General features: G+C 67.4%; 72 protein-coding genes and 1 tRNA gene (1 of these 73 cut by a window edge). 50 read left to right on the forward strand and 23 right to left on the reverse strand.

The features are described from left to right. The first annotated feature begins 157 nt into the window (after positions 1-157). From AADI75_RS01205 to nusG, 3 genes are all read left to right on the forward strand, one after another. Positions 158-397, forward strand: coding sequence for a hypothetical protein (locus AADI75_RS01205; protein ID WP_341207239.1), 240 nt, complete (start codon positions 158-160; stop codon positions 395-397). A gap of 281 nt (positions 398-678) precedes the next feature. Next, the gene (secE, locus tag AADI75_RS01210) at positions 679-876 is read left to right on the forward strand and encodes a preprotein translocase subunit SecE (protein WP_184039926.1); all 198 of its coding nucleotides are present in this window, start codon (positions 679-681) and stop codon (positions 874-876) included. Between the two features lie 17 nt (positions 877-893). Further along, entirely contained in the window at positions 894-1430 is a 537-nt protein-coding gene (nusG, locus tag AADI75_RS01215; RefSeq protein WP_294198754.1) for a transcription termination/antitermination protein NusG, read from the forward strand. A gap of 67 nt (positions 1431-1497) precedes the next feature. Here the strand turns inward: nusG and AADI75_RS01220 are convergent, their stop codons facing one another. Then, positions 1498-2433 (reverse strand): helix-turn-helix domain-containing protein, encoded by a 936-nt coding sequence (locus AADI75_RS01220; RefSeq protein WP_341207240.1) that lies wholly within the window; start codon positions 2431-2433, stop codon positions 1498-1500. Between the two features lie 264 nt (positions 2434-2697). Between AADI75_RS01220 and rplK the strand changes: the two genes are divergently transcribed. The 5 genes from rplK to dapF all read left to right on the forward strand — a co-directional run bounded on the left by rplK (position 2698) and on the right by dapF (position 6767). After that, the gene (rplK, locus tag AADI75_RS01225; protein WP_333916532.1) at positions 2698-3129 is read left to right on the forward strand and encodes a 50S ribosomal protein L11; all 432 of its coding nucleotides are present in this window, start codon (positions 2698-2700) and stop codon (positions 3127-3129) included. Between the two features lie 4 nt (positions 3130-3133). Further along, a complete protein-coding gene (gene rplA, locus AADI75_RS01230) occupies positions 3134-3826 on the forward strand; it encodes a 50S ribosomal protein L1 (RefSeq protein ID WP_341207241.1) in 693 nt (230 codons plus the stop codon). Between the two features lie 270 nt (positions 3827-4096). After that, positions 4097-5260 carry an alpha-hydroxy-acid oxidizing protein gene (locus AADI75_RS01235; RefSeq protein WP_341207242.1) on the forward strand — a complete coding sequence of 388 codons (1164 nt, stop codon included), beginning with the start codon at positions 4097-4099 and terminating at the stop codon, positions 5258-5260. 66 nt (positions 5261-5326) lie between these two features. Continuing rightward, complete coding sequence (locus tag AADI75_RS01240; protein WP_341207243.1) at positions 5327-5782, forward strand: DUF6456 domain-containing protein; 456 nt, start codon at positions 5327-5329, stop codon at positions 5780-5782. Between the two features lie 40 nt (positions 5783-5822). Beyond that, positions 5823-6767 carry a diaminopimelate epimerase gene (gene dapF / locus AADI75_RS01245; RefSeq protein ID WP_341207244.1) on the forward strand — a complete coding sequence of 315 codons (945 nt, stop codon included), beginning with the start codon at positions 5823-5825 and terminating at the stop codon, positions 6765-6767. A 113-nt stretch (positions 6768-6880) separates the two neighbouring features. On the opposite strand, the gene AADI75_RS01250 is transcribed toward dapF, so the two are convergent. The 14 genes from AADI75_RS01250 to AADI75_RS01315 form a co-directional block, all read right to left on the reverse strand. Continuing rightward, positions 6881-7963 carry a GGDEF domain-containing protein gene (locus tag AADI75_RS01250; protein ID WP_341207245.1) on the reverse strand — a complete coding sequence of 361 codons (1083 nt, stop codon included), beginning with the start codon at positions 7961-7963 and terminating at the stop codon, positions 6881-6883. Beyond that, positions 7960-9249 carry an HD-GYP domain-containing protein gene (locus AADI75_RS01255; protein ID WP_341207246.1) on the reverse strand — a complete coding sequence of 430 codons (1290 nt, stop codon included), beginning with the start codon at positions 9247-9249 and terminating at the stop codon, positions 7960-7962. Before AADI75_RS01255 ends, AADI75_RS01250 begins: the two co-directional genes overlap by 4 nt. A gap of 385 nt (positions 9250-9634) precedes the next feature. After that, on the reverse strand, positions 9635-9874 hold the full coding sequence (locus tag AADI75_RS01260; RefSeq protein ID WP_341207247.1) for an AlpA family phage regulatory protein: 240 nt from the start codon (positions 9872-9874) through the stop codon (positions 9635-9637). Then, positions 9871-10641 carry a site-specific DNA-methyltransferase gene (locus tag AADI75_RS01265; protein WP_341207248.1) on the reverse strand — a complete coding sequence of 257 codons (771 nt, stop codon included), beginning with the start codon at positions 10639-10641 and terminating at the stop codon, positions 9871-9873. The genes AADI75_RS01260 and AADI75_RS01265 overlap by 4 nt, the downstream gene beginning before the upstream one ends. 139 nt (positions 10642-10780) lie before the next feature. Further along, entirely contained in the window at positions 10781-10960 is a 180-nt protein-coding gene (locus AADI75_RS01270; protein WP_341207249.1) for a hypothetical protein, read from the reverse strand. After that, positions 10957-11931, reverse strand: a complete 975-nt coding sequence (locus AADI75_RS01275) for a phage Gp37/Gp68 family protein (RefSeq protein ID WP_341207250.1) — start codon at positions 11929-11931, stop codon at positions 10957-10959. Before AADI75_RS01275 ends, AADI75_RS01270 begins: the two co-directional genes overlap by 4 nt. Then, the gene (locus AADI75_RS01280) at positions 11931-12383 is read right to left on the reverse strand and encodes a hypothetical protein (RefSeq protein WP_341207251.1); all 453 of its coding nucleotides are present in this window, start codon (positions 12381-12383) and stop codon (positions 11931-11933) included. Before AADI75_RS01280 ends, AADI75_RS01275 begins: the two co-directional genes overlap by 1 nt. 286 nt (positions 12384-12669) lie before the next feature. After that, entirely contained in the window at positions 12670-13089 is a 420-nt protein-coding gene (locus AADI75_RS01285) for a hypothetical protein (protein ID WP_341207252.1), read from the reverse strand. Further along, positions 13089-13355, reverse strand: a complete 267-nt coding sequence (locus AADI75_RS01290) for a DUF2312 domain-containing protein (protein ID WP_341207253.1) — start codon at positions 13353-13355, stop codon at positions 13089-13091. Before AADI75_RS01290 ends, AADI75_RS01285 begins: the two co-directional genes overlap by 1 nt. Beyond that, positions 13355-13507, reverse strand: coding sequence for a hypothetical protein (locus AADI75_RS01295; protein ID WP_341207254.1), 153 nt, complete (start codon positions 13505-13507; stop codon positions 13355-13357). Before AADI75_RS01295 ends, AADI75_RS01290 begins: the two co-directional genes overlap by 1 nt. A gap of 65 nt (positions 13508-13572) precedes the next feature. Continuing rightward, on the reverse strand, positions 13573-13758 hold the full coding sequence (locus AADI75_RS01300; protein WP_341207255.1) for a hypothetical protein: 186 nt from the start codon (positions 13756-13758) through the stop codon (positions 13573-13575). After that, complete coding sequence (locus tag AADI75_RS01305) at positions 13755-14171, reverse strand: hypothetical protein (protein ID WP_341207256.1); 417 nt, start codon at positions 14169-14171, stop codon at positions 13755-13757. Before AADI75_RS01305 ends, AADI75_RS01300 begins: the two co-directional genes overlap by 4 nt. A 101-nt stretch (positions 14172-14272) precedes the next feature. Then, positions 14273-14758, reverse strand: a complete 486-nt coding sequence (locus tag AADI75_RS01310) for a hypothetical protein (RefSeq protein ID WP_341207257.1) — start codon at positions 14756-14758, stop codon at positions 14273-14275. A 157-nt stretch (positions 14759-14915) separates the two neighbouring features. Continuing rightward, positions 14916-15161 (reverse strand): YdaS family helix-turn-helix protein, encoded by a 246-nt coding sequence (locus AADI75_RS01315; protein ID WP_341207258.1) that lies wholly within the window; start codon positions 15159-15161, stop codon positions 14916-14918. A gap of 83 nt (positions 15162-15244) precedes the next feature. Between AADI75_RS01315 and AADI75_RS01320 the strand changes: the two genes are divergently transcribed. The 37 genes from AADI75_RS01320 to AADI75_RS01500 all read left to right on the forward strand — a co-directional run bounded on the left by AADI75_RS01320 (position 15245) and on the right by AADI75_RS01500 (position 43347). Continuing rightward, complete coding sequence (locus AADI75_RS01320) at positions 15245-15901, forward strand: S24 family peptidase (protein ID WP_341207259.1); 657 nt, start codon at positions 15245-15247, stop codon at positions 15899-15901. Between the two features lie 14 nt (positions 15902-15915). Next, on the forward strand, positions 15916-16074 hold the full coding sequence (locus AADI75_RS01325) for a hypothetical protein (RefSeq protein WP_341207260.1): 159 nt from the start codon (positions 15916-15918) through the stop codon (positions 16072-16074). Then, complete coding sequence (locus AADI75_RS01330) at positions 16071-16496, forward strand: HIRAN domain-containing protein (protein ID WP_341207261.1); 426 nt, start codon at positions 16071-16073, stop codon at positions 16494-16496. The genes AADI75_RS01325 and AADI75_RS01330 overlap by 4 nt, the downstream gene beginning before the upstream one ends. A gap of 31 nt (positions 16497-16527) precedes the next feature. Further along, positions 16528-17001: a hypothetical protein gene (locus AADI75_RS01335; RefSeq protein ID WP_341207262.1), complete on the forward strand. Its 474-nt coding sequence runs from the start codon at positions 16528-16530 to the stop codon at positions 16999-17001. A gap of 153 nt (positions 17002-17154) precedes the next feature. Next, complete coding sequence (locus AADI75_RS01340) at positions 17155-17658, forward strand: hypothetical protein (RefSeq protein WP_341207263.1); 504 nt, start codon at positions 17155-17157, stop codon at positions 17656-17658. After that, a complete protein-coding gene (locus AADI75_RS01345; protein WP_341207264.1) occupies positions 17621-18235 on the forward strand; it encodes a hypothetical protein in 615 nt (204 codons plus the stop codon). The genes AADI75_RS01340 and AADI75_RS01345 overlap by 38 nt, the downstream gene beginning before the upstream one ends. 141 nt (positions 18236-18376) lie before the next feature. Then, positions 18377-18655 (forward strand): hypothetical protein, encoded by a 279-nt coding sequence (locus AADI75_RS01350; protein WP_341207265.1) that lies wholly within the window; start codon positions 18377-18379, stop codon positions 18653-18655. Continuing rightward, positions 18655-18825, forward strand: coding sequence for a hypothetical protein (locus AADI75_RS01355; RefSeq protein ID WP_341207266.1), 171 nt, complete (start codon positions 18655-18657; stop codon positions 18823-18825). Before AADI75_RS01350 ends, AADI75_RS01355 begins: the two co-directional genes overlap by 1 nt. Beyond that, positions 18822-19367, forward strand: coding sequence for a host-nuclease inhibitor Gam family protein (locus AADI75_RS01360; RefSeq protein WP_341207267.1), 546 nt, complete (start codon positions 18822-18824; stop codon positions 19365-19367). Before AADI75_RS01355 ends, AADI75_RS01360 begins: the two co-directional genes overlap by 4 nt. Beyond that, on the forward strand, positions 19367-19690 hold the full coding sequence (locus tag AADI75_RS01365) for an HNH endonuclease signature motif containing protein (RefSeq protein ID WP_341207268.1): 324 nt from the start codon (positions 19367-19369) through the stop codon (positions 19688-19690). Before AADI75_RS01360 ends, AADI75_RS01365 begins: the two co-directional genes overlap by 1 nt. 193 nt (positions 19691-19883) lie before the next feature. Next, complete coding sequence (locus AADI75_RS01370; RefSeq protein WP_341207269.1) at positions 19884-20315, forward strand: P27 family phage terminase small subunit; 432 nt, start codon at positions 19884-19886, stop codon at positions 20313-20315. Positions 20316-20318: 3 nt separating this feature from the next. Continuing rightward, positions 20319-22097: a terminase TerL endonuclease subunit gene (locus tag AADI75_RS01375; protein WP_341207270.1), complete on the forward strand. Its 1779-nt coding sequence runs from the start codon at positions 20319-20321 to the stop codon at positions 22095-22097. Next, a complete protein-coding gene (locus AADI75_RS01380; RefSeq protein WP_341207271.1) occupies positions 22094-23398 on the forward strand; it encodes a phage portal protein in 1305 nt (434 codons plus the stop codon). The genes AADI75_RS01375 and AADI75_RS01380 overlap by 4 nt, the downstream gene beginning before the upstream one ends. After that, the gene (locus tag AADI75_RS01385) at positions 23379-23990 is read left to right on the forward strand and encodes an HK97 family phage prohead protease (protein ID WP_341207272.1); all 612 of its coding nucleotides are present in this window, start codon (positions 23379-23381) and stop codon (positions 23988-23990) included. Before AADI75_RS01380 ends, AADI75_RS01385 begins: the two co-directional genes overlap by 20 nt. A gap of 70 nt (positions 23991-24060) precedes the next feature. After that, positions 24061-25356: a phage major capsid protein gene (locus AADI75_RS01390; RefSeq protein ID WP_341207273.1), complete on the forward strand. Its 1296-nt coding sequence runs from the start codon at positions 24061-24063 to the stop codon at positions 25354-25356. A gap of 86 nt (positions 25357-25442) precedes the next feature. Continuing rightward, positions 25443-25904 (forward strand): hypothetical protein, encoded by a 462-nt coding sequence (locus AADI75_RS01395; RefSeq protein ID WP_341207274.1) that lies wholly within the window; start codon positions 25443-25445, stop codon positions 25902-25904. Between the two features lies 1 nt (position 25905). Continuing rightward, positions 25906-26445, forward strand: coding sequence for a hypothetical protein (locus AADI75_RS01400; RefSeq protein WP_341207275.1), 540 nt, complete (start codon positions 25906-25908; stop codon positions 26443-26445). After that, the gene (locus AADI75_RS01405) at positions 26442-26777 is read left to right on the forward strand and encodes a phage head closure protein (RefSeq protein WP_341207276.1); all 336 of its coding nucleotides are present in this window, start codon (positions 26442-26444) and stop codon (positions 26775-26777) included. Before AADI75_RS01400 ends, AADI75_RS01405 begins: the two co-directional genes overlap by 4 nt. A 2-nt stretch (positions 26778-26779) precedes the next feature. Then, entirely contained in the window at positions 26780-27367 is a 588-nt protein-coding gene (locus AADI75_RS01410) for a hypothetical protein (RefSeq protein WP_341207277.1), read from the forward strand. Then, positions 27364-27771, forward strand: a complete 408-nt coding sequence (locus AADI75_RS01415; protein WP_341207278.1) for a hypothetical protein — start codon at positions 27364-27366, stop codon at positions 27769-27771. Before AADI75_RS01410 ends, AADI75_RS01415 begins: the two co-directional genes overlap by 4 nt. A 20-nt stretch (positions 27772-27791) precedes the next feature. Continuing rightward, positions 27792-28217, forward strand: coding sequence for a phage tail tube protein (locus AADI75_RS01420; RefSeq protein WP_341207279.1), 426 nt, complete (start codon positions 27792-27794; stop codon positions 28215-28217). Beyond that, positions 28214-28615 (forward strand): GTA-gp10 family protein, encoded by a 402-nt coding sequence (locus AADI75_RS01425; protein WP_341207280.1) that lies wholly within the window; start codon positions 28214-28216, stop codon positions 28613-28615. The genes AADI75_RS01420 and AADI75_RS01425 overlap by 4 nt, the downstream gene beginning before the upstream one ends. Further along, positions 28615-28734, forward strand: coding sequence for a phage tail assembly chaperone (locus AADI75_RS01430; protein ID WP_341207281.1), 120 nt, complete (start codon positions 28615-28617; stop codon positions 28732-28734). Before AADI75_RS01425 ends, AADI75_RS01430 begins: the two co-directional genes overlap by 1 nt. Positions 28735-28749: 15 nt before the next feature. After that, the gene (locus AADI75_RS01435; RefSeq protein WP_341207282.1) at positions 28750-31527 is read left to right on the forward strand and encodes a D-alanyl-D-alanine carboxypeptidase family protein; all 2778 of its coding nucleotides are present in this window, start codon (positions 28750-28752) and stop codon (positions 31525-31527) included. Between the two features lie 11 nt (positions 31528-31538). Next, complete coding sequence (locus AADI75_RS01440; RefSeq protein ID WP_341207283.1) at positions 31539-32135, forward strand: hypothetical protein; 597 nt, start codon at positions 31539-31541, stop codon at positions 32133-32135. Between the two features lie 95 nt (positions 32136-32230). Further along, the gene (locus AADI75_RS01445) at positions 32231-32716 is read left to right on the forward strand and encodes a hypothetical protein (RefSeq protein ID WP_341207284.1); all 486 of its coding nucleotides are present in this window, start codon (positions 32231-32233) and stop codon (positions 32714-32716) included. Between the two features lie 5 nt (positions 32717-32721). Continuing rightward, complete coding sequence (locus AADI75_RS01450; protein ID WP_341207285.1) at positions 32722-33159, forward strand: hypothetical protein; 438 nt, start codon at positions 32722-32724, stop codon at positions 33157-33159. A gap of 3 nt (positions 33160-33162) precedes the next feature. Further along, positions 33163-35172, forward strand: coding sequence for a hypothetical protein (locus tag AADI75_RS01455; RefSeq protein WP_341207286.1), 2010 nt, complete (start codon positions 33163-33165; stop codon positions 35170-35172). Beyond that, the gene (locus AADI75_RS01460) at positions 35169-35627 is read left to right on the forward strand and encodes a hypothetical protein (protein ID WP_341207287.1); all 459 of its coding nucleotides are present in this window, start codon (positions 35169-35171) and stop codon (positions 35625-35627) included. The genes AADI75_RS01455 and AADI75_RS01460 overlap by 4 nt, the downstream gene beginning before the upstream one ends. A gap of 15 nt (positions 35628-35642) precedes the next feature. After that, positions 35643-37403 (forward strand): hypothetical protein, encoded by a 1761-nt coding sequence (locus AADI75_RS01465; protein ID WP_341207288.1) that lies wholly within the window; start codon positions 35643-35645, stop codon positions 37401-37403. Between the two features lie 38 nt (positions 37404-37441). After that, on the forward strand, positions 37442-37741 hold the full coding sequence (locus tag AADI75_RS01470; protein ID WP_341207289.1) for a hypothetical protein: 300 nt from the start codon (positions 37442-37444) through the stop codon (positions 37739-37741). 26 nt (positions 37742-37767) lie between these two features. Then, positions 37768-38538, forward strand: coding sequence for a lysozyme (locus AADI75_RS01475; protein WP_341207290.1), 771 nt, complete (start codon positions 37768-37770; stop codon positions 38536-38538). Then, positions 38535-38993 (forward strand): hypothetical protein, encoded by a 459-nt coding sequence (locus AADI75_RS01480; protein ID WP_341207291.1) that lies wholly within the window; start codon positions 38535-38537, stop codon positions 38991-38993. The genes AADI75_RS01475 and AADI75_RS01480 overlap by 4 nt, the downstream gene beginning before the upstream one ends. Before the next feature lie 132 nt (positions 38994-39125). Next, the gene (locus AADI75_RS01485; RefSeq protein WP_341207292.1) at positions 39126-40748 is read left to right on the forward strand and encodes a M14 family metallopeptidase; all 1623 of its coding nucleotides are present in this window, start codon (positions 39126-39128) and stop codon (positions 40746-40748) included. A 267-nt stretch (positions 40749-41015) separates the two neighbouring features. Further along, positions 41016-42317, forward strand: a complete 1302-nt coding sequence (locus AADI75_RS01490; RefSeq protein WP_341207293.1) for a hypothetical protein — start codon at positions 41016-41018, stop codon at positions 42315-42317. A 79-nt stretch (positions 42318-42396) separates the two neighbouring features. Beyond that, the gene (locus AADI75_RS01495) at positions 42397-42966 is read left to right on the forward strand and encodes a DapH/DapD/GlmU-related protein (protein ID WP_341207294.1); all 570 of its coding nucleotides are present in this window, start codon (positions 42397-42399) and stop codon (positions 42964-42966) included. Between the two features lie 90 nt (positions 42967-43056). Then, positions 43057-43347 (forward strand): hypothetical protein, encoded by a 291-nt coding sequence (locus AADI75_RS01500; RefSeq protein ID WP_341207295.1) that lies wholly within the window; start codon positions 43057-43059, stop codon positions 43345-43347. 646 nt (positions 43348-43993) lie between these two features. Here the strand turns inward: AADI75_RS01500 and AADI75_RS01505 are convergent. Then, positions 43994-44524 carry a hypothetical protein gene (locus AADI75_RS01505; RefSeq protein WP_341207296.1) on the reverse strand — a complete coding sequence of 177 codons (531 nt, stop codon included), beginning with the start codon at positions 44522-44524 and terminating at the stop codon, positions 43994-43996. A 208-nt stretch (positions 44525-44732) separates the two neighbouring features. Between AADI75_RS01505 and AADI75_RS01510 the strand changes: the two genes are divergently transcribed. After that, positions 44733-45995 (forward strand): integrase arm-type DNA-binding domain-containing protein, encoded by a 1263-nt coding sequence (locus tag AADI75_RS01510; protein ID WP_341207297.1) that lies wholly within the window; start codon positions 44733-44735, stop codon positions 45993-45995. A 189-nt stretch (positions 45996-46184) separates the two neighbouring features. Here the strand turns inward: AADI75_RS01510 and AADI75_RS01515 are convergent, their stop codons facing one another. The 3 genes from AADI75_RS01515 to AADI75_RS01525 all read right to left on the reverse strand — a co-directional run bounded on the left by AADI75_RS01515 (position 46185) and on the right by AADI75_RS01525 (position 48468). Continuing rightward, the gene (locus AADI75_RS01515; RefSeq protein ID WP_341207298.1) at positions 46185-46937 is read right to left on the reverse strand and encodes a hypothetical protein; all 753 of its coding nucleotides are present in this window, start codon (positions 46935-46937) and stop codon (positions 46185-46187) included. A 16-nt stretch (positions 46938-46953) separates the two neighbouring features. Further along, positions 46954-48222 carry an integrase arm-type DNA-binding domain-containing protein gene (locus AADI75_RS01520; protein WP_341207299.1) on the reverse strand — a complete coding sequence of 423 codons (1269 nt, stop codon included), beginning with the start codon at positions 48220-48222 and terminating at the stop codon, positions 46954-46956. A gap of 160 nt (positions 48223-48382) precedes the next feature. Continuing rightward, a tRNA-Tyr gene (locus AADI75_RS01525) sits at positions 48383-48468 on the reverse strand. A gap of 214 nt (positions 48469-48682) precedes the next feature. Between AADI75_RS01525 and AADI75_RS01530 the strand changes: the two genes are divergently transcribed. Further along, the gene (locus AADI75_RS01530) at positions 48683-49450 is read left to right on the forward strand and encodes an RNA methyltransferase (protein WP_341207300.1); all 768 of its coding nucleotides are present in this window, start codon (positions 48683-48685) and stop codon (positions 49448-49450) included. A 43-nt stretch (positions 49451-49493) separates the two neighbouring features. On the opposite strand, the gene AADI75_RS01535 is transcribed toward AADI75_RS01530, so the two are convergent. After that, complete coding sequence (locus AADI75_RS01535) at positions 49494-49811, reverse strand: 2Fe-2S iron-sulfur cluster-binding protein (protein ID WP_341207301.1); 318 nt, start codon at positions 49809-49811, stop codon at positions 49494-49496. Between the two features lie 53 nt (positions 49812-49864). On the opposite strand from AADI75_RS01535, the gene AADI75_RS01540 reads away from it, so the two are divergent. Beyond that, positions 49865-50491 (forward strand): DNA-3-methyladenine glycosylase 2 family protein, encoded by a 627-nt coding sequence (locus AADI75_RS01540; RefSeq protein WP_341207302.1) that lies wholly within the window; start codon positions 49865-49867, stop codon positions 50489-50491. Positions 50492-50566: 75 nt separating this feature from the next. After that, the gene (locus AADI75_RS01545; RefSeq protein ID WP_341207303.1) at positions 50567-51529 is read left to right on the forward strand and encodes a diguanylate cyclase; all 963 of its coding nucleotides are present in this window, start codon (positions 50567-50569) and stop codon (positions 51527-51529) included. 8 nt (positions 51530-51537) lie between these two features. On the opposite strand, the gene AADI75_RS01550 is transcribed toward AADI75_RS01545, so the two are convergent. The 3 genes from AADI75_RS01550 to AADI75_RS01560 all read right to left on the reverse strand — a co-directional run bounded on the left by AADI75_RS01550 (position 51538) and on the right by AADI75_RS01560 (position 52569). After that, positions 51538-51948, reverse strand: coding sequence for a type II toxin-antitoxin system death-on-curing family toxin (locus AADI75_RS01550; protein WP_341207304.1), 411 nt, complete (start codon positions 51946-51948; stop codon positions 51538-51540). Continuing rightward, entirely contained in the window at positions 51938-52075 is a 138-nt protein-coding gene (locus AADI75_RS01555) for a hypothetical protein (protein WP_341207305.1), read from the reverse strand. Before AADI75_RS01555 ends, AADI75_RS01550 begins: the two co-directional genes overlap by 11 nt. 74 nt (positions 52076-52149) lie before the next feature. Next, complete coding sequence (locus tag AADI75_RS01560; RefSeq protein WP_333916591.1) at positions 52150-52569, reverse strand: DUF2147 domain-containing protein; 420 nt, start codon at positions 52567-52569, stop codon at positions 52150-52152. A 24-nt stretch (positions 52570-52593) separates the two neighbouring features. Here AADI75_RS01560 and AADI75_RS01565 point away from each other — a divergent pair, with 24 nt between their 5' ends. Further along, positions 52594-53200, forward strand: partial view of an S-methyl-5'-thioadenosine phosphorylase gene (locus AADI75_RS01565; RefSeq protein ID WP_341207306.1) — the 5' portion only. Its footprint extends 281 nt past the window's final position; only the first 607 of its 888 coding nucleotides appear in the window; the start codon lies at positions 52594-52596; its stop codon lies off the right edge, out of view.

A 53200-nucleotide genomic window follows, 5' to 3' on the forward strand; every position in this document is an offset into this window, starting at 1 on the left:
GAGCATCGGTCTCCAAAACCGAGGGCCGTGGGTTCGAGTCCCTCCACTCCTGCCAGTATTCATTTGTAAGGAACGGACCCAATACGCAGCTTGCGTGTTATGCTGCATAGCGCCATAGCGCGATTTGGGTTTTAGTCACCTAAAGGGAGTTCATCACATGCGTTCGATCCTCGCCGGCGCCGCCGCGCTCAGCCTCATCGCTACCCCGGCGCTTGCCGCGACCAGCAACCCGGCCGCCAGCCTGTCGGTCGCGCAGTCGCGCGCCGCGACGCCGTCGGCCAAGAAGAGCGAGCTGGCCGGTGCCGGCCTGTTCGGCGTCATCATTGCCGCCGGCATTGCCGCGATTGGCGTGATCGCGATCGTCAACGACAACGACGACGATTCCGACAGCAACTGATCGGACGCGCACGCCGCCCATGGCGGCGGCGTGCGGTGATCTTGCGAAGGGGTCGGGCGCATGGCGCGCCCGGCCCTTTTTCGTGCGCGTCGCCAGCGGTTGGGCCACGCCCCTGCCCCGCTTGCCTTTTGCCGCGCACGATCCTATGTCCCATGCCACATCCGACAGCGCGGACGGCTTGCCAACCGCTTCCCGGTCTCGGACCGGGCAGCGGTAGCGATCCTATGCCGGGACTTCATTTACAGGCTCAACCGGGCCGGGCTCAACGAGGGCGCAGTTTCGTGGCGAAGACGACCCCGATCGAATTCATCCGTCAGGTGCGGACCGAGACCGCGAAGGTCGTGTGGCCGACCGGGCGCGAGACGGTGATGACCGGCGTGATGGTCGTCATCATGACGACGGTGCTCGCGCTGTTCTTCCTCTCGGTCGATTCGATCTTCAACGCCGTCGTGAAGGCGTTGCTGAGCCTGGCGCAGTAAGGACGGAATTACAGACGATGGCGCGCTGGTACATCATCCACGCCTACTCGGGCTTCGAGGGCAAGGTCCGCGATTCGATCATGGCGGAGGCCACGCGCATGGGCCTCGAGCAGCTGGTCGAGCAGATCGAGGTGCCGACCGAAACGGTCACCGAGGCGCGCCGCGGCAAGAAGATCGCGGTCGAGCGCAAGTTCATGCCGGGCTACGTGCTCGCCAAGCTGGCGATGAACGACGACGTCTATCACCTCGTCAAGAACACGCCCAAGGTCACCGGATTCCTGGGTTCGTCGGGCAAGCCGCAGCCGATCTCGGATGCCGAGGCGGCGCGGATGCTCAACTCGAAGGAAGAGGCGGCCGCCGCACCGAAGACCAAGGTCAAGGTCGATTACGAGATCGGCGATGCGGTGAAGGTGCTGGAAGGCCCGTTCGCCAGCTTCAACGGCACCGTCGAGGAACTCGACTTCGACAAGTCGAAGGTCAAGGTGTCGGTCAGCATCTTCGGCCGCGCGACGCCGGTCGAACTCGACTTCGAACAGGTCGAGCGCAGCAAGTAATCCTTAAGCTCGCCCCGGACGTGATCCGGGGCCTTGTCATGGCGCTCATGGCAGAGCAAGGACGCCGCTACGCTCCCGCGCGCGCGCCGGCAGCCCCCGCCTCGTCGCGCCACGGCGCGTCCACCACATGCGGCGCAAGATCGACGCGTTTGCGTTGCTGGCGCACCTCGAGCCCGGGCGTGAACAGCATCGTCTGCGAGCGACGGAACTGCGCCGGCGTCATGCCGACGAATTGCCGGAACTCGCGATTGAGATGCGACGCATCGTAGAAGCGCAGCTCCGCCAGCTCGTCCGCGGTCGGCACCGCCAGCCCGCGCATCACCGCGGCCATGTCCAGAAAACGGCTGCGGCGCAGCACCGTCTTGGGCAAATGCCCGAAATGCGCGCGCACCGTCCGGTCGAGCCGCCGGCCCGACATGCCGAACTCCGCGGCGATATCGGCGACCGGGCGGACCGGATCGATACGCGCGATCCGCTCGAACGCGGCGCTGACCGGATCGGTCGGGGTCGCGCGCACGATCACGCGTTCGAGCACCACCTGCTCCATCCGCGCGAACGTCTGTTCGTGATCATAGACGTCCTCGGTCGCCCAGCGCAGCGACGCGCCCCAGTCGCCGCCGATCGGGACGAGCCGGTCGGCCATCCGGTCGGCCGGATCGTCGCAGAACGAAAACCAGGCGCCCGGCCGGATCATGAACCCCGCGGCGACGATGGGGCCGCGGCAACGCACCGAGAATCGCCGCTCCTGCGCACCGAACAGCATCGGGCCTTCATAGCCGACCCAGTGATCGTCGATCAGCGTCTCCCACGACCCGATCAGCGGGACGCGGACATAGGCGTTCTCGTGCAGCAGGAAGTCGTCGAGCAGCGCATCGTCGGGCCGTTCGATGATCGTCACGAAGAAGCGCGCGATATGATCGGCCAGCGCCGCGGCCGGGGTGCGACTCAGCGACAGCGGCGCGCCGCCGAGAGATGCACCAGTCCGCGGAATCGCCCCGTTCATGGTTCGTCGCTACGACAACCAATAGCCGTCGAGCAACGGCAGCTGCCCTAGATTAATGAATGTTAGGTCAAATCGATGCGGCGGCGTGTCATGGAAGTGACAGGGTGGTTGCGCTTCGTGCCCCGATCCGCTAACGACGCACGCTTCCCTGTCATCAAAGACCTGGAACGTGCGGGAGGGTGTCGCCACGGCGGTGCCCGGACGAACCGCTAGACTTGAACCGGGCGCAGCGGAAGCGACGCGCCCCGTAACAGAGTGAGACGCATGGCAAAGAAGATCACAGGCTATATCAAGCTGCAGGTCCCGGCCGGTTCCGCCAACCCGTCGCCGCCGATCGGTCCGGCGCTGGGTCAGCGCGGCGTGAACATCATGGAATTCTGCAAGGCATTCAACGCACAGACGGCGGAGATGGAAAAGGGTTCGCCCCTCCCCACCGTCATCACCGTCTATGCCGACCGTTCCTTCTCGTTCGTGACGAAGACGCCGCCGGCGACCTTCCTCATCAAGAAGGCGGCGAACCTGAAGTCGGGCTCGAAGGAGCCGGGCAAGGTGTCGGCGGGCAAGATCAAGCGGTCGCAGCTGGTCGAGGTCGCGCAGGCGAAGATGAAGGATCTGAACGCCAACGACATCGAGGCAGCGACCAAGATCATCGAAGGCTCGGCCCGCGCGATGGGCCTCGAAGTGGTGGAGGGCTGAGATCATGGCGAAGCTGACCAAGAAGCAGAAGGCCGTCACGATCGATCGTGAGAAGCTGCACGGTGTCGACGAGGCGATCGCGCTGGCGAAGTCGGGGGCGACCTCGAAGTTCGACGAGACGATCGAAGTCGCGCTGAACCTGGGCGTCGATCCGCGTCACGCCGACCAGATGGTCCGTGGCGTCGTCACGCTGCCGGCCGGTACCGGCAAGACGGTGCGCGTCGGCGTGTTCGCGCGCGGCGCGAAGGCCGACGAGGCGCGCGCCGCCGGTGCGGATGTCGTCGGTGCCGAGGACCTGATGGAGACCATCCAGGGCGGCACCATCGACTTCGATCGCTGCATCGCGACCCCGGACATGATGGGCGTCGTCGGCCGTCTCGGCAAGGTGCTGGGCCCGAAGGGCCTGATGCCGAACCCGAAGCTGGGCACGGTGACCATGAACGTCGCGGAAGCCGTCAAGGCGGCCAAGGGCGGTCAGGTCGAGTATCGCGTCGAGAAGGCGGGCATCATTCACTCGGGCATCGGCAAGGCGTCGTTCGCGCAGGAAGACCTGCGTCGCAACTTCGATGCGCTGGTCGATGCGGTGGTGAAGGCCAAGCCGTCGGGCGCGAAGGGCAAGTATGTCCGCAAGGTCGCCGTCAGCTCGACGATGGGCCCGGGCATCAAGGTCGACACCGCGGAGGTCGCGGGGGCGTAAGCCGCCCGCGACGGCCGAGGTCGTCAGGAAAAAGCCGGCGTACTCGCGAGAGTGCGCCGGCTTTTTCGTGTCTGTTTTGGACACAGGCTGGTCGGAGCATGGGGCGACCGGATCGACGAAGGCCACAGACCCGCGAGACGTCGCCTCACCCGCGATGATCGTGTGTCGGGACAGAGAAGAAATTCCCCTCTTCCCAACCCTCCACCCGCCGCAACCCCATCGACAACCCTGCCGCCGCCCGGCACTCTCCTCTGCCCTACGGAGAGGATCATGCCGCACTACGGCGACTATCAGAACGCGATCTATTTCGCGGGCCTGTCGGGGATCGTGCCCGAATGGCCCGTCGATCATACCGGGCTGCGCGCGCGCGCGGAGGCGCATTGGCCGCCGTCGGTGCGCGATTACGTGCAGGGCGGGTGCGGCGACGAATATACGCAGGCCGTCAACGCCACCGCCTTTTCGCATTGGGGCATGGTACCGCGGATGATGGTCGACACCACGACGCGCGACCTGTCGACGCGCTTGTTCGGTCGTGCGCTCCCCTCGCCGCTGTTCATGGCCCCGATCGGCGTCAACGGCATCTGCACCGACGACGGGCATGGCGATCTCGCCGCGGCGCGGGCGTCCGCGGAAACGGGAGTGCCGTTCTGCGCCTCGACGCTTGCCAACGATCCGCTCGAAGACGTCCGCGCGGCATGCGGCGACACGCCGGCGCTGTTCCAGCTCTATACGTCGCGCAACACCGATGTCGCGGCCAGCATCGTCGCGCGTGCCGAGACGGCGGGCTACGCGGCGCTGGTCGTGACGCTCGACACCTGGGTGACCGGGTGGCGGCCGCGCGACCTCAACACCGGGAATTTCCCGCAATTGCGCGGGCATGTGCTCGCCAATTACTTCAGCGACCCGGCCTTCCGCGCGCTGCTCCCGCGCCCGCCGGAGGACGATCCGCAGGCCGCGATCGCGACCTGGGCGGCGACGTTCGGGCGGGTGCTGACGTGGGACGACATGGCGTGGCTGCGCTCGCTGACCCGCTTGCCGATCGTCCTCAAGGGCATTTGCCACCCCGACGACGCACGCCGCGCGATCGATCTGGGCGTCGACGGCGTCTATGTTTCCAATCACGGGGGCCGACAGGCGAACGGCGGGATCGCTGCGATCGACCTGTTGCCTGCGATTGCCGCGGCAGTGGACGGGCGGGTGCCGGTCTTGTTCGACAGCGGGGTGCGTTCGGGCACCGATTTGGTGAAGGCGGTCGCGTTGGGGGCCGATGTCGTCGGCCTTGGGCGCCCCTATTGCTACGGATTGGCGCTGGGCGGCGCGGCGGGGTGCGCGCATGTGCTGAAATGTGTGCTGGCGGAAGCCGATCTGTTGATGGCGGTGAACGGCTGGCCGACACTCGCCGCCGTGCGGGCCGCGGGGGCGATCCGCATGTGAATGCCGCTGTCCTACATCCTCCAACATCTGCGACCCCGACCGGGTAACGCAGGTAAGGAACACATGATGCAGGAATTGGTGGAGCAGACGATCGACGCGCACGGCCGCCGCGGCACCGGCGGCGGGCGGCGCGTGACCGTCAACCGCCGCGAATCGCCGCTGGCATGGCTCGCCGCGCGGAAACTGGTGAACGCGCGCCAGAACGAGGCGGGCGAGCGGTTGCAGGCCGATCACGAGCGCGCCGCGCTGGGGGCGGCGGTGACGATGCGCTGGACGCCGCGCGTCGACGGCGGCACCGGCGAGCGGCTGGAGCCGGCAGCGGCGCAACTCGCTGCCAAGCGCCGCTTCGACGCGGCGATCGGCGTGGTCGGCCCCGGCCTGTCCGACGTGCTGTGGCGCGTGGTCTGCGCGGGCGACTCGCTGCCCGAGAGCGAACGCGCGCTCGGCTGGCCGACGCGCAGCGGGCGATTGGTGCTGACGCTCGCGCTCGATCGGCTCGCCGACCACTATCGCCTGCCCTGACCTACTTGCCGCCGGGCGCGCGCGTCAGCAGATAGGGCGGATGGAAATACGCTTCATCAAATGCCACGGCTCGGGCAACGACTTCCCGCTGGTCGACGGGCGCACGCTGACGCTGGCCGAGCCGGACTGGGCGCGGCTCGCGCGCGCACTGGCCGACCGTTCCGGGCCGGTGGGGGGCGACGGGCTGCTGGTGCTGACCGCCGGCGACGCGCACGCGCCGTTCGGGATGCGGATGTTCAACAGCGACGGATCGGAGGCGGAAACCTGCCTCAACGGCCTGCGCTGCGTCGCGCGCGCCGGGTTCGAGGCGCTGGGGATCGGCCGCGCCACCGCGCGGCTGAAGACCAGCCATGCGACGGTCGCGCACGCCGCGCCTCTCGCCGAATCGGTCTATACCGTCGAGGAGACCGCCGGGCCGGCAACGCTCGATCTCGCCCGCTGGCCGCTGACCGGCGCGGGCGAGCGGCTGATCGACGCGCCGCTCGCGACTTTGCCGGGCCACCGGCGCTTCACCGCGGTGGCGATGCCCAACCCCCATCTGGTGACGTTCGTCGAGACGATCGACGAAGCCGAGCTGGTCGCGATCGGCGACATCTGCGAAGCGGCGCCCAAATGGCTGCCGCATCGCGCCAACGTCTCGTTCGTCGCGGTGCGCGACCCCGACACACTGTTCGTGCGCACCTTCGAGCGCGGGGTCGGGCTGACCGACAGCTGCGGCAGCGCGATGGCCGCGTCCACCTACGCCGCCTGCCTGACCGGGCGGATCGCCTACGACCATTACGTCACGGTGCTCAACCGCGGCGGGCTGGTGCGTGCGCGCGCCACCGCGGCGGCGATGGTGACGCTGCACGGCAATGCGACATGGGAGTGGGAAGGCGTGGTCGAGGTCGATCTGGCGCAGGCCCGCGCGGGCGACCTGCGCGTGCTGCGCCATTACGACGACGAGATCGCCGCCTGGGCGCGGGTGGCCGATGCGGCGCGGTGATCGAAAGCAGATCGCGGTTCCAACCCACCGATCGTCATGGCTTCGCTACCCTCGCAATGACGGGTCACGATGACGTCATTACGCTCTGACTTCCCCACGCCCGCGACGACGGGTCACGGGTCGGCGCGCGCCACCTGGTTCTTGCCGCGATTTTTCGCCGCATAGAGCGCGAGATCGGCGGCGGTCAGCGCGTCCTCGCGCGCGGCGGTGGCGACGCCGGCGGAGAAGGTGATCTGGCCGATCGGCGCGCCGCTGTCCTGATGCACCAGCGAGCGCTGCGACAGCCGCTCGCGTACCTCGTCGAGCGCCGCGACCGCCTGATCGATCGACATCCCCTTGAAGAGCAGCGCGAATTCCTCGCCGCCATAGCGCGCCACCAGCACATCGCGGGGCAGGCCGGCGCGCACGAAGGCGGCCACGAATTTGAGCACCCGGTCGCCGGCCGGATGGCCGAAGCGATCGTTGACCTGTTTGAAATCGTCGATGTCGATCAGCGCGACGACCGACGCGGCGTCCTCGCCGGTTTCGCGCAGCCGCTGTTCGAAGCTGCGGCGGTTCGGCAGCCCGGTCAGGTGATCGTGCTCGGCCGCCCGACGCGCACGATTCAGCTCCGCGCGCAACGCGTCCGCCTCTTCGCGGGCGTGATGCAACTGCCCCTCGACCAGCCGCGCCGCGTTGACCGCCGCCTCGGTCAAGCCGATGATCCGCTTGATCGTCGCCTGCGGATCGCTGCTCAACCGTCCCGCCTCGACATGGAGCGCGTTGCCGAACGTCTCCGCACTACCGCGCGACTCGCCGACTGCGGCCAGACAGTCGCCGATCCGCGCCTCCAGCGCGTCGGCGATCCGGCTGAGCGCGCCGGCCTGCGCCTCGTCGTTGCGCGCCGCGATCCGCGCGATGCTGGCGTCGCTCAACCCCTGCCCGCTGCGCAATTGTTCGGCGACCGCCTCGCCTGTTCCCGGATCCTCGCCCGAGACATAGGCGTGCAGCACGCCATAGGCGCACGGCGACGGGGTGAGCGCGTGCGAGAAGATCAGCGTGCCGATGTCGTCGAACAGCCGGCGCAGCACGGTGGTGCGCTGTTGCGCGATGCTCGCCGATGCGCGCGCCGGCGGCGCCTCGTCCTCGGCGCCGAACCAGCCCAGCACGCGACGACGGCGCCGCGCCGCCACGGGGATCGAGGACGACGCGCTCACGACAGGACTCCCTTCGCTGTGGAGGATGACGGGACGGCGGATTCGAGCGACGACCACCGCCCATCGAGGATGTCGGCCTCGATCGTGCCCCAGCGCTCGCCGAACCAGCGTTGCCCGCATTCGGCACGGTGGATCGGATCGGCCTCGATGGTCGCGATCAGGTCGATCGGCGCGATGAAGCGCTGCGCCGGAATATCGTAGAAGACGCGCACGCGCGGCTGGGTGGGTTCGCGGTCGTTGCCCTCGATCACCAACGCCAGCCGGCTCGATTGCAACCGCACCAGTCCGCCGACCGGGTGGATGCCGATGCTTTCGATGAAGCGGTCGAGCAGATCGATATCGAAATGGCCGGTCCACGACCGCATCCGCGACAGCGCCTCGCTGGGCGACCACGGGCGCTTGTAGGGCCGCTGCGACGTGATCGCGTCATAGACGTCGCAGATCGAACTCATTCGCGCCGCCAGCGACAGTTGCTCGCCGGTCAGCCCCTTGGGATAGCCGCGCCCGTCGTAGCGTTCGTGATGGTGGAGGCAAACGTCGAGCACCACCTCGGGCACCGGCGGCCCGGCGCTCAGCAGCGCATGGCCTTTTTCCGGATGATGCCGCAGCACCGCCATTTCCGGCGGCTCAAGCTTGCCGGGCTTGTCGAGCAGCGCCTTGGGCACCGCCATCTTGCCGATATCGTGGAGCAACCCGGCGAGCCCGAGGACGCTGACCTCCTCCTCCGGCAGCTTGAGGGTCCGCGCGAAATGGATCAGCAGCGCCGCGACGGCGATCGAATGAACGTAGGTATATTCGTCCTTGGTCTTCAGCCGCGTGACGTTGAGCATCGCGACGGCGTCGCGGGTGACCGATTCGACGATCTGTTCGGCGACCGGGACCAAAGCGGTGACGTTCATCGCCTTGCCCAGCCTTACCTCGTCGAGCATCGCCTGCACCACGACCTTCGAGGCGTCGACGACCGCTTGCGCACGCCGTTCGGCGGATGCCGCTCCACGGCGGCGACGGCGCAGCTGCTGCGGGGATTCCGGGTCGGGCAGCGCGATGTCTCCGGCGACAACATCGAGGTCGACCGGCACCGGCGAGGCCGACGCCGCGACCGGACCGATCCCCTTCGACAGATCGATCTCGATCTCGGCGATTCCCGCGTCGCGCAGCTTTTCGAGTTCGGCAGGCTTCGTCAGGACGAACTGACGCCGCCAGAACGGGCTGGCGATCCATCCGCCTGCCACGGCGTGCACGAACATGCCGAGCCGCGCATCCTCCGTCTTGATCGTTACGAGCACCGCTATCCACGCCCCCCTGCCGGCATGTCTTTGCAGCCAATGTGATTAAGGACCGGTGTGGAAGATCAAGAATTCAGATCAATGTCGCGGCGCTCCCGGTCGTGGCGGGCAGTCGGTCGCCCTGCCGGATACCCGCCCAGGTACGCCACATTTCGTTCGAACGAAGACCAAGGTTCACCCTCGCCGAAGCGCGTGGTGCCGGCGGGGATGCGACGTGGAGGTCAGGCGACCTGCGGCAGCGGACGGTGCGGCGACGAAGCCGGCGGCCCGGGGATGGTGGAAGGGGCTGCTGCCGGTGAATGCTCATGAAACCCTCTGAAATACGTTGTTTTCTGTTGTTGTTATGTTCCCGGTGCCCCCTACGGTGCCCCCAGGATTGTTTCGCTCAGGCAGCTTGAAGGCGCTCATCCAGCCACTTCGACACATCGGCTTCCCACCAGCCGACCGAGCGCGCGGTGAGTCGGATCTGCTTCGGAAACTCCCCTGCCTCGACCATCCGGTAGATCGACGTGCGGCTGAGCCCGATCGTGGCGATCACGTCCTTGATCCGGAGGAAGCGGCCGTGATCAGCCGGGCAGCCGTCACGCTTCGCCTGTGCAAGCGTGCGAGGTGTCTGACGGGTCATGATGCGAGCGCCTCCTCGCGCTCATTCTGCTGATGCTCAGCGACCGCTGCGGTGATCCGCTTGACGGCGGTCGCGAAGTACGCGGGATCCTTCTCGATCCCGGTGAAGCGCTTGCCCGCGCGGATCGCGGCGACGCCGGTGGAGCCGGTTCCCATGAAGGGATCGCAGACGCTGTCGCCGGCGGCGTTCGTCACGATCTTCGACATGAGCGCGTCAGGCTTTGTCGTTGGGTGATCAAAGCGTGCCGCGCCGCGCGGCGACGAGATCCTGCTGACCCGCAGCAGATCCGCCATCCGGCCGGCTGGATGATACTCGCGGTTCCAGGCGTGGACGTAGAACTCGGCGTCGGGGCGATAATGCTTGTTCGCAACCGGCTGGGGGTTCGTCTTCTGCCAGACGCACACGGCGTGCCGGTGGAATTGCCCGCTCACCCGGCCGAGCAGCTCGGCCAGCTGGTCGTTGTGCACGAAGACGATCGCCGCGCCGCAGAGCAGCGGGTTGACGATCCCCATGTCGAAGCCGCGATGCAGGTTTTCCGCCAGCAGCCGATCCATGTTCGGCCGGCGAGCCCGGTAGCTGCCGCCGCCTTCGGCGCGGAACAGGTACGGCGGGTCGAGGACGTCGGCGTCGTGGAAGCCGGCGCGCGCACGCAGCTCGTAGGCGTTGCCATGATAGAGCGTCGCCGTCCCGATCTGGACCGGCCGCGTCATCGCAGAGGCCGATCGCAGCGGCCGCGGCAACCGCACATGCCGCGCGCCGAGGGCCATACTTTCGATTTCAGCAGGATCAGCTGCACTGCAGTTACGGTGCCGCGCCGATGCATCTCGAGATCTATGACTTCCGCTTCGCAGGCCATCGAAGCCAGCAGGTAGGCTTGGCCAAGATCGCGATCGCTCATCCTCGAGATCACGACGCTACCTCGTAATTGGTGATGTCGGCCGGGTGGCCGGTGAGCGACCAGCGGCAGCCGAAGCGGCCGTCGGCCGGCCAATTGTGCGTCGGATCACCAGCGCGTTCGCTGCGCAGGCGCACGTTGACCCGCTTGCCGATCGCCTCTTCAGGCAGGTGTCCCGGGTTGGCCTTCATGCCGGCACCCCGTCGTGCGTAACGCCATCAAGGAGCCGGCCGGCGCGCTTCTTGCCGACGAAGCCGTAGCGATCGCCTTCAAAGAGGAACGACTTGGATCCACGCCGCTCTCGAAGGGCCAGCGACAGGGCCTCCTCATCACTGCTCGCACCAACCGGCGCCCACTCACCCCATTGCTTGAACAGGAACGGCACGCCGGCACCGGCACACTGATCGCGCAGGCTGCGCACCCAAGTGAAGTGCATCGGGCGGGCGTCGCGGCCGCTTTCGCCGCCGACGATAACCCAGTCGACCCTTGCGACAGGCTCATGGTCTTCGGCAAAATAGTAGCCGACACCGCGCCCGCCGGCTGACGTGAGCGCCTGATATCCGGTCAAGCCGTTCAGGGGACCACCCGGCTCTGCCGCGTTCCTGATCGTCTTCAAATCCACCGGCCCTAGCAACGGCTCCATCGACAGGAACCGCCGCGCGGCCGGTGTGGCGAGCAGCTTGGGGATGTCCCGATCGGCCTCGACCTGGTTGACGATCGTCGCGCCCAGCCAGACGTTCGGCGGCACCTGGTCGCCGAACATCGCCTTCAGCATCGCCGCGGCGTTGCCGATCCGCTTGGTGAGCAGCAGCCAGTCGAGATCGGGCGTCTTCAGGATCAGGATCGCGAGATCCGCGCGCCATTGCGCATCCACCGCATTGTCGAAGACGTCGGCCAGGCTGGCGCAGAACACGCGCTGCCGCCGACCGGTCAGGTCGGCGAACGCGGCGGCGTCAGCCTGCCAGCGGAGCGGGGTCTGCCAGTTGGCGACCGACGTGCGTCGGCGCGGGGCGCCCGGGCCGAAGTTGACGGACACGCCGCCGGCGAAGCGCGCGTTGCGCGCCTCGGCGTAGCAGTGGTCGCAGCCGGGGCTGACCTTCTGGCAACCCTCCCAAGGGTTGAAGGTGTGGTCGGCCCACTCGATCGCGGTTTGCTGGACCATCAGCGCGGCCCCTGCAGGAACAGAGCCCCGGTCGGTTGGACGGCGCCCGTCTCATATTCGGCGGCGATCGGCGCGGCGATGCGCTCGTGAACGGTTTCACCATTCGACAGCACGACGTTGGCGAGGAACGCCTGCTCGAAGGTTTCGACGCCGCTGTCGACTGCCTCGAGCTTGGCCTTGATGACCAGCAGCAGCGCGCGGCCGCGTTGGCGATGCCACTGCGCCTTGACCTTGGCGGGATCCTGCCGAGGGCCGGTCAGCTTGTCGATCTGCTCGGCGCTGAGATAGTCGACGCGGAAGCGAAGCATCCGATCGGCCATCGTGAACTGGATGGTGAACCGCTCGCGCTGGCCCACCTGCGCGATCTGATCGGCACCCGCCTTCTTAAGCAGCCCGACGATCTCGGCGACCGAGCGCTCGAACGGGACGTCGGTCTCTTTTGCATAGGGCATCAGAGCAGCACTCCCTCAACAGGCGCGGCCGAGGCACGCGCGGCGTCGCGTTCCGCGCGCCAGCTCTCGAAAGCCGTCGCGTGCTTCGCGCAGAGATCCTTGTCGGGCGCCGGCGACGTCGCGCAGCGCGTGCAGACCGGCGCGTCACATGTCCCGCTGCGCCTGGTCGGCACTTTCCAGTCGCAGAGCAGGGTTGCCGGCTGCCCGCACGCGCAGCGCTGACGCCGGCGCGAGGTGCAGACGATCGCCGAGCCTCCGCCCGGCAGCGAGACGTGCTGGCAGGGCATCAGAGCGCCTCCGCCCTATTGGCTTCGATCCGGTCGCCGTTTCGCTGCTCACCGAACAGGTTGCCGCGCACGAAGGTGTCGGCGTGCCGCGAACACCAGTCGTCCAACATCGTCTGTAGCTCGGCGTCGGCCGCTGCAATCTTGTCTGCGGGCCCTTTCCGATCGGGTTCGCTGTGGTCGAAGTCGAAATAATCGTTGTCTTCGAGGTATTGCGCTTCGATCAGGGCAGAGGCGGAAAAGCTGACCGGGTCGGGATGCTTGGCTTCAATGACGTACCCGCCGTCACCATCGAGCGCGGCGACCGCCTCCTCCCGGGTCGCAAACGGGCCGTTGGTGTACCACTCATCGTTGGCACCGGACCACCATTGCCATGCATCCGCGGCGGGCGCGGTGACGTGCGCTTCTGAGCCTGCCGTCATCACAGCATCCCCAGCGCTTGCATGTAGACCTCGAGGATCGACTGCTCTTCCTGGAACTCCTCCCGCTTCTTCTTGCGAATCTGGAGGATCTTGCGGATCGCCTTCGCGTCGTATCCGCGGCTTTTTGCCTCGGCCATGACGTCCTTGATGTCGTCGGCGATGCCCTTCTTCTCTTCCTCGAGCCGCTCGGCGCGCTCGATCAGCAGGCGCAGCTCGTCGGCCGCGACCGACCCGCCGCCCATGCCCTCGCCACGTTCCTCGGCCATCACAGACCTCCGAACATGACGGCGACGCTCGGCCAGCCGAGCAGCCAGTGGCCGGCCTGGATGAACGGCAGCGGCAGGACGAAGCCGCAGATCACCTGCGCCGACACCATGTCGAGCGGGCTCAATCGAGCGAGCCGGCGGCGAAGCCGCATGAGGTTGATTGCTGGCGGGGCATCGCGCCGGCGGCGCTGGGGGGTGGCACGAAGGACGAGAGGCATCAGCGGTCTCCGAAGATCAGCTCGCGCAGCACGGCGAGGATGACGAGGATGGTGAGGATGACGACGGCGATCGCGACGCGCGGGTTGTCGACGAGGCAAAGGGACAGCAGGGCGAGGCCGAGCGTCAGGCCGCAGAAGGCGAGCGGGATCTTCAGATCGCCGCGGGTCCCGCGCGACTTGGTCACAACCCGGACCGCTCACAGCGCGTGCACAGGTGGGACGAGGCCCAGCTGCAGGCGCGGCCGCTTGTGGAGCAGGAGCAGCGATCGAAGTCACTGCAACCACAGCGGCGGCACACCGACGGGTGACGCTCGATCGGATCGTCGGCGAGCTGCCGGTAAACCGTGACGTCGAGCGGCACGACGCGGCCGATGCGCGCGATCACCGCGTCGTCGCGCGCCGAAGCGCCCGGCGACTCCAGCCGCATGATCAGGCGCCGGGCCTGTTCTGCGCGGCGCTCGCTCGAAGTGAGCCGCGAAACCAGCTGCTCGATCGTGAGGCCAGCGGCCTCGCGGCGCAAACGGAGGTATTCCCAGGCGCGGAGCGGGCTAAGGGCGGTCGCGGTCTGAGCCGGTCGGAAGTGGGAGGCGTTGAACATTCTCAAGGTCGGTCGCTCCGGGCAGCAGAAGGCCGCTCCCGGAAGCGCAGGCGACCGAGGCGGTTGGGTCAGGTTGAAGTCGTCGGAAGCTCGGTGGCGGATCAGCCGTCCGGTACGGAGGGCGCATCCCGCGCCCGGGCGAGCGCCTGGCGGACAGTGGCGATCGATTCGGCGGTCGCGTCGTCAGCCTGTTCCAGCTCGCGCAGCGCTGTTTCGAGCACTTCGCGATCGGCGCCGGGTTGCGCCGCGGCGACGAGTGCGGCTGTCGCCTCGCCCGCTTCCTTCGCGTGGCGCATGGTGACCGCGCCGATCGCGGCGGCGTCTGCGAACCGCTCAGAGGCCATCGCCTCGATAAGCCGCCCGTATGTCTCGAAAATTGGGAAGCCCAACCCGCCCGCCTCGCGGTAGTGCAGGTCGAGCTTGATGGCGTCCTCGATCGTCAGGCGTTCGCGGCGATCGGGATCGCTCAGCGCGCGGAGGTAGTCCGCCCCGCGCTGGGTCACCTGAGCCGCGATCTCGATCCCGATCTCGCCCAGCACGCGGAACAACGCGTTCTCGACGGTGATCGGTGCGCGCACCTTCGTCATGCGGCTGCTCCGAAAAGGGGCGCCGATCGTTGCTGACGACCGGCGCCGAGGTTCGCAATGGTGACGACGCAGACTGCAACAACACCGCGGGGAGGAAGCGGCGAACGACCGGTCTGCGAGCGGTCGATGGGGGAAGCAGTTGAGAGTTGGTGGGACATCAGAGCGACACCTGACCGTCGAGCGACGTGTCCTCGCGTGGGTAGATGTCGGGACGCAGGTCGTGCCGACTGATGTTTGTCGCCGCCTCAAGAGTCAGAACATGCTCGGCTGGGAGCACCTTCCCTTCGTCAAGCCACTTCCACACGGCGGCCTGAGAAACCTTCAGAATGCGCGCGGTAGCCGACTGGCCGCCGGCTCGTTCGACTGCGCTGCGAAGGGCGGCAGGGGCTACATCAACCGTCATAACTGTCAGCTACAACGCGCGCTGTAGCGAGTCAACAGTCATTCGTCCCTTGGGCGCTATTACTTTAGCTGTAGGGTCGAGCCGTGATTGTTCCTGAACGCATCTCCTCGCTGTTGTCGGAGCGTGGGATCTCCCAGGCTGAATTAGCGCGCCGCGTCGGTGTGGCGCAGCAGACGATCCACAAGCTGGTATCCGGCGGGGCTCGTGGTTCGTCGCATCTGCACCGGATTGCACGTGAGCTAGGCACTACTGCCGATTACCTGACGGGCGAGACCAACGACCCGTCAGAGGGGGCGGCCCTCTCTCAATCACCAAAGGAAATCGCCGAGCAGCTCGGCTTGGTTGGTATTGAGCAAATCGATCTGGCCTACGGGCTGGGCGCAACGTTCGCAGATGGCCCGATCGGTGCCGAGCTGATGCACTTCCCGAGGCAGTGGGTCGACGCGATCACGTCTTCGCCGCCAGCGTTGCTCACCTGGACGCGCGGCCGGGGCGATTCGATGTTCCCCACCATCAACGACGGCGACCTGATCCTGCTCGATCGATCGCAGCGGCGTGTGACGGAGCAGGATGCGCTCTGGGCGTTTACGGTGGGCGACCTGGCCGCCATCAAGCGGCTGCGCATCAAGGGCGATCGGGTGGTGATCCTTTCCGATAATCCGGCGGTACCACCCGATGAGGAGCCGATCGACGAGGTGAACATCGTTGCGCGCGTTGCCTTCGTCGGGCGTAAGATTTGACAGCCGAGTACCGGGTGACCGTCTTCGGCCAGCCTCGTGGCGAATGGCGTCCATTGCCTCAGCTCGCGTTCGACGACGCGATCGCCTTGGGTTTGGCCTCTTACGACGATGAGCGTCGCGAGCATTACCTTGCGGTGCCGGTGGAGATCGAGAAGCGAGAGATCGGGCGGTGAAGGAGCTGACGCTCGCCATCGTCGGTATCGATCACCTTAACGAGGACAAGGCACGTACCAACCGGCGATCGGAGCTGCTGCTTCTGACGCCGGGTGTGGAGATGGAGCTGCGGCTCGAACCTCGTAATCGAGCAGATCCGCACGCCGTCGCCGTCCACAGCCCGAGCGGCCTTCAGGTCGGATACCTCACCGCGGAGCGCGCGCCCTGGATCGGGGCGAAGATCCGTAACGGCGAAATCGTCGTTGCGATATTCCAAGGGCTCGTGGGAGGCGCTGGCTATCTGAGAGTCGCATTCGGAGGCGGCAAACCCACTCTGCCTGTGGTCCGACCAGACGCGGACGCAGTCGATCAGCAGTACACCGCCGCGGCAAACGAGACAGGTTTTTGGCCAGATCCAGACGGCCCGGAATGGGGGGCCTGAAGACATGCATGCGCAGGGGGGAATGAAGAGGATGCGTCAGCTAAACGTCGCAATATTGATCGTCGGCGTCACGATTACGGCTGCTGCGGCAGCCAGCGGACCTGTGAACATGTGGTTTTACGGGCCACCCTCGGAGGCATCAGATAAAATCGCGCTCTCCTGCGCCGATAGGGAAGCAACAGTTGTTGAGCAGGACGACCGTCACGTTCTGTGCCAACGGGAAAATTCAGGCATTGCTGCACGATATCTGTTTAGCGGGCGTGGCGGCACTGCGCCCATGTTGAATGTCCGATTTTCTCTCCTGAAAGATGGACCGGATACACGCATACAGGTCAGCCAATGGATGGAGGTTCAGAGCGCCTCCGGCCAGGCGCGCCGGTCTGAATTGGATGATGCCAAGCACGACACCGCGATGCGGGAGGTGCTGCATGCCATCGGCGCACATGACTTTCCTTCTACCGCAGCCGATGATTCGACGGTGCAGGAGCCGAAGCCCCCAAGCTGAGAGGGCGATCGTCATCGTCTCGTTCTTCACCTTTGGCCGCTATCTGCTTGTCCGAGCAACGCGGCAGCCACCGCATGACGGCAGGGTGCGGGTATCGGCCGGGTACCGGCGCCATTTAGCGCGTCCAGACGCCAGCATTTCCGCGGAGTCGTGATGACCGAGGCGGAGGCGTTCTCCGCCTCAATCCAACCCGCCTCACTTTCATTTCATCGAGAATCTCGCTATGTTCCGGCTATGGGCGCGCCGACAGCATTGACATTCGAAGGCGCCCGTCCCGCGAGCCGCCGTGACGAAGCGTATGACTTTATCCGCGCGTACATCGTCCGGCATGGCCACAGCCCCTCGATGGACGACGTGCGGATCGCGCTCGGCGTGAGTAAGACACGCGCGAAGGCGTTGGTGCATCAGCTCGCGGTCGCCAAGATGATCGAGCGCGTGCCGGGTGCGCAGCGCGGGATCAGCATTCCCGGCTTGGTTCGCGAGCTAGTCCTCGAGGAGCTGCGCCGGGAGGGTTTCGTCGTGAACAAGGACGCGGAAACCGGCGGGCCGTGCCCACAAGGTCATCTGCCGCTGATCGCGATCTTGGAGCATGTCCCTAGCATCGTAGCCGGGGACCATCATGACCAACCAGAACACGGCGGCGCTGCCCGCCTTTAGCGCAGACGAGCGCGAGCAGCAGCGGATCACCCACCTGGTGCTGGGCGCGCCGCGCCCGCGCCGCAAGATCACCGCCAAGCGGAAGAAGACGAAGGCACCGATCGTGCTGCTCGCTCCCGGGATCGAGGAGCGCGTCCAGCTGCGCGAGGCGTGGTCGCACAAGCAGGGCACACCCGAGACGCACGCCTATGTCGCGGCGATCGCCAAGCTCGACGGCTCGCTGGGCCGCCTTCAGCGATCCGGCGCGATCGACGCGCACCAGGCGGCGGCGGCCGAGCTGATCGTCGCAGCACATGAGCGTATTACTGCCGACGTGGCGGTGCGGACGGCGAAGCTCGAGCCGCGCGGATCCGGCGGCGGTGCGAACGCTGCTTCGGCCGAGCGGATCGCGGCCGTGATCCTCGAGCGGCGCTACACCGAGTGGCGAGACCGTGTCGGGCCGTTCGCCGCCATGATGCTGGCGATCATCGTCGACGGGATGACACTCGGCGCGGCAGCGCGGCGCTGGCGCATGTCCGATCGCCGAGCGCGAGCACTCCTGGTCGACGCGCTCAACCAGTGGGGCCGCGCCCGTTGACGATTGGGGTGACCTTGTGGGCAGTGTCCCCAAGGTCACGTCGTAAATCGGTCGTGAGACCGGCACAAACGACCCCGCCATAACTGCGCCCGAAGCCCGCTGCTCACCCGAGCGAGCGGGCTTTTTCGTGGAGGTGTCCAGATGCCCTTGCCCCCGGCTCCCGACACCGCCGCGTCAAAGCCGCGCGCGGTCCCTGGTGTCACGCCGCGCCCGAACGTAGCAGATCAGCTCGAACGCCTAACCTCGCGCTTCGACGAGCTGACCTACCGGGCGCGGCTGGCAACCACGCAAGCTGACTTCGACGACATCGACGAGCTGGTCCTGACCTTCTGTCGGGATCTGCGCGGGGTCGTGCGATCGCCGGCGCCGAAAGCGCCGCCCCTCTACGTCACCCCATGCGGAACCGGAGCGCTGTTCTGATGAAGACCGACCAGATCCGCCTGCGCGACATTCTCGACGCAGGCCATCCCGACAGCGCGATCGTCGGCGTGCCGATCGGCACGCTGAAGGCGTTGGTCGCCGGCCAGCCGGCTGCGGCCGAGCTGGTCGCCACGCCCTATGTGGGCACGCTGCTGGGTGCCGCGGCGTGACCGACGCAACCGCCGCCCCGTTCGCGCTGCGCGCCAACGCCCCGCTCGAGAAGGCGACGCCGCTGCTCGAGCGCTTCGCACAGCTCGGATTCGAGATCGCTGCGGCCGAGACCGCGCGGAACAAGGCGATCGCCGACACCAACGCCATTGCCGACGCGATCATCGCGCCGCTGACGAAGGAGCGTGAGCGGCTGCGCGCATCGATCGAGCCGTGGTGGCGCAAGACGGGCTTCGCCCTGCTGCCCTCCAAGCGCAAGACGATGGAGCTGCTCGGCTGCATCATCGGTAGCAAGTCGGGACGTAGCAGCGTCATGGTGCCAGGTGGCGACGAGGAGGCCATCAAGGCGCTGAAGGCGTACCGCTGGGGCAAGGCGTTCGTGCGGGTCACCGAGTCGATCGACAAGGGCGCGGTACGCGCAGCGCTGAATGGCGCGAACGGTGACCGCCTCCGCGCGATGGGCTTCTACACGTCCACCCCGGGCGAGGAGTTCGTGCTCGAGACTGGCGAGCAGGACGGCACGATCGGCAAGGCTGCGGCCTAGTGCCGTGGCAGCCGCCGCAGCTCGGCGGCTCCAAGCCGAAGCGCAAGAAGTGGGCCCCGCCGATCGGCCAGCCCGATCGCCGCAAGCGTGGCCGGGCTGGCCAGCGCGATCGCGCGCAGGTGGTCGCCGAGGAGCCTCTGTGCCGCCTCTGCCTCAAGCGCAACGTCGAGAGCCCGACCGAGGAGGTCGACCACATCGTGCCGCTGAGCCGCGGTGGCAGCGACACCCGGGCGAACAAGCAAGGGCTCTGCTCACCCTGCCACCTGGCCAAGACCCGCGCCGAGGACGCCGCGAGACGGCGCGAGGCGGACCTCGCCCCCTGACCCCTGCCCCGCCGGCCGGCCGGCGGGAGGGGGAGGGTCGATCCCTCGAAGCCCGCCTGGCCGGACACCGCATCCCCGCCAAATTCTCACGCGGGCGAATTCAAAACCAAAATGATCCCTTTGGAGACGGCGCATGGCGAGCGGTGGTTCGCGCTCGGGCGCGGGACGAAAACGGAAGGATCCGGCGCTGGCGATGACGCCGGCCGAGCGCGCGAAGGTGCCCGCGCCGATCGGCGCCGGTGAGGCGATGGTGCCGCCGCTGCATCTGTCGAGCCTTGCCCGCCTGTTGTTCAACGAGATCACCGACCTGCTGGTCGCGCAGAATCGCGCCGAGCCGCAGTTCGTCCAGGTCGTCGCGCTACTCGCGATGCGGCTCGAGCAGATCCAGCGGTTCCAGGCCGTGCTCGAGATGACCGGCGACACCTGCACCAGCAAGACGGTGCGCAAGGTTGGCGGCGAGCAGGTGATCACCGAGATGATCCGCGCGCGGCCGGAGGTGGCGATGCTCTCTGATGCCATGCGCCAGGCGCAATCGCTGCTGGGCGAGCTGATGCTCAGCCCCTCAGCTGCCATGAAACTCGCCAGCGGCAAGCCGGAAGCGGCGGGCGAATTCGACGACTTCTAACCGGTGGCCACCGCACCGGGGCTGCCCGACCGCGACTATGCGGCCATCGCGCGGCAATATGCCGGCGACGTCGTCTCGGGGAAGATCCCGGCCGGCAAGCAGATCCGGCTGCAATGCCAGCGGTTCATAACCGAGCTGGTACGCAGCGCCGGCGACGACTTCCCTTATCGCTTCGACGAGGCGAAGGCGGCGCGGCCGTGCAAGTTCATCGAGCGGCTGCCGCATACCAAGGGGCCGTGGGCGAAGCAGAAGAAGCGGCTGGTGCTCGAGCCGTGGCAGATCTGGAACCTGTGCGTCGTCTTCGGCTGGCTCCATAAGGCCGGGTCTCAGGAGGGCACCCGCCGGTTCCGGCGCTGGCTGCTGGTGGTGCCGCGCAAGAACGGCAAGTCGGCGATCGCGTCCGGCCTCGCGCTGTTCATGCTGTGCGCCGACGGCGAGTACGGGGCCGAAGTCTACTCGGGCGCGACCAACGAGAAGCAGGCGTGGGAGGTTTTCCGGCCGGCGCGCCTGATGGTGCAAAAGCTGCCGGCGCTGAAGACCCGATTCGGGATCGAGCTGCTCGCCAAGCAGCTGCACCGCCCCGACGACGGTTCGCGGATGGAGACGATCATCGGCGACCCGGGTGACGGGCAATCGCCGAGCTGCTCGATCCACGACGAATATCACGAGCACGCCGACGACGGTCAGGTCGACACGATGATCACGGGCATGGGTGCCCGCGACCAGCCGCTGCAGCTGCTCATCACCACCGCCGGCGAGAACCTGGCCGGGCCGTGTTACGCGATGATCCTCGAGCAGCGCGAGCGGCTCGCCGGCATCGGTCACAACGGCGGTCCGCCGGTCGAGGACGACACCTTCTTCGCCGAATATGCCATCGACGAAGACGACGATTGGCGCACCGAGGCAGCGCTGCGGAAGGCCAATCCCAACATCGGGATCTCGGTCGGGCTCGAATATCTGCTCGCACGCCAGCGCGACGCCGTTGCCACCCCGCGAAAGCGGGCGATCTTCAAGACCAAGCACCTCAACCTGTGGGTCGCGGCGAAGGCGGCCTATTTCGATATCGAGGCGTGGCGGCGGTGCGCTGATCCGCGGATCCCCGTCAAGATCCGCGAAGCGCTCGAGCTGGAATGGCTGCAGGGCCGGCGCGCGATCCTCAGCCTCGACCTCGCGTCCAAGGTCGATATCGCCGCGCTCGAGATCCTGATCCTCCCGCTCGGCGATCGGCCCACCAAGAAAGACCCGTTTATCCGCCTTGGCCGGTACTTCCTGCCGACCAAGGCCGTCGAGGACGTCAGCGCCTATCAGGGCTGGGACGAGCAGGAGCTGCTCGACGTCAACGAGGGCAACATCACCGATTTCGAAGAGATCGAGATCGCCATCGAGCAGCTGCGGCGGATCCTCGACGTCGAGGTCGTCGCCTACGATCCCGCCCAGGCGACGATGCTGATCAACCGCCTGGTCAAAGAAGGCGTGCCGGTCATCGAGGTCCGGCCGAACGTCCTCAACTTCTCGGATCCGATGAAGCAGCTCGATGCGTGGATGCGGGGCGAGCTGATCAGTCACGCCGGCTGCCCGGTCATGGAATGGCAGGTCGCCAACGTCGTCGCCCAGCTCGACGCCAAGGACAACGTCTATCCGCGCAAGCCGCGCATGGAAGCGAAGATCGACAATCCGGTCGCGCTGATCGCGGCCGTGTCCGTCGCGCTCACCAAGGAGGAAGAAACTATGGTCGCTTCCCCCTGGGATGATCCCGACTTCGACATGGTGGGCGAGGCGTGAGGCTCTGGCCCTTCGGCGGCGATCGCGAGCAGCGATCCTTCGAGCGCACCGACACCATTACCTCCGGCGCGACGTGGGACGAGTGGGCGCAGTTCCTCGGCATCACGAACAACGCGGCCGAGCTGCCGCCCGTTACCGTCGAGAGCGCCCTTGAGGTCCCGGCCGTCTTCGACGCCGTCAACTTCCTCGAGCGCATGATGGCGACGCTTCCGCTCCACTGCTTCCGCGATCGCGGTGGCAAGTCGGAGAAGATCGGCGGCGAGCTGCAGATGCTGCTCAACGAGGCGCCGAACGCGGAATGGACCAGCGCCAACTGGCGTCGGTATATGTGGCACGGCGTGTTCACCGGCGGCCGCGGCGTCAGCTACATCGAGCGCCAAGGCGGCAAGCCGGTCGCGATCTGGCCGATGGACCCGACCGCCACAACCGTCGTGCGCCGCGGCGGCCGCAAGTTCTACCGCTGCAACGGTCAGGAATATGCCGCGGCCGACGTGATCGACGTGTCGTTCGCGATCCGCCCCGACCAGCTCAGCGTCTATGGGCCGATCCACCTCGGTCGAAAGGCGATCGGGCTTGCGATCGCCATGAACAATTACGCGGCCGGCTTCTTCGCCGGCGGCGGTATCCCGCCGATGGCGCTCGAGGGGCCGCTGCCGCAGGGCGCGGACGGGCTGAAGCGCGCCACCGAGCAGATCCAGCGCGCAATCGAGCTGGCGCGCAAGGCCGGCCGCGCCTTCTTCGGCATGCCGCCCGGGCACGCACTGAAGCCGATCGGCACCGACCCCGACAAGGGGCAGATGACCGAGGCACGGCTGTTCCAGATTCAGGAGATCGCGCGCCTGTACGGGCTGCCGCCGGTATTCCTGCAGGATCTGTCGAAGGGGACCTTCTCCAACACGGAGCAGCAGGATCTGCAGCTGGTGAAGCACCTGGTGGTGCATTGGGCGGTTATCTTCGAGCAGGAGCTGAACCTCAAGCTGTTCGGCCAGCGCCGGCGTGCCCGCGAGGTGAAGCACAACCTCGATGGCCTGCAGCGCGGCGACTTCAAGAGCCGGATCGAGGGCCTCGCCCGCGCGATCAACACCGGCCAGCTGATGCCGGACGAGGCGCGCGCGCTCGAGAACCGGCCGCCGGACCCGAATGGCCAGGGCGGACGCCTCTACATTCAGGGCGCGACCGTGCCACTCGGTACCGTGCCCACCGCGAAGATCGGCCACAACGGCGGTCCGGCCCTCGACGACGATCAGCCCGCCGGCGACGGCGAAGCCAAGGACGATGACGATGCCAGCACCCCTGATTGACGGGCGCGAGACGCGCGCGATCCTGACGCCGCTCGAACTGCGCGCCGCGGATGACGGCACGGTGCGCACCGGGCACGGCTATGCCGCCCTCTTCGACACCTGGACCGATATCGGCGGCATGTGGCGCGAGCGGATCGCCCCGGGCGCGTTCACCAAGTCGCTCCAGGAGCGCGACGTGCTGGCGCTCCACAGCCATGACAGCGGTCGCGTCGTCGGTCGGCTCGGTGCCGGCACGCTGACGCTGCGCGAGGACAGCAAGGGTCTCGCCTTCGAGAACCCGTTGCCCGACACGAACGACGGTCGCGACCTGATCGTCCAGCTCGAGCGCGGCGACATCGCGGGCATGTCGATCGGCTTCGTGTCCGTCCGCTCGGAATGGGACGAGACCAAGGACGTGACCGAGCGCACGATCCTGGAGGCTCTGCTCTTCGAGATCACGTACACCGCCTATCCTGCATACCGCGACACCGAAGTCGCGCTGCGGAGCCTCGAACGTGTCCGCGACGAGCGCCGCGACCATAATCGGGTCGGCGCCGAAACTCGCATGGCGGCGCGCCGTGCGCGTCAGGCGCAGCTCGAGCGCCGCATCTAGTCACCGGGCCCAGCCCGAGGCGCCCGTCGACGCTTCAACTCGACGTTTCCCCCGAACCCCGGAGACAGAAATGGCTATTTTGCTGACCCAGCTGCACGAGCAGCGCGGGACCCTCGTCACGCAGGCTCGCGCCGCGCTCGGCGAGATCACCGACAACACCGACGCCGCCCGCACCGCAGAGCTGGAAGCACGACACGACACGATCATGGGCGAGCTGGATGCGCTCGACGCCTCGATCGCGCGCGAGGAGCGCATGGCGCGCGCCGAGCAGCGCGATCTCGAGCTGCGCGAGCAGCGCCGCCCGGGTGGCGGTAATCTCGAGGTCCGCGGCCACGACGGCGAGCGTCGCGACACGACCGAGGACGCCGAGCGCCTGCAGACCGAATATCGCGACGCCTTCTTCAGCATGCTTGCGGTCGGAGGCGACGTCTCGCAGCTCAGCAACGAGCAGCGCACGACGCTTCGCGGCGGTTATGTCGAGAACCGTGCCCAGACGGTTGGCACTCCGGCGGCCGGCGGCTTCACCGTCCCGCGCACGCTGGCCGGCGCGATCGTCGAAGTCATGCGCGATTGGGGACCCATGTACGACCCGACCGTGACCGACGAGATGGTCACCAGCTCGGGCAATCCCTATGACGTGCCGACCAACGACGACACGACCAAGGGGTCGGCTCCGCTCGCCGAGGCCGCCAACCTGACCGACGATGGCTCGGGCGACATGGCCTTCGGTAATGCGACGCTGAGCGCCTATGTCTTCGCGACGCCGTGGTTGCAGATCAGCTTCGAGCTGCTGCAGGATTCGGCGTTCAACCTCGAGCAATTCATCGCTCGGAAGCTCGGCGAGCGCCTGGGCCGCGGCGGCAATGCCAAGCTCACCGTTGGCAGCGGCGTGAACGAGCCGACCGGCATCCTGACGGCATCGCCGCGTGGCAAGCTGGCAGCGTCGGCCGCCGCGATCGCGGCAGACGAGCTGATCGACCTCCAGCACTCGGTCAATCAGGCGTATCGCCGCAGCCCGTATTGCCGCTGGCAGTTCGCCGACACCACGCTGGCGGTCATCCGCAAGCTGAAGGACGGCAACGGCAACTTCCTCTGGCAGCAGGGCGACGTGCGCCTGAACGCGCCCGACGTGTTGCTCGGCAAGCCGTACTCGGTCAACGACGATGTGCCGGCGATCGCCGCCGGCGCCCGAGCGGTGCTGTTCGGCGACCACAGCCGCTACACCGTCCGCAAGGTCGGGTCGCCGCTCATCGGTACCGTCCGCGAGCGGTTCTGGCCGAAGGTCGGGATGGCCGGGATCATCCGCTACGACGGCAAGCTGATCGACGCGAGCGCCGTGAAGCACCTGCAGCTGGCCGCCAACTAAGCGAACCGCGCGATGGGAGGCGGGTTGAAAGGCCCGCCTCTTCCGCAAGCCGCCGGCGCGCCGGCCGCTTGCCGAGGAGAACCCGTATGATCAAGATCAAGATGATGGTCGGCCAGCAGGGACCGACGATCTCTCGGCTGCCCGGACAGGAGCTGGTGATCGGTGTCGATATCGGCGCCGCAGAGGCGCAACGCCTGGTCGACGGCCACCTTGCGGCCGAGATGCGCGAGATCCAGCTCCCTGCGATGTCGACGCTGGCGATCGCGGCGAGCACCGTGGCGACCGACGCGATCGAGCCCACCGGTTTGACCGAGATTGCGCCGGCGGGCGAGACCACGCCGGCGAGCGAGCCCGCACTGGCGGCCGAACCCGCGCCGGTGACAGAGCCCGCGCCGGCGACCGAACCCGCGCCGGCGACCGAACCCGCGCCGGCGACCGAACCCGCGCCGGCGACCGAGCCTGCGCCGGCGTCGGAACCTGCGCCGGCCGAGCCCGCCTCGGCGCCTGCCAAGCGCTCGCGCGCGAAGAAGCCGGCAGCGCAGGACTGACATGCTGAGCGCCGCGATCACTGTCAGCGCGCCGGCGGCCGAGCCCATCGAGCGCGAGGATGCCAAGCGCTTCCTGCGCATCGATGGCGACAGCCTGGACGGCGACGTCGACATGCTGATCGGCGCGGCGCGCGGCGATATCGAGGACATGACCGGCTTGCGCCTGGTCGAGCAGACCGTCGAGGTCCGGGCGGACGCCTTCAGCGACTTCGCGCACCTTGAGGTCGGCCCGGTCGTCGCAGTGGCCGAGATCCGCTACATCGACCCGCAAGGCGCGCCGCAGGTGCTCGAGGCCGCCCGCTATGAGCTGACCGGCGCCGGCCTCGACCGCGGGATCTTCGCCGCGATCGGCGCGACCTTGCCGCAGATGCGAACCGGCCGTGGCGCGATCGTCGCCCGGCTGCTCGTCGGCTACGGCGGTGAAGGTGACGCGCTGCCGCAGAACCTGCGCTGGGCGATGCTGGCCGCAATCCGCGGTAAATTCGAGGACAAGCCGGTCGACCTCGTCCCACTCCTCGTCAACGCCCGGATCGGCGGGTGAAGCCGCTTCGCGCAGCTGACCTGCGCAACCAGGTGACGATCCAGCGGCCGGTACAAGCCGACGACGGCCGCGGTGGCTACACGACCGCTATGAGCATTCTGGCAAAGCCTTGGGCGGAGGTGGTCGGGCAAGACGGTCGGGAATCGGTCATGGAGCACGTGCTGCGCGGTATCTCGGTCTACCGCCTCCGCATTTGGCACCGCGACGGCATCGACACCGGCGACCAGGTGCTGTTCGATACCAAGGTGTTGAACATTCGCTCGTGCGTGGATCCGTATGGCACGCGTCGCGAGCTGCTGATCATGGCCGACACCGCCGGCACGCTGCCGTGACCATGAGCAAGGTCGACGGGCTGGCCGAGACGTACAGCCTGTTCGACCAGCTGCCGCGCGCGGCCGCGGACGAGCTGGCGGTCGAGATCGCGATCCTCGGTCGCGAGATCCTCGCGGCTCAACACGCCGACGTCGCGAAGGACACCGGTGCGCTCGATGGCGCATTGGCGCTGCAGCTGCTGCTCGAGCGGCTGACGATCCGGGTCGGCTTGCTGAAAGGCGACCGCGCCGCGAGCAAGTTCAACGGCCGGGCATCGAAGGCGAAGGCGGGCGGTCCCTTCTACGGCCGGTTCGTGGAGTTCGGCCGGGAAGAGCAGACCGTGCTGGTCACCCGACGGATCAAGCAGCGCCGGCTGATCGGCAACAACCGCAAGGGTAGCACGAGGCAAACGGTGTTCGGTGGAGCAAGCGCGCGACTGCGCCGGCGGGGGCCGAACCGCGGCACGCCGATCGGCTCGCCCTACAAGCTGAAGGTCAAGCAGATGGGTGCGCGGCCGTTCGTCGCGCAGCCGCTGCTCGAAGAGGCTTCGTCGACCATCCTTTCCGACTTCTGGGCCAACGCCCTCAAGCGTCTCGGGGCAGCCGCATGATCACTCTCGACCTGATGACCGGCGCGCAGGACGCGGTGGTCAAGCTGCTGCGCGAGCAGCTGCCGGCCGACCAGCGCGAAATGGTGCGGCACAGCCTGCGCAAGGACATGCCGACCCCGTTTCACCTGATCGGCGACATCACCAGCGACAACGCTGGCGGTAAGGCCGAGCAGCTCGAGCAGATCGAGGTCGACGTTCACACCGTCTACAAAGGCACCGATCGCCGCGAGCTGCTCGGCCTGATGCACCAGGTGCGCCTCGCGACCGACGACAAGATCATCGTCATCGATGGCGCGCACTTCCGGGTCGGATGGGCCGGGGCGGCCGCCGGCGGCGCCTCCACGATCGACGGCGTCACCTACGCCGGCGTGACTTCCCTCGAGCTTTACGCGGAGCCGGCCTGAACCGGCGAATGGAGACCATCATGGCAAATGAATTCGGCAAGGACTGGCGCCTGCACATCAAGTCGAGCGCGACCTTCATCGCGATCGGCGGCGAAACCTCGCTGCGCTGGTCGCGCTCGAGCCAGGAGCAGGATCTGGGCGACAAGGATTCGGGCGTCTACGGCGCCAAGAGCTTCGGCCAGCAGAACATCCAGTTCGCCGTCGCCGGCAACCTCAAGCTCCCCGACGCCGGCTTCACCGCCGCCGAGGCAGCGTCGAAGGCGTCACCCCCGCAGATCGAGGTCCAGATCAAGAAGGGCGCCACGATCAAGTATCAGGGCCTCGTCGCAATCGGCAACTTCTCGGCCGACTTCCCGAAGGAAGGCCCGGCGACCTACTCGATGGACATGGTCAACGCGGCCGCTCCGACCGTCGATAACCTGTCGGCCGCGGATGTGCAGCCGTGAGCGACCTGGCGAACCCGACGCGCGGTGAGCACGAGCTGCTGCTCGCCGGCGTTCGCTATCGGCTGCGCCCGTCGCACCAGGCGCTGCTCACGATCGAGCAGAAGACCGAACACTCGCTGGTCGAGCTGGTGCGGCTGGGCAACGCGCAGGCGCTGTCGCTCCGCCACGTCGGCATCGTCGCGGCAGAGCTGATCCGCGCCGGTGCCGAGCCCGACGACAGCACGACCCGCGCTGTTCACGGCGATCGCATCGGCGAGCTGGCCTATGAGGAAGGCGTGCTGGGCGTCACCGCCCGGCTGACGCTCTGCCTCGCCGACGCAGCCGGCGGCGGGCGTACCGCCTCGGGGGAAGCGAAGGCGGCGCCAGCGACGACGATGGAGACCGCTGGCGTCGCCTGATGGGGCTGGCGCTGGACACGTTCGGCTGGTCGGCCGGGCAGTTCTGGCGCGCCACGCCGCACGAATTCTGGTCGATGATCGACGCGCGTATCGCCGCCAACAAGGCGGCGGCGCGGTAGCACGGGGGGAATAGCATGGCCGCTTCCGCCCGCCGCGATCTGTACCTGCAGGTTTCGGGAAACGTCACCGGTCTGTCGGCCGCGATGAAGACCGGCCGATCGCTGGTGAACGAGTTCGGCAGCGCCTCGATCAACGTCCTGGACGCCGTCGAGAAAAAGTTCGGCGAGATCGGCAACAGCGCCACGCCCGGGCTGAAGCAGGTCGAGCAGGCTTATGACGCCACCTTCAAACGCATCCGCCAGAATGCGCAGGCGATCATCGAGGCCCCGTCCGGCCAGGCGGCGATCCAGATCGTCGACGCGGAAGCCACGCGGCGTGCGGCCGACGCGGCTGACGGGAAGGCCCGCGCCTTTCGCGCAGTCGCCGAGGCCGCGACGCGCGCTGACCAGGCGCAGAATGGCCAGAACGCGGCCGTGCGCGCCTATGCCGTGGCCGCAGCGACCGCCGCGGTCGAGGCCGAGGGGGAATCGCGCGCGCTGCGCGAGCAGGCTGCGATCCTCGGCCTTGTCGAAGGCAACCTCGAGAACGTCAGCGCCGCGCAGCGCAAGCAGGTGGCGGTCAGCGGTCAACAGCGCGCCGGCTTTCAGCAGCTGAGCTACCAGCTGGGCGATATCTCGACGCAATATGCATCGGGCACGGCCGTCTCGATGATCTTCGCGCAGCAGAGCGCGCAGGTCATACAGGCGATCCAGCTGATCTCCGGCGAGAGCAAGGGTCTGATCGGGCTGCTGGGCGGTCCGTGGGGCATCGCGTTTGCGGCGGCGCTGGTGGCGCTGACGCCGTTCGTGGGTAAGATCCTCGAAGGCACCGACGCGCTGGCGAAAGAGGTCAAGCAGCTCGAGGAGAATGCCGACAAGGCAGCGCTCGCCGATCGCGCGAAGGAAGCCTTCCGGAAGACCGAGAAGGGCATGATCGACGACGTCCGACAGCTGACGTCGGAGCTGAACAAGCAGAATGACGCGCTGCGCTCAAATGCCGAGCTGCAGAACGTCCGCGCAAAAGAAGATCTAGCCGGGCTACAGCGCCAGCGCGCCCAGCTGATCCAGGACGTGACCCGCGCAAACCTCGACGTCGCCAGCGCCAATGCCGCTCCGGTATCCGCCGACGGCAGCGATCGCGTCCGGCGCGTGGCCGCTGGTCAGGCGGCGCAACAGCTCACCCAACGGCTTGCGGAGGTGAACAAGGCGATCGAGGGCGCGGAGGCGGCCGTTCTACGCACCCGCGCGAACCTCGCTGACGAAGCAGCCAAGCGCGCGATCGATCCGCTCGAGCAGATCCGACGGCGCTACGAGGGGCCGGATGGTTTGATCGCACAGGCGCAACGCCGCGCGATCGCCGAGAAGACCGTCACGAGCGAGCTGACGCGCCAGATCACCGTCCTGCGCTCGCGCGAGAAGGCTGAGCTTGATCGCGAGCAGAAGCGCCAGTCGGCATCCAGCAGCACCGGCGGAAACAACAATCAGATAGGCCGCACGGTGACTGTGGCCGAGGCGACGCAGATCGCCGCCAGCATCGGCGGCAAGGTCACCAGCGGCGTGCGGTCGCGCGAGAAGCAGGAGCAGCTCTACGCCGACAAGCTGGCCGGTCGGCATGCCGGTCCGGTGGCGAAGCCCGGGACGAGCGATCACGAGCGCGGCCAGGCAATCGACATCCAATTCGCGCCGGGTCTCACGGTCGCGAAGATCCGGGAGGCGTTCGCCAAGGAAGGTGTCGCGATCCGGCAACTGTTGGTCGAGCGTGACCAGCGCGTCTTCCACGTCGCATTCGGCCCTAAAGGGAAGTCGGCCGAGGCTCAGCAGCAGGCGACCGACCGGGACGCGCTGCAGGGCACGCGTGAGACGATCGCGATCCACAAGCTGGCCGACGTCAGCGAGTTCTTCGATCCGAGCGAGCGCAAGGCCGCGGCCGAAAAGGCGGCGCGGGATCTGGCGGCCGACTTCCGCGCGATCTTCGGTGAGCAGGATCTGCTCGGCGACGCGGTCGCCAAGGGTGACGCCAACTTGCGCGAGCTGGTGGACCAGGCCCGCGAGGTCGCGCAGGAACAGGCCGACAAGCCGCTCAACCGATATCGTGCCGCGCTCGAGGAGAACGTCGGTGACACGGCGCGCGCACTGCAGGAGGTCGAGACCCGCGGGCTCGAGAGCCTTGAGGACGGGCTGATCGGGATCATCAGCGGCACGGAAAGCGTCGGATCAGCCTTCAGCCGCATGGCGCAATCGATCCTAGCCGATCTGGCGCGCATCGCGGTCCAGAAGGCGGTGCTGAAGGCAATCGGCGGCGCCAGCTTCTTCGGCCTCGCTGACGGCGGCAAGATCTCCGATCTGCCCGGCTTTGCCGATGGCGGCGTGCCATCGATCGATCGTGGTCTGATCCGCGGCCCGGGCGACGGCCGCTCCGACAGCATCCTCGCTCTGGTCGGCGGCACCAAGCCGATCCGGGTGTCGAATGGTGAGGCGATCGTCAACGAGCGCGGCGTGCGCAAGCATTGGGCCCTGATCGACGCCATCAACAAGGATCGCCTGCCGGCATATGCCGATGGCGGTCTGCCCGGAGTCATAATGCCGCGCCTGCCGAACATCAGCCAGGCGCAGCGCCAGCTCGCGCCCAGTACACGCGATCGGCTTGTCGTCGAGGGCGACATCCGGATCAGCCCGACCCGCGAGTTCGATGCTCGCATGGAAAGTCTGGCCTTCCGAACCGTCGGCGCCGCGGCCGAGCCGATCATGGCCGGAGCGGAGATGCGCACGGTTCAGAACCTGCGCAGGCCGGCGTTGCCCGGCGCACCGGGCTAAGGGGAACGCTGATGACGATGATCATCGACCTACCGCTGAAGCCGATCGCGCGCTCTGTCGAGTGGGAGCCGCACCAGCCATCGCAGGCGAACCGGGCGGAGTTCGGCCGCAAGCTGCGCGTGACGCAGCTCGGCCAAGCGGCTTACTGGTCGGCGAAGGTCACCTATCCGCCGGTGATCGGTGAACCGGCCTTTCGGCCGTGGCGATCGGCGCTGCTCCGGCTCCGCGGGCGCGCGCGCCCGTTCCGCCTCTCGGCATGCGAGGGGCCGCAGCACAGTCATTACCAAGTCGTCGTCGTCGACGGCGGTGCGCAGCAGGGCTATCAACTTGCGCTGCGCGGCTTCCTGCCTGGGACAGGACTGCGCGACGGAATGTTCATCACCGTCGCGGATTGCCTCCTGCAGATTGTGGCCGATAGCGCCCTCGCCGGTGCCGACGGCCGCTTGACCCTCACCGTCGAGCCAATGGTGCCGGCGGGCTTGATCGACGGGGAGGCGGTCGAAACGCGGCGGCCGTGGGCGGTCATGCGGATGACCACCGATGCGCCGGGCTGGAAGGTCGACGCGGGGCAGACGTACACGATCCAGTTCGATTGCGAGGAAGCGTGAGTGGTCCCGATGTCGCCGCGCGGGGCGCGCTGGACGCCGACGTTCGGCGCGTCGCGACCTTCTGCTTCCTCGATATCGCTGGGGAGCCGGTCCGCGTGACCGACGCTCCCTATCCGGTCACCTTCGCCGGTACGGGCGACGAGGATCTCGACGGCTTCACCTTCGACCCGGTCAATCCGGATGTGGTGACGGTGACGCCGGTCAAGAACAAGACCGGCGGCAGCGATTCCGTAACGCTGACCCTGTCCGGCCTGGTCGGTGTAGATGACGAGCTGCTCGACGCGATCGCGGTGCGCGCCAACTATCAGGGGCGTGATGCGCGCCTCTGGAAGATGATGTTGGATCCGGAGACGTTGGCGCCGATCGGTGCGGTCTGGCCGTACTTTACCGGCTACATGAGCGTGCCGAAGATTGTCGGCGATCGCGCGAGCCAGACCGTGCAGATGACGGTAGAGACGTACCTCGCCTTTTTCGGCCAAGCGTCGAACCGCACCTACCTCGACCAGGCCGACTTCGACCCCGGTGACAAGTCGGCCGAGCTGTCGATCGCTATCGCCAACGGCGCCAGCAAGCGGAGCTGATCACCATGCCGATGCTGAGCGCCACGCGCTTCCCGGATTGGGAGGCGCGCCTACAAGCGTACCTGGAGCCGCTGCACGCCACGCCGTTCGCCTGGGGGCAGCACGATTGCTGCACCTTCAGCGCCGGTGCGGTCGCGGCGATGACCGGCGTGGATCCGATGCCGGAGTTTCGCGGTGCCTACACCACCGCCGCCGGCTCGATCCGCGCGCTGATCCGCCACGGCTCCGGCGATCTGGCGGCAACGATGGACGCGAAGTTCGAGCAGGTGCCGGCCAGCCTGGCGCACCGCGGCGACGTTGTGATGAGCGACGGCCTGCTCGGGATCTGCCTCGGCGCGCAAATGATCGCTGTCGGTGCAGAGGGCACGCGCGAGGGGCTGATCCTCCTGCCGCGCGCCGGCTGGATCGAGCCGCGCGCCTGGCGCGTGCAGTACGGGTTCTGAGGGATGGCCAAGGCGCTCAAGATCGGCGCGGTGGTGCTCGGCGTCGCTGCGCTAGCGGTTGTGACCGGAGGTGCGGCGGTCGGTGTCGGCTTGTCGCTCGGCACGACGATCGCAGGCACAAGCATCTCCGCCAGCACACTTCTACTCGCCTCCAGCGCCCTGTCGCTGGGCGCAGCCGCGCTGGCGAAGGTGCCGACGGTACCGTCGTCACAATCGGGCAGGTTGAACGCCTCGATCGACCCGCGCGCGTTCCGCAAGGACGTGCTCGGCCAAACCGCCATGGCCACGGACGTGCGCTATGAGGAATGGTCGGGCAAGGACCAGGACTTCTGCGACTGGATCATCTGCACCGCCAGCCACGCCATTGATGGCGTCGAGGAGATCTGGCTCGATACTGATCTCGCGTGGACCGCTGTCGGTGGCGTTCAGGGCAAGTTCCGCGGCTATTTCGACGTGCCGAACATCGTCTTGGAGGGCAGCCCCGCGAACGCCTTCACGTTCGCCAGCGGGAAGTGGAACGGCGCGCATCGCCTGACCGGCTGCGCGTACCTGCGTTTGCGCTTCAAGGTGACCGGCAACGGCAAGAAGGCGGAGAGCCCGTTTTCGAGCGGCCCGACCAGCCGCATGACAATCATCGGGCGCGGCGCGAAGCTGTACGACCCGCGCCGCGACAGCACGGTTCCCGGTGGATCCGGGCCGATGCGCTGGAACGATCAGTCGACGTGGCGCTTCACCGCCGACGATGGCGGGCGGATCGGCGAGAACCTGCCCCTGCTGGCCTTGCGGCGGCTGATCGGCTGGCGGATCACGAACCCGGTCACCGGCGAGAAGCGGTTGGCGACCGGGGCCGGGCTGCCGCGCAAGCGGATCGACCTGCAATCGTTCATCGTGGCGGCGAACCTTGCCGACGAGCTGGTGAACCGCTCCGCCGGCGGACAGGAGCCGCGATATCACGGCGCCGGCGTTGTCTCGGAGGGCGACGATCCGAAGACGGTACTGGATGCGCTCTGCGCGGGGATGTGCGGGCGCTTCACCGACACGGGCGGCAAGCTGGGCCTGCTGATCGCGCACAACGATCTGGCCGCGGCCGCAGCGGATCCGGGACTGATGACCGATGATGTGATCGGCGCTTTCACCTGGGATCCCGACCCGTCGCTTGAGGCGGCGCCGAACATCATCCGTGGGCGCTACGTCGACGCCACACCAGAATCGCTTTATCAGTTGATCGACTATCCAGAGGTGCGGATCCCAAGCGTTGACGGGATCGACCGGATCATGACGCTCGATCTCGGCTTTGTCGAAAGCGTCAGCCAGGCGCAACGGATCGCCAAGCAGGTCCTGCAACGCAAGCAGTACGAACGGACGTTCACCGCACCGTTCGATATCCGGGCATGGGGGTGGCCGGTCGATAAGGTATTGCCCTTTACCTTCACGCCACTGCGCTTCAACCGACAGTTGTTCAGGGTAGCCGCGCAGGACATCGGGCGAGACGGAAGCTGTCCGATGGTTCTCAGCGGTGAAAGCCCCGATATCTACGCCTGGGACGCCGACGATCGCGCGCCGGTGCGCGCCGTTGCGGCCCTAGGCTACGACCCGACCAAGTCGCCGTTGGTGCAGGCGATCGACGAAGTGTCGACACGCGCTGCTCACCAGATTCTGTCCGGGACCCAGACGGTCGCCTATCCTGTCAGCAGCACCGCAGATAGCGTCACGATCGTCGCTTTCGAAGCCACGATCGACACAGGCGCGCGGCTGTCTTTCCCTGCTGCAACGCTGGGCGGGCTCAGCGCGGCGACCGGGTACGTGCTGCTCTGGAACCTGCAGACCGCGGACTACATGCTTCTGCCGGTAGCCGAGCAGGCGGCGATCGACGCTAGCTCGAGCGGTGACAACGTCATCGTCCGTTACGTGAACACAGCAACGGCCGGAGGATCCTACCCCGCCGATCCAACCCCGCCGGGCGGAGACGGCGGTGGTGGGTACAACGGCCGCCCGGTGGTGAACCAGCAATGACCGTCGCTCTTCCTACCAACCGCCGTCTCTATGCCATCATCCGCAAACGCGCGGGCGGCGGGCGGGTCCTGCGCCTCACGACGCTCGACCAGCCCGACATGGCAGGTGCCGACGGCGTGCTTCTGTGGCGTGGCGAGATCATGGGCGGCGCCGAGCTGGACGTCGACCTGCTCGCCGAGCCCTCGGCTGTCACGCTGGGCGGGATCACCCTGGGCCAGAAGGCCGCGGTAGCGCTGGTTGCCGGCGTCCGCCGGCTGGTCATCCCGACCCCCGCGGCGTGGAATATCCTGCCTGGCCAGGCACTGATGGTCGCACCGACCACGGTGGTGGCGGGCTATGCCGTGCATGATGTCGTCGCCATGCGAGCGGATGAGATCTCGGTCGCGCTGACCTGCCCGGCGCTGGCGATCGGCGCGAGCTTCACGATCCCGGCGAAGCTGATCCGCTTCACCTGACCTTCGGAGATATTGATGGCAACGACCGCCCGCCTCGACCTTTCGGTCTGGCGCAACGACGAGACGTATGCGTTCAACCTGCGCGTGCGCGGCCTCGACCTGACCGGCGCCGTCCTGCGCGCGCAGGTGCGACTTTCGCCGGACACCCCGGGGGCGGCGCTGGTCGACCTCTACACCGTCCAGGATCAGCAGGCCGAGGGACTGCAGATCGTCAACGTCAGCAACGACGCTGGCGTGCCGATCAGCGATGTGCAGATCCGCATCGCAAAGGCGACGCGCGCGGCGCTGCCCTACGCCGGCGAGGTCGGGCAGTCCGCGCGGCTCACTTGGGTCATGACGATCAACGGCGTGACACGGCTGGTCGGAGACTTCGTGGTCTTGGCCCACGCGTTGGCGAGCGACAGCGCGCCGGCGAACCGTCCGATCGGCTCGGCAGGGACGGCGGGCGCGCTGCCTGGCGCGACCGCCACATTGACCATCGCGCCGGACGACGGCGCAACGCTGACGATTGACGGGCTGGACGCGATTGCCCCACTGCTGGCGGAGGCCACAGCGGCAGTTGAGAACCCCCGACCGCTGGCGCTGGCCGACGCTGCCCGCAAGCGCGTGCTGCTGGCGCGAGGGGGTGTGTACGAGAACCCAGGTGTCAACCAGGTGGGCGCGATCAAGGTGCGGCTGCCGGTCGGGATCGATGCGCGCAAGATGACGGCGCGGATTCTGGTGACCGACCAGTTCGGCCGGCTGACCTTTGATATTGCCGGTACCAACAACGTCGGCCAATGGAATTACACGGTCGTCGACGTGACAGGTCAACACCGCTTTCTCGAGGCGCCGGCAGTCAGGTTCGGCAGTGATGCCGAGGGCGACTGTTTCTGGATCGGCGAAGCGGACTATGGCTTCTGGACCGACCTGGCGGTGGTCGTGCTGGACGCGACCTTTACTGGCAACATCATCACCGAGGCGTGGCTCGGCCTATGGCGGCCCACGCTGGTCACAGCGTTCGATACCGTCACGGCGGGGCCGATCACGCCGGCAGCGGTCGTAACCACACGGTACTTCCGCATTGATACGGGGCGGCTTGCAATCGCCCTCGGCCTTGATGCGCGATCCGGCACCGCCGCGTCCAACTACAACCATGTCTACGGGCATTACGCCGGTTCGAAGATCACGACCGGCTTCAACAACTGCCTGTTTGGACTTCAGGCGGGCTCCGAGATCACGATCGGCTCGGCGAACAGCGCGTTCGGCACCCAGGCCCTGCAATACCTCACAACCGGACGGCAGAATGGCGCGTTCGGGATCCATGCATTGCTCAGTGCGACGACGGGCGAGGCAAACAATGCCTTTGGCGCCGGCACGATGCAGTTCGTTACCACCGGCAGCTTCAACACCGCCTTCGGCGGCTATGCCGGCAACGGCCTGATCACGGGCAACAACAATTCGTTCTTCGGTTACAAGGCCGGCGAAGGGATGACCGGCAGCGGAAACGTCGCGGTCGGGTTCAAGGCCGGCAGGGGCTTCGTGGGCGACAACCGGCTCTTCATCGCGAACAACGAGGCCGAGGAGCTGATCGGCGGCGACTTCGCCGCGCGGCGCGCCTGGGCGAACGGATCCTGGCAGGCGGAAAGCTTTGCCGTGAAGGACCTTAACGCCGCGCCGACGTCCTCGACGGCACCAGGGATCAAAGGCGAGATGAGGTTCACGGCGGACTTCATCTATCTCTGCGTCGACACGAACAGCTGGCGGCGATCGCAGCTTGTGGCCTGGGCCGCCTGATCCATCAATGCCGCGGGCCAGCCCGCCGGGAGACCGACATGACCGACACCTCCACCGCCGCGGCCGTCGTCGTGACGGCCCCTGCTGCTGCGCGCAATATCATGGAGCGGTGGGTGGCCCCGCTCGGTTTGCTGCTGGCCGCGTCGACGCCGATCGCGACCTTCGTCTTCGGCGTTGGCGACGTCCGTGGCGACGTGAAGGCGCAGGAGCGCCGCATTGAGCAGCTCGAAGTGCGCGCGAAAGATGCCGATGCCGAGACGCGCGATCTCGGCCGCAAGCTCGAGCGGGTCGATGGCAAGCTCGACCTGCTGATCGAGCGGACGCCGGCGCGCTCCTGATCTGACCTCCGACGAAGGACAAGACCATGACGCTTCTTGCGAAGGGGCGCGCCTTGCTGCGCGCCTGGTACGCGCATGCCGCGGGCGTGCTGGCCGCGATCACCGGGCTGGTGATGGGGATCGATCCCACCTTGCTGCAGGCTGGCTGGCAGACCATGCCGCCTGAGCTGCGCGTGCTGATCCCGGCGAAGCTCGCCTCGTATATCTCGCTCGCGCTGCTCGCCGGCGTCTGGCTGGTCGGCCGAGCGCCGCGGCCAGCGAGCGCGCAGGTCCTCGGCTTGGTCGGCCGCGCTGGCGCCGTGCCGCTGGCGGTTGGGCCGCTGGCGATCGCGCTGATGCACCACTTCGAACGGTGCGAGCTGGTCGCGTACCGCTGCCCGGCCGGCAAATGGACGATCGGCTGGGGGATGACCTATTATCCCGCCGGCGGCCGCGTGAAGCAGGGCGACCGGATCACGCAGGAACAGGCCGACGCCATGTTCGTGCAGCTGCTCGAGCGCGACTTCGCACCGGCGGTGCGCGCAGCGATCGGCGCGGCCGAGACCACCCCGGCGCAGTTCGGCGCGATGGTCGCGCTGGCGTACAACATTGGCGCGGTCCGCTTCACCTTCTCGACAGTCGCCCGCCGGCATCGCGCTGGCGACGTCGCCGGCGCCGCAGAAGCCTTCCTGCTCTGGAACAAGGTCAACGGCACCGTCTCGAACGGGCTGGTGCGCCGCCGGCGCGCCGAGCGCGCGCTATACCTGAGCCGCTTCGTCGAGCTGAAGGGCCTGACGAATGGCGAGGTCGCCGCGTGAGCGGCGCGCTGGCAGCGCTCGCGCTGATCCGCAAGCACTGGCAGCTCGCCCTAATCGCTTTCTTGGCCGGCCTATGCCTGGTGTACCGCGGCGAGCGCGACGCCGCCCGGCAGGCACACAGCAACGAACAGATTGAGCGCAAGGCCGATCACGACCGCGCCGATCGCGATCGCGCCGATCAGGAGCGCGGCTTCGCGCAGCGCCAGGCGAACGGGATCTCGATCTTCGCCGACAAGCTCGCCGCTCGCGAGCCGATCATCGTCCACTCCACCAACACCGTGAGGGAATATGCTCAGACCGATGCTGGCCGGGCTCGCTGCCTTGGCGCTGACCGCGTGCGTGGGCTCGACGCGTACCTTTCCGCCCTTGCCAATCCGAACACGGATTCCGCCCCCGCCGGCAGCCGCACTGAAGCCGTGCCTGCCGACACCGATCCCGCGCCAGCCGGACGGTAGCGCCAGCTCGGCCGACAGCGAGGGCGGGCTGCGCGCCGCCTGGGCGGAGATCTTCCTCTGCAACGACAAACGCCAGCTGCTGCTGGACGCCTGGCCGCGCTGATCGGCCGACAAGTTCTTTAGGAGAATACGATGCCCCGGTTCCTTCGCTGGGTGAGTACGCTGCTGCTCATCTTGTCCCTGACTGCTGCGCCGGCGACCGCGCAAGTTGACCCTTCGCTCACTGGCCTTCCCCTGCGCGCCCAGCTGGACGGCAAGGAGCTGATCCAGACGGTGACGCGCGACGGCAAGCAGGTGCTCGCCCTCAGTGATGCGGTCGCCGACGGCGTGCGTCGTACCGGCGCCGACGCCTCCGCGTTCGAGGCCGTCAACTTCACCGGCCTGACCGCGCCGACCGAATATGCCGACTTCATCGCGATGGTCGACGGTCTTACCCTGCCGGGCGGCGCGACGAAGACGCAGATCGGCACCAGCGCCGATGGTTCGACGCCGATCTACAGCTACACGGCGTGCCGCGGGAAGAAGGCGGCACTGCTGGTCGCCGGGCAGCACTCCGGCGAGCCGGTCGGCCAGCTGGCGGCAATTCGTACCTTCCAGTGGATCGAGACCAGCAACCACCCGATCGCGCGGCGCCTGTGCGCCAGCTACAAGCTGATCCTGGTCGCGAACGCTAATCCGTGGGCGTACAAGGCTGCGGGCGGCGGCCGGCTCAACTCGAACGGCGTCAATCTCAACCGCAACTGGCCGTTCTTCTGGGCCAATTACGACAACGCAGGCGACGCCACCAACGCCAAGGGCACCGCAGAAGCGTCGGAGCCCGAGACGCGCGCCCTGATGGCCCTGTTCGACACGAACGACATCCGCGTCGTCATCGACCACCACAACATGGGCGACAACTCCATGCCGGTCGACCTGTCGGTCGGCTCGCCCTCGCCGTGGGTGTTGAGCAACCGCACGATGGTCGACGGTGCGGTCGCGGCCTGGTCGCAGGCGACCGGCGGCACCGTCCAGCAGATGGGCGTCGATTTCGACGGTGAGCCGCAGCTGCTCAACTGGGCGAGCTACTACCTGACGGTGGTCAAGGGCGTGCGCAACGCCATGACCGCGCTGATCGAGAGCAATGCCAACCTCGCCGGCGGCAGCGCGCGGGTGCTGAGCGACGCCGGCGCTAACCGCTACTGCAACATGATCCTGAGCTTGCTTCGCGAGCACATGGAGAACGGCCACCGCTCCGATCGCGCGATGCCGTACCGGACGTTCCTGCTGCGCGCTAACCCGGACGCGGCGACCTCAGTCAGCAGCGGCGGCACGCTGGTCGACAATACGACCGCGGCGCCGATCGCCTTCGACAGCGCCTATGCCACCAACCTGTCAGGCGGCAAGCGGACCTTCCGCGATGTCGCTGCACCAACGCTCGGCTTCTTCAAGGTCACCGTAACCGGGTATCTGGAAAGCGGCGGAAGCGCAGAGCAGCGCGTCGACATGGCGCTCAGCGTCAACGGGACGCAGAGCAGCCTCTACACCAGCTCGGTGACGGTGCCGGCGACCAGCGGCGCGAGGATCCCGGTCAGTCTCACCGGTTACATCCAGATCACGACGCCGCCCGACGCCAAGACGCTGACCCGGGTCGCCGTCAACATCTTCAAGGTCAACAACACCGCGAACAATCCGAAGCTGATCCGCGCCTTCGAAGAGATTGAGTGGATGCCGAACACGGGCACCACCCCGGTGCCGGTCGTCCCGTCGCCGCTCTGATCGCTCACCGCCTCCCTGAAGGAGATTTCCATGACCCGTATATCGCTGTTGGCGGGCGCTTTCGCGCTCGCCCTTCTCGCTTCGCCTTCGACCGCGCAGGTTCGGGTTGATCCGGCCGTCTCTGGTTTGCCGGGAGCGGTCGCGCCTGCCAGTGGCGATATCGTCGACATCAGACAGGGCGGACAACGAAAAGCTGCCACCGTTGCGCAGCTGCAGGGCCTGCAGGATCCGCCCGCGGGCTTCCGTTGGGATTTCGCGGCGCACCCGTTGAACGTCTTTCGCTCGCCGAACGGCCGCTATTACACCGACCTTGATCCGCGCTCGGTCACGTCGATCGCGCCGATCTTCTCGCGTGCGAACCAGTCCAGCGGCTCGACGCAGATCGTCTATGCCGACGCGGCCGCGGCGGACAACACCGCCGCCGGCACCAGCGCCACCACGCCGAAGCAGGGCATCCGCCAGGCGCTAGCGGTGTGCGAGGCGAACACGGCTGCCTCCTATTGCCTCGGCTACGTCAAGGCGGGTGACTATGATCGCACGCGCGACTTCAATGGCACGTCCGGTGCCGCCTCCTACATCACGAAGCCGACGGCGCTGGTCTGCTACGGTGGGCCCTGCATCATCTCGCCGACGCAGAAGGGGCTGACCTGGACCGCGAACGGCTCCGCGTGGCAGGCGGCGCGCAGCGCAACCGGGCACGTCCTCAACGAAGTGGCGAACGACAGCTTCGGCGATCGCAACGATTTCGCCGTGCAGGCGAGTGTCGCCGCAGTGCAGGCGTGCACCAACCAGGACTGCATGTTCACCGACGGTACGACGCTGACGATCAAGCGCGCGGACGGGGCACAGCCGACCGACGCGAACACCCGCGTGCTGCTGAACAGCGATGCCATGAACCTCGGCCCGAATGCCGTCAGCTTCTACGCCAGCGGCTTCACCGTGCTGGGCGGCATCACCGCGACGTTGGCCGACACGCAGGCGCTGCGCGCCAAGGACGTCGTGATCCAGGACAGCTACTTCGCCTATCCCTCAGGCGCAGCCAAAAACGTCGTGGCGATCGACAACCTGATCGGCCTGGTCGCCTTCTTCCGGGTCACGGCCGACAAGGGCAGCGCCGATGCGTTCAACGTGCACGCGAACAGCGCGGCGACCGCGACCGACTGGCTGCTGGTCGACTCTTTCGCGAGCGACCTCGGCCGTGCGGGCAGCGCGAGCAACAACTGCGTCACCGGGCACGAAGGCGGGCTGAACGACGTCCGCGCCCGCATCATCGTGCTGGGCGGCGGGTGCAAGGCCAGCTCGGGCTCGTCGGTGCGGCCGATCGGCGGCTCGCAGATTTGGCTGGCCGGGTACACGATCGACACCGATCTCGGCGACATCCAGTTTGGCGGCAATGTGCCGTCGAGCTGCCTGCATGCGAACGACGTCGCCGCGATCTGGGCGCAGGACGTGCGTTGCCTCCGCTCGCTCAACAGCGCGATCGTCGGCTCGACTGCCTCGATCTACGTGCGTCGCCTCGACGATGGCGGCGGCCAGCGCTCGGGCGCCGGGGCCGTCCAGGGCTTCTAAGCGCCAGATCGGCGGGGTGGCCAAGATGGCAATTGACGGATCATCGTTGTAACCGCCTGTCCGAACAGGGGGACTATCGATGATCCGGTTTGCTGAGAAGATTGCTGGCAGGCTGCAGCAGGCGCTGGCCAAGCGCGTCGAGTGCGGCGCGGGCGTAAGGTTCGTCGGTCGGGCGAATATTCAGGTCCACCCGGCCGCCAAGGTCATCCTTGGAGATGGCGCGGTCATCAATTCCTCGAACCACGGCTATCACGCCAATATGAGCGCGCCGGCCAAGCTGCTCGCCGATCGGCCCGGCGCAATCATTGCTATCGGGGCGCGCACCCGCCTGAATGGTGCATGCGTGCATGCGTGGGAGCGGGTGACGATCGGCGCCGACTGCCTGATCGCCGCCGGCGTCCAGATCATCGACGCCAACGGGCATGAGCTGGCACCAGCCAATCCGGCCGACCGCCTGACGAAGCAGGATCGCCCACGCCCTGTGGCGATCGGCGACGCGGTGTGGATCGGGATGAGCGCGGTGATCCTTCCCGGAGCGAAGATCGGGTCGGGGTCGGTGATCGGTGCCAACAGCGTCGTCTCGGGCGAGATCCCGCCCAATGTGCTGGCCGCCGGGCAGCCCGCTCGGGTCATTCGCCAGCTCGCCTGAAGATCACCGTCGTGCGGCGTCGCTTGACGCCCCATTGCGTTGCCGATCCAACATTTCCCACGGTTGGCGCATGCCGACCGATTCGCAGTCATGAGCGCCAACTGGCGACCCGAGACGCTGATGGAGCTGACCCGCCGCGGCAACGTCGCGCTGACCTGCCGGTGCGGGCACCAGGGCATCCTCGACGGTCCCAAGCTGACGAAGTACTACTTCGTCCACCAGTGGAACGGACGGATGCACATGATCGGGGATCACCTGAAGTGCAGCCGCTGCGGCGCGCGGCGGCCGCGTATCCGTCTGACCGGTGACAGTCCCACGAGTGATTTCGGGCCGCGTGACGATCGCGGCTGGAATGAGCTGCGCCGGCGCCTGCGCGGCTAGGCAGCCGCTCGTCGGCTGAGAATAGTGGGGTACCGGCTAGGGTATCGACCCCAGCCGAACCTTCCGAAATTGACGCAATTCTGCCGAGCTGCGCCCGACAAAGGCGGAGGACACCTCCGCCTCAATGTCCGACTTTGGCAGGATTGCGGACATCTCTCTGGCCTGCATAATCAGGTGATGCTCTTGCTATCCTCACTCCTGGCCCTTGCCGCCGCTAACGCGAATTGGCTCCGGTTGTCGGATACCAACCAAGGCCCGCGTTACGTCAACACGATGTCGGCGCGGAGAACGGGCCGTTATGCGTCCATCGATACCGAATTGCGCATGACCCCCGCCATAAAGCGAACCGAGCGCTTCGATTGCGTACGGAAGAGATACTTGGCTGAGATAACGCAGATGCAATTCGACTCAGAAGGTCAGCCAGTTCTACCCTATGAAGTCACGCGGCATTGGGCATCTGTGGCTTGGGATGACGACTACCGGGTCATGCTACGTATCGCCTGTTCGACAGTCAAAGCGAGAGGCCGCTCGCGGCCCACAGCCTGACGAGACGTCCGCTTGTGGGCGTTTTCGGACATCGCGCCGGATGACCGCGGCGGAGGATACCTCCGCCTCGGTTATCCGCCCGAAAGCACGAAGCGCCTTCCTACTCATCGGAGAGATCAACCATCACGGCCACGCCGGGCGGGAGATTTACCCAGATCGGACCGTCGCCCTCTCTTACCCAAACAAGGCGATACTCGAATTGCCACCTATCAAGTGAAGATTTGAGAAAATGATTGCGATCCGGAAGATTGGTGTAGCCTACCAACCCTGAGAGGGCCTTTTGTTGAATTTGCGTGTCGATGATATCTGCCAGTTTATCTGGTTCAACTATCTCCAAGCAAACCCGCTTTCCCAGTCTTTTCATTAGGCGCGCGGATCGCTCGGTCGCAAAGCACAATACGTACGCATCCTCAAAGCGCTGCGCGACCGTACCGTGTAGCGGAAAAGCGCCGTCTCCCGTTTGCATGGTGCAATTAACAAAAGTCATGTTACCGGCCCCAAAGCCGAAACTATCCAGCCCGTAGGCTGCTCTGGGATCCGTTAAGCTGGTGGAACGCTGCCGCAACTCATCAGGCGTGTAGATCCCGGCTCGATCCTGCGAAAGGTACTTTCGCGCCGGGAAAATCGGCACCTGTCCGCCAGATACCCAAGAATGAGCATACTCAGGCACCTCAAGATACAGATAGACCGGTCCGCGGTGAGCGCGAGGCATATGTGCCATTGGCGAAGGTTGATTAAACCACTCACCAGTTGACGCCGCCGGCGAGCGCTCCGGTGTTCCCGGTGGATTTAAGACGATTTCGTGCGTCGACGCCACAAGCGGAACAGCTCTGCCCTTCTTGGCGAGTCGTCGACGATTTCTCGAGCTCAACATACCCCAAAAAATCCAGCTAATACTTAGCGAGGTCAAGATGCTCACTAACGCTGCCGTCAAGGCGGCGCGCGCCCGCGCGTCCGCGTACAAGATCGCTGACGAGCGTGGCCTGCACCTGTTCGTCGCGCCAACGGGCCGCAAATCGTTCCGGTGGCGCTTCCGCTTCGCGGGGCAGGAGCAGCTGCTGACGATCGGACAGTGGCCGGAGGTCTCGCTCGATGCCGCCCGAGCCCGAGCTGAAGCAGCGCGCGAGCAGCTCGGCCGCGGCGTGGATCCGCGCATGGCGCCGTCGGTCATGACCTTCGAACGCGCGGCACGCGCCTGGCACGCGCAGCAGCTCGCCGGCTGGACCGCGGTCCATGCCGCCGACGTCCTCGCCAGCCTTGAGGCTGACGTGTTCCCGGCGATCGGCACCGACGAGTTGGACGCGATTGACGCGCCGGCGGTGCTCCGCATCGTGCGATCGATCGAGCAGCGCGGCGCGATCCAGACCGCGCGGCGCGTCCGCCAGCGGATCTCCGACGTGTTCGCGCTTGCGGTCAGTGAGGGCTGGGCCCAGGCAGATCCGGCGGCGATCGTCGGCCGCGCGCTCGCGCGCGCGCCGGCCGCGCGGCATCACCCGGCGCTGACGACGATCGAGGAGGCGCGGGCGCTGCTCGCCGCGGCCGAGCTGGTCGACGCCGGCGCCGTGGTGAAGCTCGCCTCGCGATTCCTCGCGCTCACCGCGGTGCGCCTGGCGGCGGTGCGCGGCGCGCGCTGGTGCGAGATCGAGGATCTGGACGGCGACGCGCCCGTCTGGCGCATCCCCGCAGCGCGAATGAAGCTGGCGGCGACGAAGAAGCTCGATGCCGGCAACGACCATCTCGTGCCGCTCGCGCCGGCGGCCGTGGCCGTGCTGCGCGCTGCGCGGGCGCTGTCAGATGCGGGTGGACTAGTTTTCCCCGGCCGCGACGGATCTAGTCCACTTGGCGAGGGCACCATCAACGCGCTGTACGGACGGACCCGCTTCGCCGGCCGCCATGTCGTGCACGGCTGGCGCGCGACATTCTCCACCGTGATGAACGAGCGCCGGCCGGGCGATCGAGGCGTGATCGACCAGGCGCTGGCGCATGTTCTGAAGCAGGATGACGGGACGACCGCGAAGGTCGAGGGCGCGTACAACCGGGCCCAGCATCTGGCGCCGCGTCGCCGCATCTTCGAGGAATGGGCCGAGATCCTGATCAATTGACCGCGCCGCAAGCGCCGCGGTCGGGGGCGGGTGGCACGGTCCGTGCTCATCCCCCCCAGGCAGCCCGGGGCGGCGCAAGCCGCCACGCTCGACAGCCGGGTCTTGGCGATCGAGTGGAGGGGGTGGGCCTTATCGGCGTGGGGGGATCACAAATTGGTGCATGGGATCGCCTCAGCGATCCCATTCCTTTTATTCTTCAACCCCTGAGAGGGGATACTGACCGCATGGTGGACTCGCGTTCACACCTTCATCGCGGCGTGCGATCCCGGCCTTGATCCGGGCGAGCGTGCCGCGCAGATCGGGGCACGACGGCTCAGTCGTTGCCGCCGGTGAGGCCGCTGGCGTGGTGCCCATTCGTCGGAGCCGCTTTCGTGCGAGCAAATCTCGAAGACGCTGGGCGACGCGTGCGGGCAGCTCGTGAGGCGTGAAGAAATAGGCGTTGGACACCTGCCGGCGCTGGGGACCGAATACGCCGTCGTTGCCCGTCCGCTCCGAGCGGCGAACCCAGTCCAGGACCTTCATGTCCTTGAGGCGCGCGAGGGCGCGCACGACGGTGGTCTTCGTGACCCCGGCGGCGCGGGCGATCGTCTCTAGTGCCGGATCCAGTCGGCCGGATTTGAAGTCGAGCGCGACCTTGCCGTGCCGGCCAAGCAGCGCCTCAAGCACGCGCAGGCCATGCAGCCCGAGCGGTCGAGCCCCGCCCTTGGCGCGCTGTTCGTTGTCCCACTCCGCGACGACCTTCAGCATGCAGTCGATCCAGCCCATCGCGCCGGCCGTCGTACCGTCGCCGATGGGCTGGAACACGCGCGCGCGTCGATCCTCGACATCAACGCTACCGCGGCGGACCTTGCGGTCGGCACCGCGCTCCGCCTTGCCGGTGAGGCGAGCGGTAAAGCCTTTGGTGAGCTGGCGCGTCTGGCGCCCCATCGAGGCCGCGGTCACGCGCGGCCTCCGATCGTCAGGCGTGCTGGCGCTTGCCCTCGAGCAGCGACGCCGGCGGCGCCAAGCCGTCGGTCAGCAGATCCGCCCACTCCTGCGCCAGCTCGCGCCGGCGCGGCATGTACGCGGCGCGATTGTAGTCGCCCTCCACCCCCGCCGGGATGTGAGCGAGCATAAGGTCGATCACGGCGCGATCGTCGCCCCTGCCCTGCTCTTTCACCAACTCGTTCATCACCGTAGAAAAGGTCGATCGCCAGCCGTGCGGGACGTGCACGCCCGAAAACCCCGCCTCCCGATACGCCTTGCTCAACGTGCTGTCGCTGATCGGTCGGCGCGAGTTGCGAACGCTGCGGAAGATCAGCCCCGTCGCATCCCGACCCGAGAAGCCGATCGCCACCTTCACCGTCTCGACCGCCTGCCTCGACAGCGGCACGATGAACTCGAAAGCATCGTCCTGCTTGCGCTCCACGCCGAGTTTCATCTTCGCGGCCGGCACGCGCCAGATCGGCGCTGGGCCGTCCAGGTCCTCGAACTCGCTCACCTCCGCGTTGCGCAGCGTGGCTGAGCGAACCGCGGTCAGGGCCAACAGGCGCGAGGCGAGCTTCGTCAGCGGCTGCCCAGGTTGCTTCTCCGACTCCTCGAGCACCGCCTGCGCGAGCTTGACGGTCCGCGCGGCCGGGAACTTGCCCTTGGTCTTGCGCCCCAGCGCGCGCTTCGTCACCGCCGCCGGATCGGCCGGCGCGATCCCCGCGCCTATCGCGCGCGCAAAGACCTCCGAGATCCGCTGGCGCACGCGATGCGCCGTCTCGACTGCGCCCCGCGCCTCGATCGGCCGCAGCACCTCGAGCACCAGCGGCGTCGTAACCGCCGTGATCGGCAGCTTCCCGATGCGAGGGAAAACGTCGTTCTCGAAGCTGTTCAGCACGATCGCAGCGTAGCGAGCCGACCAGCCCGGTTTCTGGCTGGCATGCCAATCCCGCGCGATCTTCTCGAAGGTGCTGCCGACCAGCGCCGTCTGCTCGGCGGCGCGCTGTCGCTTGCTCACCCCAGGGTCGGCACCCTCGCGCAGCACGCGCGCGGCATCCTCGCGCATCTCGCGCGCCTTCACCAACGTGATGGTCGGATAGGGTCCGAAGACCAGGCGCTTCTCCTTGCCGCCGAAGCGATACTTCCAGCGCCACGACTTGAAGCCGGTCGGCAGCACGTAGAGATAGAGGCCGTGCGCGTCGGCCAGCTTGTACGGCTTGTCCTTCGCCGACGCTTTCCGGCAGGCTACGTCCGTCAGCATGCGGTGCCCCCAGCCGATTTAGGCTGTGCCCCCAAAATGCCCCCAGAATCGCCGCGCTCCATGCGTTCCATCTGGAACCATATGGGACAACGCACAAGCCTTCCCACGAGGGAAAAGGGGGCACCGTCGGGCTGTTGGGGGACCCTTTGGAACAAAGGGTTGGTGGAAGGGGCTGGATTCGAACCAGCGTACACTTGCGTGGGCAGATTTACAGTCTGCTGCCTTTAACCACTCGGCCACCCTTCCACGAGCGGCGCTGTCAAAGCGAGGGGGCCCAATGCCCGCGCATCGGCAGCCTGTCAACGCCTGTGTCGCGATGCCGCAACAATTTGCTGAACGGTTGCGCCGCGCCGCCGCCGCGCATAGCGTCCGCGCCCGCCATCCTCTGTCGACAACCACGGACCCGACCCGTCATGCGCCTATCATCGATCGCCGTCACGCCCCGCCAGGGTCGCCGCTGATGGCGCGCCGCGGCCATCGCCCGAGCCAGGCGCAAGGCAACCGCCCGCGGCTGTGGGGTCGCCACGCGGTCACCGCCGCGCTCGCCAACCCGGAACGGACGGTGCGCAAGATCTGGGGCACGCGGGAGGCGCTGTCGTCGCTGAACCTGCCGCCGGTGCTGCCGGTGGTCTATGCCGACGTCGCGGATCTGGGCCGGCTGGTGCCGTCCGACGCACCGCACCAGGGGCTGGTGGCGGAGGTCGATCCGCTCGAGGACGTGTGGCTGGGCGATCTGCTCGAACAGGGCGGCACCGACGATCCCGAGCGTCCGCGCCCGCTGGTGGTGCTCGATCAGGTCACCGACCCGCACAATGTCGGCGCGATCCTGCGCTCCGCCGCCGCCTTCGACGCGCTCGGCATCATCACCCAGGATCGCCATGCGCCGCCCGAATCGGGGGCGCTGGCGCGCGCGGCGAGCGGCGCGCTGGAGACGGTGCCGTGGGTGCGCGTCGTCAATCTCGCCCGCGCGCTGGAGGAGATGGCCGAGGCAGGGTGCTGGCGGATCGGGCTGACCGGCCATGCGCCGCAGACCCTGCCGCAATCGCTGGCCGACATCGGCCCCGGCCGCCGCATCGCGATCGTGCTGGGGGCGGAGGGCGAAGGAATGCGCCAGAACACCGAGGCGCATTGCGACGAGCTGGCAAAGCTGCCGATCTCCGGCAAGGTCGAGAGCCTGAACGTCTCGAACGCCGCGGCGATCGCGCTGTACGCGGTGACGGTGCGCTGAAGCCCGTCGTCATCCCCGCGACGGCGGGGATGACGGACCGGCCTCAATCCTCCGCGGCGATCCGCACGCGCAGGCCGTCGAGCGCCGGACCGAATTCGATCTGGCACGACAGCCGCGAGGTCGCATCGCGGTCCGACGCGGCATCGAGCAGGTCGTTCTCGTCCTCGCTCATCGGCGGCAGCTTGTCGGCGAACGCCGGATCGACATGGACGTGGCAGGTCGCGCAGCTACAGCAGCCGCCGCACAGCGCCAACACCTCGTCGATCCCGCCGTCGCGGATCACCTCCATGACCGAAAAACCTGCCTGCCCTTCGAGTTCGCGTTCTTCCCCGTTGCGGGTCTCGACGATAAGCTTGGCCATATGAACTCCACCGATAATCGCCCCGCCCATGACGGGAAGCCCAGGCCGGCGCAATGGGGCTGAACGCCGCCGACCTCAACGCCGGGCTCGACGCGCTCGCCGCGCGCGAACCCGCCTTCGCCGCCGCGCTGGAGCGGGTTGGCTACCCCGCCCCGCGCATCCGCGCGCGTGGTTACGCCACCTTGCTGCGGACGATCCTCGGCCAGCAGGTGAGCGTAAAGGCCGCCGACGCGGTGTGGCGCAAGCTGGAGGCATTGGGCGATCCCACCGACCCCGCGGTGGTCGCCAGGCTCGACGACGACATGCTCCGCGCCTGCGGCTTCTCGCGCCAGAAGAGCGGCTATGCGCGCAGCCTCGCCGACGAGGTGCTGAGCGGGCGGCTCGACCTCGGCGACCTGCCCGCCGACGACGAGGAAGCGATCGCGCAACTGGTGCGCGTGAAGGGGATCGGGCGCTGGTCGGCGGAAGTCTATTTGCTCTTCGCCGAGGGCCGCCCCGATATCTGGCCGGCCGGCGATCTGGCGGTGCAGATCGAAACCGGGCGCATCCTCGGCCATCCCGAGCGCCCCAGCGAGAAGCTGACCCGCGAACTGGCCGAGGCATGGCGACCCTATCGCGGTGCGGCGGCGATCTTCACCTGGCATCATTACGGCGCGGGCGCCGACGCCGCGCCGGTGTGACCGCGCCCCGCATTTACGCGGCTTTAATCACGTTGCCGATAGGAAGGCGACGCGACGGCAGCGGAAGAAGGGGTGATGAGGACATCGTTCGACCGCGCGCGCCGCGCACTCAACTTCCTCGAACTGCATCAGCTCGATCCGTCGCCGTCGCATTACGAATTCGCGCTGGCCGTGATCGGCGCGCCCGGATCGAAACTGTCCGAGGCGGTAGCGGTGCAGACCGATGGCGGGCTGCGCCTGACCACCGCGATCGTCCAGTCGCTGGTCGAACGCTATCTCTCGCCCCCGCGCGAACAGACGCTCGATCGTCGCGAGCGCACCGTGATGCGCCAGGCGCAGGAACTCGGCACGCTGACCAGCGACGCGCATCATCTGACCGAAGCGCTCGGCCGCGACATGGGCGCGATGGTCGAACAGGCGGGCGTCGGTCACGATGCCGACCTGTCGGGCGCCACGAGCGATTTCATCGACCGCCTGTCGGATGCCGAACGCGAGCTGGCGGCGCTGCGCAGCGAGGTGATCCAGCTGCGCGACAATATCGTCCCCGCGCCGCCGCCGGAGAGCGACGATCGCGACAACCTGACGCAGGCGCTCAATCGCAGCGGCGCGCGCGACGTGATGGCGCGCGCGGGCGCGGGCGGTGAGGAGCATGTCGTGGTGGCGTTCAGCGTCGACGCGCTGGAGGCGATCAATGATCGCTATGGTCGCGCAGTCGGCGACAACATCCTCAACGCCTTCGCCGCGACGCTGCAACAGACGTTCGCGGAGGAAGAGCTGATCCGCTGGAGCGGCAACGAGTTCGTCTTCATCACCCGCGGCATCCCGGTCAGCACCGTGCGGCTGCTGACCGAACAGGCGCTGGAATCGTTCGCGGCGCGGCGGCTGCGGCTGCGCGGCTCGGGCGAGCCAATCGGCACCGTCACCGCCGCCGCCGGGATCGCGACCGGTACGGCGGGCGGTCAGGAAGGATCGCTAATCGCCGCCCGCGCCAACGCCGCGCTGGCGGCCAGCCACGGCGGAAACCGGATCGAGGGGTGAAGCGAGCTTCAGTCCAGCGGATGCAGATAGTTGATGAAGCTGGCGTAGACGTTTGGCAGTGACAGGCTTCCGATGGTCAACAATTCGACCATCTGGCCGAGCATCGGTGCCTCGGCCTCGTCATCAGGCATAATCAGCTCATAACCGTTGAGTTCGAGGAACATGAGCATCGCCACGGCGGCGGTGCGTTTGTTGCCGTCGAGGAACGGGTGATTGCGCGCGAGCGCCCGGCATAGAATAAGAGCGAGCATCAACACGTCCCGCTCGCCTTCGTAATGCGCGACATGCCGGGGCACGGTGACCGCGCTCTCGATCAGCCCGGCATCCTTGATGCCGGCCAAGCCACCATAACGCGCGATCTGATCGTCATGGACGATCAGCACGTCTTCACTCGTCAGCCAGACCGGCTCACCGGCCAAGGTAGCGCAAGCTGTTCTCGTAGCGCGCGTTCAGACGTTCGAGCAACGCAGCGCGATCGGTGTCCGGGCGCGGCTGCGCCGGCAAGGGCCGGGGCTCGCCCGCCTCGGTCTTCTTGGCATGGCTCATGGCGACCTCCTTGCTGGGCGGCACGGACGGAAGATAGCCATTCACCCACGTCAACGCAACGAACGCGCCGTGCCTTACTTCGCCGGGCGCCACGTCTGCGTCTGGCAGAAGAAGGCGATGCAGCCCTTTACCGCCAGCGTGCCGTCGGCGTTCTTCGCGACGATCGACTTGTAGGTCTTGCCGTTGCGCGGATCGTAGATCTTGCCGCGCCAGTCCTTGCCCGCATCCTTGAACTCCGACAGGATCGGCATTCCCAGAACGGGACGGGTGCGCAGGCTCGCGTCGCTGTTGTTGACGTCGGTGTCGGGGGCGCCGGGGCGCTTCTTGAGGATCGTCGTCAGCTTGCCGCAGGTCACGCTGCCGCACGGGCCGACCGTGATGACGCCCGCACCATCCTCGGTGACGTAGCGTCCGGCGATCGGAGTGGCGGCGAAGGCGGTCGCAGGGACGGCGGCGGCGAGCAGCGCAAGCGCGGCGGGGAGCATGATACGCATGGCGGAAACTATCGGGGATCGATGATGAACACGCAATGGACCATCGGGATCATCGGCGGCTCCGGCCTGTACGCGATCGACGGGCTGGAAGACGCCGAATGGCGCACGGTCGAGACGCCGTGGGGCATTCCCAGCGACCAGATCCTGTTCGGACGGATCGGGCAGGTCGCGATCCGCTTCCTGCCGCGTCACGGCCGCGGGCACGTCCACCTGCCCGGCGACATTCCGGTGCGCGCCAACATCGACGCGCTCAAGCGCGCGGGCTGCACCGACCTGCTCGCGATCTCCTCGGTCGGCTCGCTGCGCGAGGAGCTGCCGCCCGGCACGTTCGCGATCGTCGACCAATTCGTCGACCGCACCGTGCAGCGCGCGTCCTCGTTCTTCGGCAGCGGGCTGGTCGCGCATGTCTCGCTCGCCGATCCCACCTGCGAGCGGCTGGGCGCGTTCGCCGCGGCGGCGGTCACCGCGGCCGGCGGACGGGTCGCCGAATGCGCGACCTATCTGGCGATGGAAGGGCCGCAATTCTCGACCCGCGCCGAAAGCCGGCTGTACCGCGATTGGGGCTGCGACGTGATCGGGATGACCGCGATGCCCGAGGCGCGCCTCGCACGCGAGGCGGAGCTGCCCTATG

The organism is uncultured Sphingomonas sp. (assembly GCF_964021865.1).
GTDB lineage: Bacteria > Pseudomonadota > Alphaproteobacteria > Sphingomonadales > Sphingomonadaceae > Sphingomonas.

Bases quoted from the DNA above. Each gene is read 5' to 3' on its own strand.
- AADI75_RS01205 (WP_341207239.1), top strand. From the start codon at position 158: ATGCGTTCGATCCTCGCCGGCGCCGCCGCGCTCAGCCTCATCGCTACC.
- nusG (WP_294198754.1), top strand. From the start codon at position 894: ATGGCGCGCTGGTACATCATCCACGCCTACTCGGGCTTCGAGGGCAAG.
- AADI75_RS01220 (WP_341207240.1), bottom strand. From the start codon at position 2,433: ATGAACGGGGCGATTCCGCGGACTGGTGCATCTCTCGGCGGCGCGCCG.
- rplK (WP_333916532.1), top strand. From the start codon at position 2,698: ATGGCAAAGAAGATCACAGGCTATATCAAGCTGCAGGTCCCGGCCGGT.
- rplA (WP_341207241.1), top strand. From the start codon at position 3,134: ATGGCGAAGCTGACCAAGAAGCAGAAGGCCGTCACGATCGATCGTGAG.
- AADI75_RS01235 (WP_341207242.1), top strand. From the start codon at position 4,097: ATGCCGCACTACGGCGACTATCAGAACGCGATCTATTTCGCGGGCCTG.
- AADI75_RS01240 (WP_341207243.1), top strand. From the start codon at position 5,327: ATGCAGGAATTGGTGGAGCAGACGATCGACGCGCACGGCCGCCGCGGC.
- dapF (WP_341207244.1), top strand. From the start codon at position 5,823: ATGGAAATACGCTTCATCAAATGCCACGGCTCGGGCAACGACTTCCCG.
- AADI75_RS01260 (WP_341207247.1), bottom strand. From the start codon at position 9,874: ATGACCCGTCAGACACCTCGCACGCTTGCACAGGCGAAGCGTGACGGC.
- AADI75_RS01265 (WP_341207248.1), bottom strand. From the start codon at position 10,641: ATGGCCCTCGGCGCGCGGCATGTGCGGTTGCCGCGGCCGCTGCGATCG.
- AADI75_RS01270 (WP_341207249.1), bottom strand. From the start codon at position 10,960: ATGAAGGCCAACCCGGGACACCTGCCTGAAGAGGCGATCGGCAAGCGG.
- AADI75_RS01275 (WP_341207250.1), bottom strand. From the start codon at position 11,931: ATGGTCCAGCAAACCGCGATCGAGTGGGCCGACCACACCTTCAACCCT.
- AADI75_RS01280 (WP_341207251.1), bottom strand. From the start codon at position 12,383: ATGCCCTATGCAAAAGAGACCGACGTCCCGTTCGAGCGCTCGGTCGCC.
- AADI75_RS01285 (WP_341207252.1), bottom strand. From the start codon at position 13,089: ATGACGGCAGGCTCAGAAGCGCACGTCACCGCGCCCGCCGCGGATGCA.
- AADI75_RS01290 (WP_341207253.1), bottom strand. From the start codon at position 13,355: ATGGCCGAGGAACGTGGCGAGGGCATGGGCGGCGGGTCGGTCGCGGCC.
- AADI75_RS01295 (WP_341207254.1), bottom strand. From the start codon at position 13,507: ATGCGGCTTCGCCGCCGGCTCGCTCGATTGAGCCCGCTCGACATGGTG.
- AADI75_RS01305 (WP_341207256.1), bottom strand. From the start codon at position 14,171: ATGTTCAACGCCTCCCACTTCCGACCGGCTCAGACCGCGACCGCCCTT.
- AADI75_RS01310 (WP_341207257.1), bottom strand. From the start codon at position 14,758: ATGACGAAGGTGCGCGCACCGATCACCGTCGAGAACGCGTTGTTCCGC.
- AADI75_RS01315 (WP_341207258.1), bottom strand. From the start codon at position 15,161: ATGACGGTTGATGTAGCCCCTGCCGCCCTTCGCAGCGCAGTCGAACGA.
- AADI75_RS01335 (WP_341207262.1), top strand. From the start codon at position 16,528: ATGCGTCAGCTAAACGTCGCAATATTGATCGTCGGCGTCACGATTACG.
- AADI75_RS01340 (WP_341207263.1), top strand. From the start codon at position 17,155: ATGACCGAGGCGGAGGCGTTCTCCGCCTCAATCCAACCCGCCTCACTT.
- AADI75_RS01345 (WP_341207264.1), top strand. From the start codon at position 17,621: ATGACCAACCAGAACACGGCGGCGCTGCCCGCCTTTAGCGCAGACGAG.
- AADI75_RS01350 (WP_341207265.1), top strand. From the start codon at position 18,377: ATGCCCTTGCCCCCGGCTCCCGACACCGCCGCGTCAAAGCCGCGCGCG.
- AADI75_RS01355 (WP_341207266.1), top strand. From the start codon at position 18,655: ATGAAGACCGACCAGATCCGCCTGCGCGACATTCTCGACGCAGGCCAT.
- AADI75_RS01370 (WP_341207269.1), top strand. From the start codon at position 19,884: ATGACGCCGGCCGAGCGCGCGAAGGTGCCCGCGCCGATCGGCGCCGGT.
- AADI75_RS01385 (WP_341207272.1), top strand. From the start codon at position 23,379: ATGCCAGCACCCCTGATTGACGGGCGCGAGACGCGCGCGATCCTGACG.
- AADI75_RS01390 (WP_341207273.1), top strand. From the start codon at position 24,061: ATGGCTATTTTGCTGACCCAGCTGCACGAGCAGCGCGGGACCCTCGTC.
- AADI75_RS01395 (WP_341207274.1), top strand. From the start codon at position 25,443: ATGATCAAGATCAAGATGATGGTCGGCCAGCAGGGACCGACGATCTCT.
- AADI75_RS01400 (WP_341207275.1), top strand. From the start codon at position 25,906: ATGCTGAGCGCCGCGATCACTGTCAGCGCGCCGGCGGCCGAGCCCATC.
- AADI75_RS01410 (WP_341207277.1), top strand. From the start codon at position 26,780: ATGAGCAAGGTCGACGGGCTGGCCGAGACGTACAGCCTGTTCGACCAG.
- AADI75_RS01415 (WP_341207278.1), top strand. From the start codon at position 27,364: ATGATCACTCTCGACCTGATGACCGGCGCGCAGGACGCGGTGGTCAAG.
- AADI75_RS01420 (WP_341207279.1), top strand. From the start codon at position 27,792: ATGGCAAATGAATTCGGCAAGGACTGGCGCCTGCACATCAAGTCGAGC.
- AADI75_RS01430 (WP_341207281.1), top strand. From the start codon at position 28,615: ATGGGGCTGGCGCTGGACACGTTCGGCTGGTCGGCCGGGCAGTTCTGG.
- AADI75_RS01435 (WP_341207282.1), top strand. From the start codon at position 28,750: ATGGCCGCTTCCGCCCGCCGCGATCTGTACCTGCAGGTTTCGGGAAAC.
- AADI75_RS01440 (WP_341207283.1), top strand. From the start codon at position 31,539: ATGACGATGATCATCGACCTACCGCTGAAGCCGATCGCGCGCTCTGTC.
- AADI75_RS01450 (WP_341207285.1), top strand. From the start codon at position 32,722: ATGCCGATGCTGAGCGCCACGCGCTTCCCGGATTGGGAGGCGCGCCTA.
- AADI75_RS01455 (WP_341207286.1), top strand. From the start codon at position 33,163: ATGGCCAAGGCGCTCAAGATCGGCGCGGTGGTGCTCGGCGTCGCTGCG.
- AADI75_RS01460 (WP_341207287.1), top strand. From the start codon at position 35,169: ATGACCGTCGCTCTTCCTACCAACCGCCGTCTCTATGCCATCATCCGC.
- AADI75_RS01465 (WP_341207288.1), top strand. From the start codon at position 35,643: ATGGCAACGACCGCCCGCCTCGACCTTTCGGTCTGGCGCAACGACGAG.
- AADI75_RS01470 (WP_341207289.1), top strand. From the start codon at position 37,442: ATGACCGACACCTCCACCGCCGCGGCCGTCGTCGTGACGGCCCCTGCT.
- AADI75_RS01475 (WP_341207290.1), top strand. From the start codon at position 37,768: ATGACGCTTCTTGCGAAGGGGCGCGCCTTGCTGCGCGCCTGGTACGCG.
- AADI75_RS01485 (WP_341207292.1), top strand. From the start codon at position 39,126: ATGCCCCGGTTCCTTCGCTGGGTGAGTACGCTGCTGCTCATCTTGTCC.
- AADI75_RS01495 (WP_341207294.1), top strand. From the start codon at position 42,397: ATGATCCGGTTTGCTGAGAAGATTGCTGGCAGGCTGCAGCAGGCGCTG.
- AADI75_RS01500 (WP_341207295.1), top strand. From the start codon at position 43,057: ATGAGCGCCAACTGGCGACCCGAGACGCTGATGGAGCTGACCCGCCGC.
- AADI75_RS01520 (WP_341207299.1), bottom strand. From the start codon at position 48,222: ATGCTGACGGACGTAGCCTGCCGGAAAGCGTCGGCGAAGGACAAGCCG.
- AADI75_RS01530 (WP_341207300.1), top strand. From the start codon at position 48,683: ATGGCGCGCCGCGGCCATCGCCCGAGCCAGGCGCAAGGCAACCGCCCG.
- AADI75_RS01535 (WP_341207301.1), bottom strand. From the start codon at position 49,811: ATGGCCAAGCTTATCGTCGAGACCCGCAACGGGGAAGAACGCGAACTC.
- AADI75_RS01540 (WP_341207302.1), top strand. From the start codon at position 49,865: ATGGGGCTGAACGCCGCCGACCTCAACGCCGGGCTCGACGCGCTCGCC.
- AADI75_RS01545 (WP_341207303.1), top strand. From the start codon at position 50,567: ATGAGGACATCGTTCGACCGCGCGCGCCGCGCACTCAACTTCCTCGAA.
- AADI75_RS01555 (WP_341207305.1), bottom strand. From the start codon at position 52,075: ATGAGCCATGCCAAGAAGACCGAGGCGGGCGAGCCCCGGCCCTTGCCG.
- AADI75_RS01560 (WP_333916591.1), bottom strand. From the start codon at position 52,569: ATGCGTATCATGCTCCCCGCCGCGCTTGCGCTGCTCGCCGCCGCCGTC.